The 57,671-nt window shown below is 40.3% G+C and carries 52 protein-coding genes and 2 pseudogenes; 26 read left to right on the plus strand and 28 right to left on the minus strand.

Annotation, left to right across the window (positions count from 1 at the left end; all coding sequences use genetic code 11):
- Positions 1-191: 191 nt before the first annotated feature.
- The gene (locus HHA42_RS02505; RefSeq protein WP_171525559.1) at positions 192-1,349 is read right to left on the minus strand and encodes a hypothetical protein; all 1,158 of its coding nucleotides are present in this window, start codon (positions 1,347-1,349) and stop codon (positions 192-194) included.
- 162 nt (positions 1,350-1,511) lie between these two features.
- Positions 1,512-1,769, minus strand: a complete 258-nt coding sequence (locus HHA42_RS02510; protein ID WP_168525346.1) for a hypothetical protein — start codon at positions 1,767-1,769, stop codon at positions 1,512-1,514.
- A 420-nt stretch (positions 1,770-2,189) separates the two neighbouring features.
- On the opposite strand from HHA42_RS02510, the gene pepN reads away from it, so the two are divergent.
- Entirely contained in the window at positions 2,190-4,799 is a 2,610-nt protein-coding gene (pepN, locus tag HHA42_RS02515) for an aminopeptidase N (protein WP_168525348.1), read from the plus strand.
- A gap of 104 nt (positions 4,800-4,903) precedes the next feature.
- On the opposite strand, the pseudogene HHA42_RS02520 reads toward pepN, so the two are convergent.
- From HHA42_RS02520 to HHA42_RS02530, 3 genes and pseudogenes are all read right to left on the minus strand, one after another.
- Positions 4,904-5,540 (minus strand): annotated as a pseudogene (locus HHA42_RS02520) (transposase domain-containing protein).
- A gap of 136 nt (positions 5,541-5,676) precedes the next feature.
- On the minus strand, positions 5,677-7,644 hold the full coding sequence (gene betT, locus HHA42_RS02525) for a choline BCCT transporter BetT (protein ID WP_168525350.1): 1,968 nt from the start codon (positions 7,642-7,644) through the stop codon (positions 5,677-5,679).
- Positions 7,645-8,044: 400 nt separating this feature from the next.
- Positions 8,045-8,257 (minus strand): hypothetical protein, encoded by a 213-nt coding sequence (locus HHA42_RS02530; RefSeq protein WP_168417438.1) that lies wholly within the window; start codon positions 8,255-8,257, stop codon positions 8,045-8,047.
- A 248-nt stretch (positions 8,258-8,505) separates the two neighbouring features.
- On the opposite strand from HHA42_RS02530, the gene gorA reads away from it, so the two are divergent.
- Positions 8,506-9,858 carry a glutathione-disulfide reductase gene (gorA, locus tag HHA42_RS02535; RefSeq protein ID WP_168417437.1) on the plus strand — a complete coding sequence of 451 codons (1,353 nt, stop codon included), beginning with the start codon at positions 8,506-8,508 and terminating at the stop codon, positions 9,856-9,858.
- A 482-nt stretch (positions 9,859-10,340) separates the two neighbouring features.
- Positions 10,341-10,568, plus strand: coding sequence for a hypothetical protein (locus tag HHA42_RS02540; RefSeq protein ID WP_168417436.1), 228 nt, complete (start codon positions 10,341-10,343; stop codon positions 10,566-10,568).
- A gap of 162 nt (positions 10,569-10,730) precedes the next feature.
- On the opposite strand, the gene HHA42_RS02545 is transcribed toward HHA42_RS02540, so the two are convergent.
- Both HHA42_RS02545 and HHA42_RS02550 read right to left on the minus strand, forming a co-directional pair.
- Positions 10,731-11,177 carry a universal stress protein gene (locus HHA42_RS02545; protein ID WP_168417435.1) on the minus strand — a complete coding sequence of 149 codons (447 nt, stop codon included), beginning with the start codon at positions 11,175-11,177 and terminating at the stop codon, positions 10,731-10,733.
- Between the two features lie 89 nt (positions 11,178-11,266).
- The gene (locus HHA42_RS02550; RefSeq protein WP_168525352.1) at positions 11,267-11,716 is read right to left on the minus strand and encodes a universal stress protein; all 450 of its coding nucleotides are present in this window, start codon (positions 11,714-11,716) and stop codon (positions 11,267-11,269) included.
- 289 nt (positions 11,717-12,005) lie between these two features.
- Here HHA42_RS02550 and HHA42_RS02555 point away from each other — a divergent pair, with 289 nt between their 5' ends.
- Complete coding sequence (locus tag HHA42_RS02555; RefSeq protein WP_168525354.1) at positions 12,006-12,992, plus strand: alpha/beta hydrolase; 987 nt, start codon at positions 12,006-12,008, stop codon at positions 12,990-12,992.
- A gap of 39 nt (positions 12,993-13,031) precedes the next feature.
- On the opposite strand, the pseudogene HHA42_RS02560 reads toward HHA42_RS02555, so the two are convergent.
- The 4 genes and pseudogenes from HHA42_RS02560 to HHA42_RS02575 all read right to left on the minus strand — a co-directional run bounded on the left by HHA42_RS02560 (position 13,032) and on the right by HHA42_RS02575 (position 17,029).
- Positions 13,032-14,208, minus strand: a pseudogene (locus HHA42_RS02560) (benzoate/H(+) symporter BenE family transporter).
- Positions 14,209-14,283: 75 nt separating this feature from the next.
- Positions 14,284-14,964: a leucine efflux protein LeuE gene (gene leuE / locus HHA42_RS02565; RefSeq protein ID WP_168525356.1), complete on the minus strand. Its 681-nt coding sequence runs from the start codon at positions 14,962-14,964 to the stop codon at positions 14,284-14,286.
- A gap of 98 nt (positions 14,965-15,062) precedes the next feature.
- Positions 15,063-16,049, minus strand: coding sequence for a transaldolase (gene tal, locus HHA42_RS02570; RefSeq protein ID WP_168417431.1), 987 nt, complete (start codon positions 16,047-16,049; stop codon positions 15,063-15,065).
- An 89-nt stretch (positions 16,050-16,138) separates the two neighbouring features.
- The gene (locus tag HHA42_RS02575; protein WP_168525358.1) at positions 16,139-17,029 is read right to left on the minus strand and encodes a LysR family transcriptional regulator; all 891 of its coding nucleotides are present in this window, start codon (positions 17,027-17,029) and stop codon (positions 16,139-16,141) included.
- A gap of 107 nt (positions 17,030-17,136) precedes the next feature.
- On the opposite strand from HHA42_RS02575, the gene aceI reads away from it, so the two are divergent.
- Positions 17,137-17,565: a chlorhexidine efflux PACE transporter AceI gene (aceI, locus tag HHA42_RS02580; RefSeq protein ID WP_168525360.1), complete on the plus strand. Its 429-nt coding sequence runs from the start codon at positions 17,137-17,139 to the stop codon at positions 17,563-17,565.
- A 107-nt stretch (positions 17,566-17,672) separates the two neighbouring features.
- Here aceI and HHA42_RS02585 read toward each other — a convergent pair whose 3' ends face one another.
- Positions 17,673-19,187 (minus strand): acetyl-CoA C-acetyltransferase, encoded by a 1,515-nt coding sequence (locus tag HHA42_RS02585; protein ID WP_168525362.1) that lies wholly within the window; start codon positions 19,185-19,187, stop codon positions 17,673-17,675.
- A gap of 239 nt (positions 19,188-19,426) precedes the next feature.
- Here HHA42_RS02585 and HHA42_RS02590 point away from each other — a divergent pair, with 239 nt between their 5' ends.
- The 4 genes from HHA42_RS02590 to dnaX all read left to right on the plus strand — a co-directional run bounded on the left by HHA42_RS02590 (position 19,427) and on the right by dnaX (position 25,502).
- Positions 19,427-20,818 carry a 3-oxoacyl-ACP reductase gene (locus tag HHA42_RS02590; protein ID WP_168417427.1) on the plus strand — a complete coding sequence of 464 codons (1,392 nt, stop codon included), beginning with the start codon at positions 19,427-19,429 and terminating at the stop codon, positions 20,816-20,818.
- A gap of 140 nt (positions 20,819-20,958) precedes the next feature.
- Positions 20,959-21,813, plus strand: coding sequence for a MaoC/PaaZ C-terminal domain-containing protein (locus tag HHA42_RS02595; protein ID WP_168417426.1), 855 nt, complete (start codon positions 20,959-20,961; stop codon positions 21,811-21,813).
- A 93-nt stretch (positions 21,814-21,906) separates the two neighbouring features.
- Complete coding sequence (locus HHA42_RS02600; protein ID WP_168525364.1) at positions 21,907-23,190, plus strand: serine hydrolase domain-containing protein; 1,284 nt, start codon at positions 21,907-21,909, stop codon at positions 23,188-23,190.
- Between the two features lie 65 nt (positions 23,191-23,255).
- Entirely contained in the window at positions 23,256-25,502 is a 2,247-nt protein-coding gene (gene dnaX, locus HHA42_RS02605; protein ID WP_168525366.1) for a DNA polymerase III subunit gamma/tau, read from the plus strand.
- Positions 25,503-25,575: 73 nt separating this feature from the next.
- Here dnaX and HHA42_RS02610 read toward each other — a convergent pair whose 3' ends face one another.
- Entirely contained in the window at positions 25,576-26,019 is a 444-nt protein-coding gene (locus tag HHA42_RS02610; RefSeq protein ID WP_168417423.1) for a thioesterase family protein, read from the minus strand.
- An 82-nt stretch (positions 26,020-26,101) separates the two neighbouring features.
- Positions 26,102-27,262, minus strand: coding sequence for an iron-containing alcohol dehydrogenase (locus HHA42_RS02615; protein WP_168417422.1), 1,161 nt, complete (start codon positions 27,260-27,262; stop codon positions 26,102-26,104).
- 118 nt (positions 27,263-27,380) lie between these two features.
- On the opposite strand from HHA42_RS02615, the gene HHA42_RS02620 reads away from it, so the two are divergent.
- The 6 genes from HHA42_RS02620 to HHA42_RS02645 all read left to right on the plus strand — a co-directional run bounded on the left by HHA42_RS02620 (position 27,381) and on the right by HHA42_RS02645 (position 33,964).
- Positions 27,381-27,896, plus strand: coding sequence for a low molecular weight protein-tyrosine-phosphatase (locus HHA42_RS02620; protein WP_168417421.1), 516 nt, complete (start codon positions 27,381-27,383; stop codon positions 27,894-27,896).
- A 3-nt stretch (positions 27,897-27,899) separates the two neighbouring features.
- A complete protein-coding gene (murB, locus tag HHA42_RS02625) occupies positions 27,900-28,940 on the plus strand; it encodes a UDP-N-acetylmuramate dehydrogenase (protein WP_168417420.1) in 1,041 nt (346 codons plus the stop codon).
- A gap of 5 nt (positions 28,941-28,945) precedes the next feature.
- Positions 28,946-30,073 carry a YdcF family protein gene (locus HHA42_RS02630; protein ID WP_168417419.1) on the plus strand — a complete coding sequence of 376 codons (1,128 nt, stop codon included), beginning with the start codon at positions 28,946-28,948 and terminating at the stop codon, positions 30,071-30,073.
- Positions 30,073-31,116: an alpha/beta hydrolase gene (locus tag HHA42_RS02635; RefSeq protein WP_168525368.1), complete on the plus strand. Its 1,044-nt coding sequence runs from the start codon at positions 30,073-30,075 to the stop codon at positions 31,114-31,116. Before HHA42_RS02630 ends, HHA42_RS02635 begins: the two co-directional genes overlap by 1 nt.
- A gap of 239 nt (positions 31,117-31,355) precedes the next feature.
- Positions 31,356-32,051: a response regulator transcription factor gene (locus HHA42_RS02640; protein ID WP_168417417.1), complete on the plus strand. Its 696-nt coding sequence runs from the start codon at positions 31,356-31,358 to the stop codon at positions 32,049-32,051.
- Positions 32,051-33,964 carry an ATP-binding protein gene (locus HHA42_RS02645; RefSeq protein WP_252726292.1) on the plus strand — a complete coding sequence of 638 codons (1,914 nt, stop codon included), beginning with the start codon at positions 32,051-32,053 and terminating at the stop codon, positions 33,962-33,964. Before HHA42_RS02640 ends, HHA42_RS02645 begins: the two co-directional genes overlap by 1 nt.
- Positions 33,965-33,992: 28 nt before the next feature.
- Here HHA42_RS02645 and HHA42_RS02650 read toward each other — a convergent pair whose 3' ends face one another.
- From HHA42_RS02650 to HHA42_RS02660, 3 genes are all read right to left on the minus strand, one after another.
- Positions 33,993-35,159 carry a cupin domain-containing protein gene (locus HHA42_RS02650; protein WP_168525372.1) on the minus strand — a complete coding sequence of 389 codons (1,167 nt, stop codon included), beginning with the start codon at positions 35,157-35,159 and terminating at the stop codon, positions 33,993-33,995.
- A 108-nt stretch (positions 35,160-35,267) separates the two neighbouring features.
- Entirely contained in the window at positions 35,268-35,861 is a 594-nt protein-coding gene (locus tag HHA42_RS02655; protein ID WP_168525374.1) for a Maf family protein, read from the minus strand.
- Between the two features lie 7 nt (positions 35,862-35,868).
- The gene (locus HHA42_RS02660) at positions 35,869-36,252 is read right to left on the minus strand and encodes a DUF2237 domain-containing protein (protein ID WP_096900874.1); all 384 of its coding nucleotides are present in this window, start codon (positions 36,250-36,252) and stop codon (positions 35,869-35,871) included.
- 139 nt (positions 36,253-36,391) lie between these two features.
- Here HHA42_RS02660 and HHA42_RS02665 point away from each other — a divergent pair, with 139 nt between their 5' ends.
- The 4 genes from HHA42_RS02665 to HHA42_RS02680 all read left to right on the plus strand — a co-directional run bounded on the left by HHA42_RS02665 (position 36,392) and on the right by HHA42_RS02680 (position 40,145).
- Complete coding sequence (locus HHA42_RS02665) at positions 36,392-37,579, plus strand: phosphoglycerate kinase (RefSeq protein ID WP_104852090.1); 1,188 nt, start codon at positions 36,392-36,394, stop codon at positions 37,577-37,579.
- A gap of 140 nt (positions 37,580-37,719) precedes the next feature.
- On the plus strand, positions 37,720-37,992 hold the full coding sequence (locus HHA42_RS02670; protein ID WP_104852089.1) for a hypothetical protein: 273 nt from the start codon (positions 37,720-37,722) through the stop codon (positions 37,990-37,992).
- A gap of 137 nt (positions 37,993-38,129) precedes the next feature.
- A complete protein-coding gene (gene fba / locus HHA42_RS02675) occupies positions 38,130-39,167 on the plus strand; it encodes a class II fructose-bisphosphate aldolase (protein ID WP_004973298.1) in 1,038 nt (345 codons plus the stop codon).
- Between the two features lie 117 nt (positions 39,168-39,284).
- Positions 39,285-40,145, plus strand: a complete 861-nt coding sequence (locus HHA42_RS02680; protein WP_168525376.1) for an EamA family transporter — start codon at positions 39,285-39,287, stop codon at positions 40,143-40,145.
- A 304-nt stretch (positions 40,146-40,449) separates the two neighbouring features.
- Here the strand turns inward: HHA42_RS02680 and nfsB are convergent, their stop codons facing one another.
- Entirely contained in the window at positions 40,450-41,103 is a 654-nt protein-coding gene (nfsB, locus tag HHA42_RS02685) for an oxygen-insensitive NAD(P)H nitroreductase (protein WP_168525378.1), read from the minus strand.
- Positions 41,104-41,345: 242 nt separating this feature from the next.
- On the opposite strand from nfsB, the gene hpaI reads away from it, so the two are divergent.
- Positions 41,346-42,140 (plus strand): 4-hydroxy-2-oxoheptanedioate aldolase, encoded by a 795-nt coding sequence (gene hpaI / locus HHA42_RS02690; RefSeq protein ID WP_168417410.1) that lies wholly within the window; start codon positions 41,346-41,348, stop codon positions 42,138-42,140.
- A gap of 55 nt (positions 42,141-42,195) precedes the next feature.
- On the opposite strand, the gene HHA42_RS02695 is transcribed toward hpaI, so the two are convergent.
- Entirely contained in the window at positions 42,196-42,915 is a 720-nt protein-coding gene (locus HHA42_RS02695) for a UDP-2,3-diacylglucosamine diphosphatase (RefSeq protein ID WP_168460654.1), read from the minus strand.
- Positions 42,916-43,025: 110 nt separating this feature from the next.
- Complete coding sequence (locus HHA42_RS02700; RefSeq protein WP_019837255.1) at positions 43,026-43,535, minus strand: peptidylprolyl isomerase; 510 nt, start codon at positions 43,533-43,535, stop codon at positions 43,026-43,028.
- Positions 43,536-43,741: 206 nt separating this feature from the next.
- Between HHA42_RS02700 and HHA42_RS02705 the strand changes: the two genes are divergently transcribed.
- The gene (locus HHA42_RS02705) at positions 43,742-45,466 is read left to right on the plus strand and encodes a glutamine--tRNA ligase/YqeY domain fusion protein (protein WP_168525380.1); all 1,725 of its coding nucleotides are present in this window, start codon (positions 43,742-43,744) and stop codon (positions 45,464-45,466) included.
- A 137-nt stretch (positions 45,467-45,603) separates the two neighbouring features.
- Here HHA42_RS02705 and HHA42_RS02710 read toward each other — a convergent pair whose 3' ends face one another.
- On the minus strand, positions 45,604-46,137 hold the full coding sequence (locus HHA42_RS02710) for a lecithin retinol acyltransferase family protein (protein WP_168417501.1): 534 nt from the start codon (positions 46,135-46,137) through the stop codon (positions 45,604-45,606).
- Positions 46,138-46,275: 138 nt separating this feature from the next.
- Between HHA42_RS02710 and HHA42_RS02715 the strand changes: the two genes are divergently transcribed.
- Entirely contained in the window at positions 46,276-47,025 is a 750-nt protein-coding gene (locus tag HHA42_RS02715; RefSeq protein WP_168460655.1) for a phosphodiester glycosidase family protein, read from the plus strand.
- A gap of 32 nt (positions 47,026-47,057) precedes the next feature.
- On the opposite strand, the gene HHA42_RS02720 is transcribed toward HHA42_RS02715, so the two are convergent.
- From HHA42_RS02720 to HHA42_RS02735, 4 genes are all read right to left on the minus strand, one after another.
- Complete coding sequence (locus HHA42_RS02720; protein WP_168525382.1) at positions 47,058-47,306, minus strand: hypothetical protein; 249 nt, start codon at positions 47,304-47,306, stop codon at positions 47,058-47,060.
- Between the two features lie 236 nt (positions 47,307-47,542).
- Positions 47,543-47,767: a hypothetical protein gene (locus tag HHA42_RS02725; protein WP_168417406.1), complete on the minus strand. Its 225-nt coding sequence runs from the start codon at positions 47,765-47,767 to the stop codon at positions 47,543-47,545.
- A gap of 241 nt (positions 47,768-48,008) precedes the next feature.
- Complete coding sequence (gene trmA, locus HHA42_RS02730) at positions 48,009-49,091, minus strand: tRNA (uridine(54)-C5)-methyltransferase TrmA (RefSeq protein ID WP_168460658.1); 1,083 nt, start codon at positions 49,089-49,091, stop codon at positions 48,009-48,011.
- 157 nt (positions 49,092-49,248) lie between these two features.
- Entirely contained in the window at positions 49,249-49,950 is a 702-nt protein-coding gene (locus HHA42_RS02735; protein ID WP_168525384.1) for a Sir2 family NAD-dependent protein deacetylase, read from the minus strand.
- Positions 49,951-50,220: 270 nt separating this feature from the next.
- Here HHA42_RS02735 and HHA42_RS02740 point away from each other — a divergent pair, with 270 nt between their 5' ends.
- Entirely contained in the window at positions 50,221-51,462 is a 1,242-nt protein-coding gene (locus HHA42_RS02740; RefSeq protein WP_168525386.1) for an acyl-CoA dehydrogenase, read from the plus strand.
- Positions 51,463-51,524: 62 nt separating this feature from the next.
- Here HHA42_RS02740 and HHA42_RS02745 read toward each other — a convergent pair whose 3' ends face one another.
- Entirely contained in the window at positions 51,525-52,433 is a 909-nt protein-coding gene (locus HHA42_RS02745) for an alpha/beta hydrolase (protein ID WP_168525388.1), read from the minus strand.
- A 128-nt stretch (positions 52,434-52,561) separates the two neighbouring features.
- The gene (locus HHA42_RS02750; RefSeq protein WP_168417401.1) at positions 52,562-53,113 is read right to left on the minus strand and encodes a PadR family transcriptional regulator; all 552 of its coding nucleotides are present in this window, start codon (positions 53,111-53,113) and stop codon (positions 52,562-52,564) included.
- A 133-nt stretch (positions 53,114-53,246) separates the two neighbouring features.
- On the opposite strand from HHA42_RS02750, the gene HHA42_RS02755 reads away from it, so the two are divergent.
- The 3 genes from HHA42_RS02755 to HHA42_RS02765 all read left to right on the plus strand — a co-directional run bounded on the left by HHA42_RS02755 (position 53,247) and on the right by HHA42_RS02765 (position 57,015).
- Positions 53,247-55,271, plus strand: coding sequence for an NADPH-dependent 2,4-dienoyl-CoA reductase (locus tag HHA42_RS02755; RefSeq protein ID WP_168525390.1), 2,025 nt, complete (start codon positions 53,247-53,249; stop codon positions 55,269-55,271).
- A gap of 124 nt (positions 55,272-55,395) precedes the next feature.
- Positions 55,396-55,809 carry a nuclear transport factor 2 family protein gene (locus tag HHA42_RS02760; protein ID WP_168460663.1) on the plus strand — a complete coding sequence of 138 codons (414 nt, stop codon included), beginning with the start codon at positions 55,396-55,398 and terminating at the stop codon, positions 55,807-55,809.
- Between the two features lie 90 nt (positions 55,810-55,899).
- Complete coding sequence (locus HHA42_RS02765; protein ID WP_168525392.1) at positions 55,900-57,015, plus strand: alpha/beta fold hydrolase; 1,116 nt, start codon at positions 55,900-55,902, stop codon at positions 57,013-57,015.
- 138 nt (positions 57,016-57,153) lie between these two features.
- Here HHA42_RS02765 and HHA42_RS02770 read toward each other — a convergent pair whose 3' ends face one another.
- Positions 57,154-57,567 carry an internalin gene (locus tag HHA42_RS02770; RefSeq protein WP_168460665.1) on the minus strand — a complete coding sequence of 138 codons (414 nt, stop codon included), beginning with the start codon at positions 57,565-57,567 and terminating at the stop codon, positions 57,154-57,156.
- Between the last annotated feature and the right edge of the window lie 104 nt (positions 57,568-57,671).

The following is a 57,671-nucleotide window of genomic DNA, read 5'->3' on the forward strand; positions in this document are numbered from 1 at the left end:
ACAAGTCGGAACTGACCGACTCAGGCTCTAGTTACACGCTTGGCAACAAGACATTAACAGAGTGCGAATTAGTCCTTTACTATGTTTGACTACATTTTAAGGAACAGCATCTATAAACAAACACAACATTCAATGCCATGCAGTAATCTGACATCACATGATGACATTTCTTTCTCGTTTATAGCTGCAACTTATTGCGTAAAGTAATGGTCTTGGTGTTTACAGTTACGACAAAATAATGACACGTAATTTTCTGCGTCATAATCGACTGTCAGTTCATCAGAACCACAATGCATGCAGCGTTTGAGTGAATAAAATTTAAGTCGCGCTTCAATTTTTTTCCATGAACGCCAAACGGGTTGGAAGAAAATTCGCTCGTCATATCCTAAAAATCGGAAGAACAAAATTTCGCTCATATAACTGAACGGTAAATTAGGTGGACGTGGCAGTGTCGAGGTTTCCCATTTTTCATTTACTGCACGTTCACGATACTGCTGTAAGGTTTTTTTTAGCAAGTTGGTATTAATAAAGTTTTCGTTGCGCGGTTTAAGTGCTTTTTGTTGGTACAAATATTCCAGTGCAGTTTGGATTAAGTAATAAATTTGTCCAACCGCAAGAACGTCTAGTAAGCGGTAGCAAAAAGTTTGAAAACTATGGTTTCCCGCAATTTGTATGCCCCAAGTCCGACAATAAAACTGCATGAACTGCACAATTTCTTGATACAATAATAAGTACAGCGCATCTTTAACTTCATCTGCCGTTTTAAACGGTGTGCCCATGCTTAGGTTTTCATAAAACCAGTTGCGGAGTTGCTGGGCGATACTGAACAAACTGGGTTCTGAATATCCATCTAATCGGACATTAATGTAATATTGTTGTGCATTTTCGGCAAAATCTTTAGCAATCAGAATTTGTTCTTTCAGCAAGTGTTTGATCATGCCGTGCTGAAAAAAATAGTTAGGTGTAATATTCAAATACTTAATTTTTTCCCAATCTATAAATTCTTCATGCGGTATATGTTCTTGTGCATGCTGATCTAAAATACTGAGTAAAAATAATTTATCAATAAAACGTAATTGGTTTAATTCACGCTCAGGCACATCCTGCTTTTTAAACTTTTGCTGTTCCTGTAAGCGGGTTTCTGCCATGATTTTTTTGCGCTGTTGGGTACAACTCGGGCAATGGCAGTTTTGCTGGCTATTTTGATAAATGCGGTGTTCACAATGGCTACATTCATGGAAATGTAGTTCCTGATCATACTGTTCTGCTTCAATCCAATACATAGATGCCTGACACAAAGGGCATAGTGTGCTTTCATCTAATTGTTTTTGAAGAATTTGTAGCATTATGATGTGTACACTCATTGTATAGAATATACTTCATTATACATCGCTTGCTACACGAAAGTTGCTGCTTGTCTTTGCCTTTCTAATGCATAAAAATTACGGCTTTTTAGCCGTATTTTTTATAGAGGAGAAAGGTGAGTAGGTGATTAGGCAAAGCTAAGAAATTTAAACAGGGCAAGGTAGGCTTTCATCTTGCTCGCCTAAGGCTTTGGCTGCAATCAGCGCTTTGACTTTTTTAGATGGAATTTTACGTGTACCCAAAGCATCGTAGGTATTTGTAATGGCTGTGACTTCATGGGCTCGCATGTCAATACCTTCACTGCACATAAAAAGGGCAATAACTTTAGGATCAATATCTGCCTGTGCAAGTGCGTGAATGGTTTTGATGTTTTCTACACGAATCAATTGTTCTTTCAAATACATGATACACCTCTGCATTGTGGTTTGTTTGATTTACAGGTCATGTTGATCTGTGTTCAAACTTGAACTCAAGCATAAAGTAAGAAATAAGTATGCTGCCAAGTTTGATATTTATCAAAGCAAGAACTGTGCACAAAATGTAGTGATATGCAAAAAATGTATGTTTTTTTCTTTCTATAAGCTCTTAAGCCACTGTAAACAAATATGCCGTTTGTATCATTCTGAGCTATTCAGTTTAAGTGACTGCATGATCCTTTATTGATTGCTCAGCATTAATCCATTCAAGATTGAAAAGTTCAGCGTGTGTGCCCATATAAGCAGATATGATTTAGAGCGATTATGCACAGACAGATGCTGAAAGTTGTCGTATGATCGAACAAACTTCACAAAAACAAGCGCATTGCGACAAAGAATGAGGACAGAATGAATATTGCAGCAAATCCAGTCGTGGAAGCCAACCAGACCATTTATTTAAAAGATTATCAAAAGCCTTCATTCTTGGTCGATTCAGTTGAATTAGATATTCAGGTCTATGATGCACACACTCAAGTGAGTGCTAAATTAGTGATGCAACGCCAAACAGCGGGTGATTTAGTCTTACTTGGTCGTGATCTTGAATTACAATCAATTCGTATAAATGGAAAGTTACTTACTGATAGTGACTATGAGTTAGATAGTGAGCAATTAACCATTAGTCATGCACCGGATCAGCTCACTTTGGAAACAGTGGTTATTATTCACCCTGAAAGTAATACGCAACTTGAAGGTTTGTATCAGGCGAGCTCAGATTTATTTGTGACCCAAAATGAGCCAGAAGGTTTTCGTAAAATTACCTTTTACCCTGACCGTCCAGATGTGTTGTCGGTATTTACTACACGTGTCGAAGCTGACAAAAAATTTCCTGTATTACTGGCCAATGGTAACTTGCTCGAAACAGGTGAAGCGGGCGAGGGACGCCATTATGCGGTATGGCAAGATCCTACCAAAAAACCGAGTTATTTGTTTGCCTGCGTGATTGGTGACTTAGCTGTATTGAAAGACCATTATGTGACCTCAGAAGGCCGTAATGTTGCATTGGAAATTTATGCAGAAGAAAAAGACATTCCAAAATGCAAAATTGCCATGCAAGCGTTAAAACATTCGATGCGTTGGGATGAAGAGCATTATGGCCTACCGTATGATTTAGACAATTATATGATCGTGGCGACCAGTGCTTTTAATATGGGCGCAATGGAAAATAAAGGTCTGAATATTTTCAATACCTCATGTGTGTTGGCAGATGAAGAATACACCACAGATGCCGCAATTATGCGTGTGCAGTCTGTCATTGCACATGAATATTTTCATAACTGGACAGGGAACCGTATTACTTGTCGTGACTGGTTCCAACTATGTTTGAAAGAAGGTTTAACCGTTTTCCGTGATCAATCTTTCTCTGAAGATTTACAGTCTGCGGCAGTACAGCGTATTGATGATGTAGCAGTACTAAAAGCGCATCAATTCCCTGAAGATTCTAGCCCACTTTCACATCCACCACGTCCAGACCATTTTGTGGAAATTAATAACTTCTATACGGCAACCGTGTATGAAAAAGGCGCGGAAATTAATCGCATGATGTCTACTTTGTTAGGCAAAGAAAAATTCCGTAAAGGTAGTGATGAATATTTCCGTCGTCACGATGGACAGGCGGTCACGGTTGAAGATTGGGTAAATGCTCTAAGTGCAGGTTCAGGTGTGGATTTATCCAATTTCTTGACTTGGTACAATCAGCCGGGCACACCAAAGTTAGAAGTTCAAGGCGAATATGATGCAACCAAACAAGTCTATCGTTTAAACCTGAAACAAAGTCTTAAAAGCAATGCTAAATATCCAAACTTAAAAGCATTGCCTATTCCTGTAGCGTTAGCCTTATTTAATGCTGAAACTGGTGAGCGATATACTTTGCACTCAGATGCTTTGGTTGAAAATGATGTACAAGATGGCGTGTATTTATTTGATCAGATGCAAGCAAATATTGAGTTTAGCGGCGTAACAGCAAAACCGATTGTCTCTTTGCTACGAAACTTCTCAGCACCTGTGAATTTGGAATTTAATTATTCCAATGAAGAATTGGCATTCCTGATGCAATATGAAACCAATGGTTTTAACCAGTGGCAAGCGGCACAGACACTGTTGGAACGTATTTTGTTAAATGGCTATGCGGCAGATACTTATTTGCAAGCTATGAAAAATACGATGCCTGCATTGATTGAAAAAGATCCGTTGTTAGCTTCACGGCTTTTTGATGTACCATCAGAAGGTTACTTAGGCAGCCGTATTGATCAGGACTATCAGCCTGAAAAAATTCAGGAACAACGTAATGCACTGTTAGATACCTTAGCGCGTGAATTGGGAACATTCTGCAAAGAAAGCTATTTGGCGTTAGACCCTGATATGCAGCCAGAGTTCTCTCAGGCGATGGGTGTACGTGCGTTAAAAAATATCATGTTGGCATTAATTGCGCGTCAGGGCGATGCCGAAGCATTTGAGCTGGCACAGCAGCAATATCAAACAACTCGAAATATGTCTGAGCGTTTAGGGGCATTGCGTGTCTTGGTATGGAATGATGCACCGCAAGCCAAAGCAGCTTTGGAAGATTTTTATACACGTTTTAAAGATGAAGCTTTAGCACTTGATCAATGGTTTATGGTGCAAGCTTCACATCCAAAAGCGACAGCTGAAAGCATTCAAGTTTTAACTGCGCATCCTGATTATGATTTGGGTACACCTAACCGTATTCGTTCAGTCAGTGGTGGTTTAAATAGCAACCCTGTGAATACATGGAGTTTCGGTGTTCAGCATTTTATTGACTTAGCCAAGTATTTAGACGAGAAAAACCCAATTGTCGGTGCACGTTTATTACAAGTGTTGTCGCGTTGGTACACCTTGGCAGAGCCACAGCGTAGTCAAGTACGAGCTGCATTGGTTGGGTTGCAGTCAGTGGTAAAATCCAAGAATGTGGTTGAGACCTTAAATTCGATGTTGGATGTTTAATTGATATTATATTTGAGTAGCTTGGATTGATGTACAAGCATCAGTCTATAAAAGCACAATTCATTTAAGTTGTATAAGAAAAGCCTGCAAGAGCGCAATGCTGTTCACTTAAGAGGGGCAGCATTTCGATCTACTGGATAATGGGTTTTTGACATCTTAACCGTTCGGGGTGTTGTTGGCCTCGAACGCCTTTCCAGAAACAGGCTACCTATCCCTGATCTCAGCTCCGATAGCCGCATAATGGGTTGGCATTCGCCATCACAATCAGCTGAACGGCTATGTACTGGCATACAGGCTTGAAACGGATATCCGAAGGTGAACGTCCAAAGGCCACCGCTGCACATGCCGCTTCTCGCCGGATAATATTGTAGGTCAGCAACAGACCCCACAACTCTTGATAAACCAGCTGTACTGTCTTGCTGCGAAGCGTGATGGCATTATGCTGCATCGAGCTTTTGATATCTCGAAAACCTAATTCGATTTCCCAGCGTTCTTGATAGAGTCTAGCCAAATATTTAGTCTTCTTGCCACTTCATAGACAGGCTCATCACGAAAAATCGCCATTCCGAGAACCAGCCAGAGCACCTGATCTGCGGGCAAGCGTCGCCTGAGGATAGTAGCCGAACTGCTTAATTTAACTGCAGACTCAACCCACTCAAGGGGGATGTTGTGAGTAAATGTATTCAGATCCGAGAAGTTAAACAGACCGTTGAGGTCGAGAAGATCCTGCTGAAACACCATAAAAAATCCGATGCCAAACCTGACATCGGATTCTCTAACAAACTCCGCCACGCTTCAAATGCTTAAGTAAACAGCGTTGCTGCAAGAGCGGGCTTTTCTTATTTTGAATGATCAAACAATGAAAAAGAATCACTGTTTAGTTGCGCACTACGTTTAAGAAATATAAATGTCGTTCATATTGTTCCAGAATATCTTGAAGTAAGTCTTCTTGCGTCCACTCCATCACATTGTAGTTTTTACCACCTTCACGTAAGAACACTTCAGCAATATAGAATTGTTGATTTTCTTCATGTTGATCCTGCAGCATGAAACTTGGTGCACGAGTGGTATTGGCAACCACCTGATAAATAAAATTAATTTCATCGTGATGATTGACCTTGAGTAATAAGCCATGATCGACCTCTACAATAGATACATCTAGCTGACGGCGCTGAAATTCCCGTTGTAAATTTTGAAATGCTTGGCGCACATTGTGTTCAATATATGCTTTAACCTCAGATTCGCTATGCGGATAATGCATAATTAAACTTAAACGCTGTTGCCAGCTTCTTGGATTATGTATGGCGCGAGGCGTAATTCGAGCACTTTGTAATGCTTGAACTTTGGTCACATCTAAACGTAAAGCTTTAATAAGCCCAAAGCATAACAACAGCATAATAAACGTGAATGGTAGGGCACTCATAATCACCGCAGATTGTAATGCTTCCAAACCGCCAGCGATCAATAAAATAATAGAAAGTACAGCAATGGTTGCAGTCCAAAATAGCCGTTGCCATGCAGGGGAATGTTCAGTTTTTGCTGTTAAATAATCAGTGATTAAAGACCCAGAATCAGCAGAAGTCACAAAGAATAGAAAAACTAAAATTGTTGCGAGTAAGCTTGAAATACCTGAGAGTGGTAAGTGCTTTAAAAACTCAAATAAAGCCACAGAGGAGTCTTTTTCTACCGCAGCCACCAAACTACCTTGGTTTTCAAATAGAATACTGAATAGCGCAGCATTTCCCATAAAGCCCATCCAAACCAATGTGAACCCAGTTGGAATAAGTAATACCCCAACAATAAATTCACGGATGGTACGTCCACGAGAAACACGGGCAATAAACATTCCTACAAAAGGCGACCAAGAAATCCACCACGCCCAATACATGATAGTCCAACCGCCAATCCAACCTGTTGGTTGATAGGCATAAAGATTAAAGGTCATTGCAAATAAATTAGAAACGTATTGGCCAATATTTTGGATGGTGGTTTGCAAAACATAGATGCTAGAACTAGCGAAAAATACAAATGTAAGTAGGATTACCGCCAAAATAATATTCAGTTCTGATAGTCGTTTAATGCCTTTATCCAGTCCAAGAAAAACTGAAAATGATGCAAGTGCACTAACTAAAACAATTAAAATAATTTGGGTTTGAATGCTATTTTCTAGCCCAAATAAATAGTTGAGTCCTGAGCTAATTTGAGTAACACCAAAGCCTAAAGTGGTTGCAATACCAAAGATTGTTCCTATGGTTGCAAAAGTATCAATCCCATCGCCAATTGGGCCATAAATTCGCTTACCAATAATTGGATATAAACCTGAGCGTACTTTTAAAGGTAAGTGATGTCTAAAAGAAAAATAAGCAAGACTTAAACCAACTAAAGCGTAAATAGCCCATGCATGTAAACCCCAGTGGAAAAAGGTGATGCGCATAGATTGCTGTGCAGATTGAATCGTTTCAGGGGTACCAGTGGGTGGACTAACATAGTGCATGACAGGCTCAGCTACACCAAAAAACATTAATCCAATCCCCATACCTGCGGTAAACAACATAGCAAACCATGAGCTATTTTTGTATTCGGGTTCACTATGGTCTGGGCCTAATTTAATATGGCCCATTTTAGATAGGGCAATACAGGTGAGTGCAATTAGAAAAATGGCAACAGCAAGCACATAGAACCAGCTAAAAGAAGCGGTAATCCACTGGTTTAATTGTTTGGTAAGTAAGTTGAACGCATCTGGAATAAATAAAACTAGAGCTAAAAAAACAGCAATAATAATCACGGTACTAAAAAATACATTTGGATTGACGTTATCAAACCAAGATGTTTTTTTGGAAGGCATAATTCCCCCGTATTTTGTAGTTGTTGAAATAAAAAGAAAAAATGAAACATTTCATGCAGAGTGAAAAAAGGTCGGAAATTCATCCGAAGCTGATTGTTCTTGATGCTGATTTATCGGAAGAACAACTATTTTAGAATTGTATCATTGAATTTACCATTGAGTAAAATCTATGATTCGTGGGTCAAGCTCTGGTCTAATTTGCATGATTCAGTCAAAGAATTGTGAAATTGGTAACATTGTTCAACAGATACTATTTGATGCTTTAAAATAAGTCTTACTCACATCGAATTTGATATTCATTTTTGTATTCGGTGTAAATTTCATTTAATTCTGAGAGTAATTTTTTCTCATTATTTTGTCGATATTCTTGTATCGAGTTTTTAAGCACCATTGGCACATATTAATTTTTATAAAGTAGCGTATATTCCTTATAAATAATCTTTTCATGCTCCTCGGCAGAGTAATTATCCAAATCACGAAATAAGAGGTCATTCATTTTGCTGTTGATGGCATCAAGCTCATCAAACATGCTTAATTCTTGTTGTGTTGGTTGAGATTGGGAGCAACCAGAAATCATAAAAGTACAAATTAAAACAAAAAACAGCGGTTTCACACTTATCCCAATCATACAAAAAGCAAAGCTATATTATAGCCTTAAATGCATGCAATTTAAGTGAATAATCAGTTTTGTAAGAGAAGGAATTTACATGAAAAGCGGAATTATGAGTGTTGTACATTTACTCAACTCATCTGACTTGGGAAATACAAACTTGTATGTTAGTTTGAATGAAAACGACTGTTTTTCTGCAATGAATTAATACAGATCAGTATTCAAATTAATGACACAATATGAGGCATAAAATGGCTAAACATTATGACTATCTGGTAATTGGGGCAGGTAGTGGCGGTATTGCTTCAGTGAATCGTGCGGCACAATATGGAAAAAAATGCGCTTTAATTGAAGCAGCAGACTTAGGTGGCACCTGTGTAAACGTAGGCTGTGTACCTAAAAAAGTCATGTGGTATTCGGCCCAAATTGCCGATGCCATTCAAAAATATGGCCCAGATTACGGCTTTAATGCTGAATTAAAATCCCACAATTGGGATACGCTCATTCAGAATCGACAAGCCTACATTCAGCGAATTCACGCTTCTTATCAATCGGGTTTAGCTAAAAATAATGTCGATGTGATTCAGGGGTTTGCCAAATTTGTTGACGAAAAAACTGTAGAAGTGAATCAACAACACTACACAGCAGATCATATTCTGATTGCGACAGGAACTGAACCCACACGTCCAGAGATTGAAGGTGCAGAATTAGGAATAGATTCTAACGGTTTCTTTGCTTTAGAAAAATTACCTAAACGTACCGCGATTATTGGTTCTGGTTATATTGCCGTAGAGCTGGCAGGTGTTTTAAATGCACTCGGCTCGGAAGTTGGCTTATTCATTCGTAAGCAATTACCACTGCGCAGTTTGGATGCTTTTTTAAGTGAAACATTACTTGAATGTATGCGTAATGAGCATATTCAGGTACATACTCAGGCCATTCCGAAAAAAATCACCCAACAGCCCGATCAGTCCTTATTGCTACATTTGGAAGATGGCTCACAACATGAGGTAGATTGTCTGATTTGGGCGATTGGACGTAAACCGAATACACAGGCAATTAACCTTGAAGCAGCAAATGTAGCAATAGATGAAAAAGGGTATGTTTGCGTAGATCAGTATCAAAATACCAATCAGGTAGGCATTTATGCTGTAGGCGATATTATTGGTAAAATTGAACTAACCCCTGTTGCAGTTGCTGCAGGACGTAAACTGTCAGAACGCTTATTTAATCAAAAACCAAATGAATATTTGGATTATAACAACGTTGCAACGGTGGTATTTAGCCATCCACCTATTGGGACGGTAGGTCTTAGCGAAGCCCAAGCCATTGCAGAATATGGTCAAGATCAGGTTAAAGTTTATCAGTCTTCTTTTACCTCAATGTACACGGCTGTAACTCAGCACCGTCAAGCATCTAAAATGAAATTGGTCTGTGTTGGAGCAGAGCAAAAAGTGGTTGGTGTACATGGTATTGGCTATGGGATGGATGAAATTTTGCAAGGTTTTGCCGTAGCTGTGAAAATGGGTGCAACCAAACAAGACTTTGATAATACTGTTGCTATTCACCCGACTGCTGCAGAAGAATTTGTCACTATGCGCTAATCAGTGAGCTTGTGACAAGTCAAAGAGGGCATTGATTTAAAATCAGTGCTCTTTTTATTTGGGGGTACATTTGGATTTTATCAAACGCTATATTTTAGTAGGTGTAAAGATGTGTATTGAGTGGTGTAAGTATCTATTATTTATAGTTAATTATAAGAAAACCCACCGAAGTGGGCTTGTGCGATCAAACACCATCCATTGTGTTTGTTATATAGTATCACAACCCTAAAATTTAGGTTTAATTAATAAATGTGGTATTTGTTTAGCTGAACTTTATAGATAATGTGAAAAGTATTTAAATCTATGTTATAATGTAACTATACAATAAAAACATATTTATTCTCTCGTGGGAATCTCTCAATGTTTTGCATTTTATAACCCTAATATGCAAGCGATTAATATGCGCTGAGATTTGTTGTATCTAAAAATTATACTCACATTTTTAATGTGAGCTTTTATCTGTAAATGAATTGGTGTAAATATTGAAAAAAATGGAAAAAGTGCTTGCGAAAGCAGTGAATGGTCGTGAAATTGTGGTGTCTTTGGTCGCTTCTAAAAAAATGCAAAATACCCGTGAAGGCTTTAAATGGGTGGAAGTGGGTAAGCACGTATTATTGGAATGTGGGCAGGAAATTGAACTGAATGTAGATGGACGTAGTTTTTATACTGATATCCACGAAATGTTCCGCTTACCACATCGTGTGAATTAAGATTTAGACTGAATTCAATCTAAAAATCTGCTAAATTTGCCCACGCAAACCCCGTGGTTTAGAAAAGATATTAAAAGTTTGTATCCAGAAAAATCCCGCTCATTGATTGAGCGGGATTTTTTTATTTGATTTTGGCTTTTAGAAATAAAAGCAAGCAATCTATTAAACTTTAACAATTAATACAGGCACTGGCGATTGAGTGAGGACATTCTGTGCAACGCTGCCTAACATCATTTTTTTAACGCCAGTACGGCCATGCGAACCCATAATAATCAGGTCTGCACCAATTTCGTTGGCAATTTGAACAATACCTTCAGAAGCTGCAACACCACGAATAATTTTAGTGTCTACCTGAATACCTTCACGACTAAACGATTGCTCAATTTCAGCAAGACGATTTTGTGCATTCTGTTCTGCCTGAATGAAATAGTCCGTGATAGCAGGAGCTACTTTATAGAAATCAACCCCTACAAATGGATCTACAGCGATTACACTCATAATGGTGACAGGGCAATTTAATTCTTTAGCCAGTGATCTTGCCTGTTCAGCTGCAGCATAAGACATTGGTGATTCATCTACAGGTACAAGTATGTGTTTATAGGTTGTCATGGCAAATCCTTGGTTAAATCTATAATTAAAAATTATGAAAATCTGTAAGTTATCTTTTTCTGATGTGTTTTGATCAGAAATTATAAGGTTTAAGCTTTAATCACAAGCACAGGTAATTCTGTGTGGCGTAATACATCTGTTGCGAAGCTGCCCAATAATAATTTTTGGAAGCCTTTACGACCGTGTGAGCCCATCACAATTAAATCTGCCTGTGTAGCCTGAGCGGTTTTAATCACACCTTCTGCAGAAACCAAACCTTCAACTACATGTGTTTCAGCAGTGACCCCCATTTCTTGTGCAATTGCATCTGCGTCATGTAGTGCTTTTTGTGCATTGGCAGTCGCTTGTACAAAATATTCTTTCATGATTGCAGAGGAATAGTTGTAATAAAAATCTGAATCATTAAATGGGTCTTCGGCAACCAAGCTAATTAGCGTGAGTTTACTGTCAAATGCTTTTGCAATTTCAGCAGCATGTTTTACGGCAGAAAAAGAAATTTGTGAACCATCTACAGGAACTAAAATATTTTGAAAAGACATGCGGGTAACTCCAGAAATTATGATTATTCGCCGTTAACTTATAGATAGCATATAGTCGTTACAGGTTCAATTTAAAATCTGAAAAATTATTGATAATTCATTTAATTACCTTGTAAATAAAAGTTAAATAAATACTGATTTTAGCGAGGAAAAATGGCGCAGATTAATAAAAGGTTTATTAATTTATAGCTTGGATGCATTGCAAATTCTATACTTTTAATTTGAGCTGAATTGGCTTAAATTGCCTGAGTTTACTAAACCTTGTTTTGATAAATACTTGGGGTGTGCTTTGAGATTTTTGTGGGTGTGTTTGTGTGCTTTGCTTTTAACTGCTTGTCAGACGACTCAGCAAAATAGTCGCATTATTGCCAGCGCATTTAATCTTAGCACTGGTTTGCAACAAAAAATTATGGATCGTTATGCGCCCAAAGACATATTGGTTCAGCGTGATTTGGTCTATGCAGCCCAAAGTCATTTAACTTTTGATTTATATCAGTCCAGTCAATTTTCAGATTTAGTCAAGCGTCCAACCATTGTTTGGATACATGGTGGTGGATGGATTGCAGGTTCAAAAGCACATGCACGTGGTTATTTTAAATTATTGGCAGAACAGGGTTTTAATGTCGTTGCCGTGCAATATCAGTTTGCACCTGATGCAACATATCCGACTCAGTTGCAACAAATTGATCAGGCTTTACAGCACTTAACTCAATATGCTCAGCAATACCACATTAACCCTCAGCAACTATATTTAGCGGGTGATTCGGCTGGTGCAAATTTGGCAAGTCATTATGCAGCATTGCTGAGTAATCCACAGTTTGCACAACAGTCAGACTTTAAACCTTCTATAGAGCTAAAACAGGTCAAAGGGTTGATTTTGCATTGTGGTATTTACGATTTAAAAGCTTTTGTTGAAACAGCACCCGATGAAATGAATATTGTGGAGTGGGGTGTATATAATTTAGTGCAAGCCTATACGGGAGAGCGTAAGCAGGACAGCGAGTTTTTAGCGCAAATTTCACCAATACAGCATTTAACTGCAGATTATCCTGCAGTTTTCATTAGTGGCGGTAATAAAGATTTTTTAACGGAAACCCAATCTATGCCAATGCTACGTGCGTTGCAACAGTTCAAGATTCCTGTCACCACAGCGTTTTATCCTGAGAGCAAATCATGGCTTATCCATGAATATCAATTTTTTATGCACCAAAAAGAAAGTCAGCAGACCTTTGCGAAAACGGTGGAATTTATCCTAAGTACTACAGATCAGGATTGATAGGTGTATTTGGTATGAATCAATAATCAAAGCAGTCATTTAGTTTTTGGCATGTTTAAATTTGAATATGCTTAAAACCACAAAGCCAAAAATCAGCCCCCAAAAATGCTGAACCAATACCAAAAAACTGAACCCCAGAGGCGCTAAATAAAAAGGTCAGTAATGCCGCTTCTCGTTCCGTGGTATTTTGAAAGGCAAGGGCGATGTTGTGTCCAATCGTACCCAACAAGGCAATACCAGCCAAAGCAGTAATATAAACAGCGGGGAATGACATTAGCAAACTGGTTAATGTGGCAGCAAAAATCCCCATCAGGATATAACACAAGCCACAGCTGATTCCTGCAATATAGCGCTTTCTTGAATCGGGATGTGATTGATCATCCAAACTAATTGCGGCACTAATTGCAGCAATATTGACGCTAAAACAGCCAAAAGGTGCAAACAGCGCTTGTGCCGTACCTGTCCAGCCAATTAAATGACGTACATGCGGGGTATAGCCATAACTTTTAATCATGGCTAGCCCTGGCAAATATTATGATGCCATGTTTATTACAAATAAGGGCAACGCTAAGCCAAAAATCGCTGAAAAGCTGAATTCAGGTTGCATCCAAACAGGTTGGGCAAGTCCCCATTGCACATTAGGGATTTGGAACTGTAAAAAAACAAGACATAAAGCTACCCCAATTAGCACCGTTAAAACAATGCTATAACGTGGGCTAAAGCGTTTAGCCAATACATAGCCTACCAATAAACACAGAATAAAGGCCCATGCCTCTTGTAAACTGGTGAATAACGCCACACCAAACTTGAGTAATACACCTGCCAGCATGGCGCTAGTTAAACTTTGTGGAATGGTATTGAGTACTTTTTCAAAAATACCTAAGAAGCCTAAAACTGCAGTCAGTACCCCGCACAGTAAAAATGCACCAATGGCTTCATGTAGACTATATCCGCTGCCTGTGGCAATAATGAGTGCTAATCCTGCAGTAGACCATGATGTCGCGACAGGATATTTAAATTTCCACGATAAAATCAGCCCACTTAAACCAATACCTAAACCGAGTGCCCAAAACCAAGAACTGATTTGTGCTGAGTTTGCACCTAGAATTTGGGCGGCTTGAATCACCAATACAGCAGATACACTGATTCCTACCAAGAAGGTAATAAAGCCAGCAAATACTGCAGGCACAGAAAAGTCACTTAAAAGTTTTTGCATGAGTTCTTAGAGTTATTTTCAATTACAGCGTGATGATACACATTTGAACAAGTAGTCAAAAGTGTTTTTGAAATTTTATAGGGTCGATGTCGCCAGTCTAAAGCCAAATCCGCAGAACAGTAGCCCAATCACAGCCACGCAAAATGCAGCAATTTTGTAGCGTTGATTAAAATAACTGGCCAATTTTACCCCAGAGAAAATTATTAGTGATAAATAGCCCATACTGATGATGTGCAAGACGATAGCCAAGATAGCAAAACTGAGCATTGGGTAAGCATAATGAGGATGAACAAATTGCACAAAAAACGATAAATAAAACAAAATGGCCTTAGGATTAATCACGCTAATCATCAAAGCTGTACGATAAGGATGTATCTGTGCTGTTTGTTCAGGGCTGCTCGTAGTCGTTGTAGGAGATGCTGCTGTAGATGATGTAAGTTTCATTTGAGAAATTGGAAACCATGTTTTATAGGCTGCAATCAGTAGTTTGATGCCTAAATAGCCTAAGTAGAGCGCACCAACAACTTTTAATAAGGTGAATAGCCATGGAAAAGCATGTAATAAAGATGCTGCCCCAAGAATCGTGCATAAAATTAAAATCAGATCGCCAGTGAACACACCTAGTGCAGCGGCATAACCTGTGCGGATGCCAAAACGTGAGGCCACAGACATCACATACAAAGAGTTTGGGCCAGGTAAAAGCACAATTAATGTCGTGCCAATGATGAATGTGCTGAGGTCTGTAATACCAAACACTGCCAACTCATCCCAATAAAAAACCGATGTTGGATTATAGCAACATCGGTTAAGCGGCTTACTAAATATTATGGATGATACGTGGTTTAGCTTAAAGATTAAGCTTTAATGTCTACATCTAAACCAAACGACTGGCGTAATAGGGTGGCAAGTTGCTCACGCGCTTTAATAAAGCCATCAATCCCACCTTGCAATAATTGAAAGGCCATTAAGTCAGCTTCAAGCTGTGCTTTAAATTGCTCTTTTTCAATGGCAGCAAGTGGTTCTGCCTGAACTTGAATGTCATCTGCAGATAATGCAGCGAGTACTTCACGCTCATCAGCTTCAAGTTCTGCCAATAAATTTGGTGCAACAGTGAGTAAGTCACAGCCTGCTAAAGCCAACACTTGATCAATACTACGGAAACTTGCCCCCATAATTTCAGTCTGTACTTGATGCTGTTTGTAGAATTGATAAATTTTCTTCACTGAAAGTACGCCCGGATCTTTTTCAATTGGGTAATACATGACATTTTCAGCTTTTTTATACCAATCTAGAATACGACCTACAAATGGTGAAATCAGGGTGACTTTGGCATCTGCACAGGCATGTGCTTGATGCAAACCAAACAATAAGGTTAGATTGGTATGAATTCCTTCAGCTTCCAATACTTTTGCGGCTTGGATTCCTTCCCACGTTGAAGCAATTTTAATCAGAATACGGTCTGAAGAAATACCATAAGCATCATATAACGCCAATAATGCTTTGGCTTTGGCGATGGTCGCTTCTGTGTCATAAGACAAAGATGCATCTACTTCCGTTGAAACACGCCCCTCAATGAGCTTTAAAATTTCAACACCAAATTTGACCGTTAAAATATCAATGCTGCGTTCAACCAGTGCATCGCCTGTATAGTTTTCTGATTTAGCTTGTTCAAATGCTGCTTCAATTAAGGCTTTATTTTCAGGTTGATTGGCTGCAGCAGTAATTAAAGATGGGTTGGTGGTCGCATCCAAAGGACGAAACTTTTCAATCGCAGCTAAGTCGCTACTGTCTGCAACAATTGTGGTTAAGTTTTTTAATTGGTGTAAGGCTGTCTGGGTCATGCGAGATCTAGTTCTTAGGTTAATGCTTATACATTCAGTTATATCACAAACAGCTTTTAACCCAAGTCAAAAGCGGCCGAGTTTATAGATTATTTGCCAGTTTTTCTCAGATTTCGGACGTGATTAATCAAAAAATGAGCAGCAGCACCCAGTTGGCTTTCCCGACTCCAGACTAAATCGATAAAATATTCAAATTTCGGTGTGAAGTCGAGCAATTGCAAAATCTTCAATTCGGTTTGCAATTCGGGATATTCATTTAGCATTTCTAAGGGCAGGACACCCCAGCCTAAACCCTGTTTAATCATGCTGCAGGCAGAGTGATGATTGTCGGTACGCCAATACTGTTTAGAGAACAATAATTCAGGTTTAATCTGTTGATCACGGCTGGCCACCACAATTTGCCGACTCTGTGCAATTTGCTCAAAACTCACCTGAGATAAAGCAGCCAATGCGGTGTGTTTGGCCGCAACAGGTACTAAAACTTCGCGCTTTAACTCAACAAATTGTTCACTGCTTTGTAATTGTTCACGTTCAAACATAAATGCTAAATCGGCTGCTTGGGTCATGAGCAGCTGTAGTGCATCTTCTTGCGGGGCAGAGAAAATATTGATCTGTAATTCTGGAAATTGCTGTTCTAACAGCACAATATAATCTGTCCAGCGTGTGTGTAGTAATTCAGACACCACCACAATATTTAAATGTGATTCGAGTCCTGAGCTGAGGGCAAAAGCATGCTGCTTCCATTGTTTCATTTCGATAAGCAGTTGTTTGCTTTTTTCATACAAGATCTGGGCTTGTGGAGTGGGAATAGGTTCACGCCCAACTCGCTCAAACAGATTTAAGTCTAAATCAATTTCTAAATTGGCTATCGACATACTGACTGCAGACGGTACTTTATTTAATTTACGTGCAGCTGCGGAAAAAGAGCCCATTTCCATGACAGTTATAAAAATAATCAGCTGATCTTGGTTGATATTCATTATTGGTACTTGATTCATCTTTCAATATTATTGATAGATTCTAACTCGAACGTTCAAAACTATGAACATAAAATACTCCTCAGTATTTAACGTCATTGAGTGGGATCATGTTAATTTCCAAAAGAAGATTGCTACATGCGCTGAGCTATGAAGTAGTTTTATTAATTATTATTGCTTTGGCACTTAGTTTTGTATTTGAAATGCCCATGCAAGTTACGGGTGGTTTAGGTATTGCAATGGCAGTGACTTCGGTGCTTTGGAATATGCTGTTTAATCATTATTTTGAAAAGTTTGAGGCTAAACACAAACTCAGTAGAACCTTGAAAATACGGGTATTACATGCCATAGGTTTTGAAGGCGGACTGATGCTCGCGACCATTCCAATGGTGGCCTATGCCTTACAAATGTCAATCGGGCAGGCGATTTTAGTTGACTTGGTGATGACGCTCAGCATTTTAGTCTATACCTTTATTTTCCAATATTGCTATGACCATATTGAGGCTAAATTAGGTTATGCACCTCAATATCGCACATAAACTAGAAGTGACTACTCGTGTCGCTGCAGTAGGTACCATACAATAGAAAAAGCCACTTGAATTCCTCAAGTGGCTTTTATTTGAATCTAAATCAGGTTAACACAGAATTATTTTTCAATAATTGCTGTTACACCTTGACCGCCTGCGGCACAAATTGAAACCAATACGCGACCAGAACCTTTTTGATTCAGAAGTTTGGCTGCAGTTGCAATAATACGACCACCTGTTGCTGCAAATGGGTGACCTGCCGCTAAAGATGAACCTTTAACATTCAGTTTGCTGCGATCAATTGAACCTAAAGGTGCATCTAAACCTAAACGTTCTTTACAGAAGTTTGGATCTTCCCATGCTTTTAAGGTAGACAATACTTGAGATGCAAACGCTTCGTGAATTTCGTAATAATCGAAGTCTTGTAAAGTTAAGCCAGCACGCTCAAGCATACGTGGTACGGCATAAGCAGGCGCCATCAACAAGCCTTCTTTTTTACCTACAAAATCAACTGCTGCGGTTTCTTGGAATGTCAAGTAAGCTAAGACTTCATGACCGTTGGCTTTTGCCCATTCTTCAGATGCAAGTAATACACATGATGCACCATCGGTAAGTGGAGTAGAGTTACCCGCAGTCATGGTACGCGCATCGCCTTTACCAAAAGCAGGTTTTAACTTCGCTAGTTTTTCTACAGTTGAATCTGCACGTAAGTTATTGTCACGCTCTAAACCTAAGAATGGTGTGATGAGATCATCAAAGAAACCTTCATCATAAGCAGCCGCCATTTTTTGATGTGAAGATGCTGCGAGTTCATCTTGCGCTTCACGAGAGATGCCCCATTCAAGCGTAGTAATTGCTTGGTGGTCACCCATAGATAAACCAGTACGCGGTTCGCCATTACGTGGCGCATCCATCAGGTCTTTAACGTTGATTTTAGTTAATGCTTTTAAGCGGTCTTTACCTGTTTTTGCAATGTTGAGTTCAAGCAAAGCTTTACGTAAACCATCACCAAAGGCAATTGGGGCATCAGAGGTAGTATCTACACCACCTGCAATACCAACATCAATTTGACCTAAAGCAATTTTATTGGCGACTAAAAATGCAGCTTGCAAACCAGTACCGCACGCCTGTTGTAAATCGTAAGCAGGTGTTTCAGGTGCAAGGGCAGTATTCAGTACGCACTCACGGGTCATATTGAAGTCGCGGCTGTGTTTGAGTACTGCACCAGCAACCACTTCACCTAAACGTTGACCTTGTAAATTGAAGCGTTCAACCAAACCATTTAATGCTGCTGTAAACATATCTGTATTAGATGCACTAAAGTAAGCACCATTTGAACGTGCGAAAGGAATACGGTTACCACCGATAATAGCAACGCGGCGAACAGTGTTTTGGCTCATAATTTTATCCTGTTGAACAGAGGTCTTAGTATTAGTAGGTGCTTTTGTTTGCGTTGAAGCAGTTGTTTTAGCACGGCTGGTCGTGCGGGTACGTGTAGTTTTTGTCGTACTCGTGTTGGAACGGCTTGCAGTGTTAGTACTTTTGCTTGTACGTTTAGTACCAGTTGATGTATTTGACACATTTTCCGTTGCAGAATTTTCCACTGCTGGATTTTCTTGAGTTGTCTTGCTCATAAGGCTTTTCCAAGCATGTTAAAGGTCTACTTGATGCGTACATTAGCATAATAGTATGACAGCTGAATTGACTACAATGACATTGCAGAATGCATTCAGGTCAAGACATCTGATTATTAACTCAAGTATGATTTAGCAGAAACGGGTGGCGCTATTGAAATGCGGGCATTTGGCATCATATTGATGTTTAAAGATAACGTGTATTCCATCAAAAAATGAATTTATGAGAGATAATAACCATGACTGATCAATACCAAACATTTGCTAAATCTCCTATTGGTAAATTTGTCATTAAAAATTTGGGTCTTCCATCCCCAACTTTTTTAGAGCGTTTTGAGTCTGCAACACCTGTGGTAAAAGGTGCGGTACTTTTAGGCGCAGCACCTGCAAGCGACTTGTCTGCAGCAATTGCACAAGTATTGGCAAATGTACATGCCAACAGTTACGCGGGCAATAACGCAGAATTGCAACAGGCTGCAGCAAAAGTAGGCTTAAATTTAGGTGCGTTTAACTCAGGCGATAAAGAGTCTAAATTTAAAGTTGTGGTATTTGATGCTTCAGGTATTGAAAATTCAGAACAATTAAAAGCACTGTATGATTTCTTTAACCCAATTGCACGCCAAATTCAGGCTTCTGGCCGAGTGGTGGTGGTGGGAACAACACCAGAAACTGCGGGCAGCGTCAAAAAAGCCATTGCTCAGCGTGCATTGGAAGGATTTGTGAAGTCAGTTGGCAAAGAGTTCAAAAAAGGCATTGCCGCTAACTTAATTTATGTCGATCAAGGCGCAGGTGAAAACCTAGAATCAACTTTACGTTTTGCTATTTCTCCACGTTCTGCTTATGTTTCAGGTCAGGTTATTCGTGTGTCGAATGCTGCAACAGTTGATGTAGACTGGGCAAAACCATTGGCAGGTAAAACTGCTGTGGTAACGGGTGCAAGTCGTGGTATTGGTGAAGCGATTGCCCATGTATTGGCTCGTGATGGTGCACATGTGATTTGCCTGGACGTTCCACAACAGCAAGCTGACCTAGACCGTGTTGCTGCTGAAATTGGTGGTTCAACTTTAGCAATTGACATTACTGCTGCAGATGCAGGTGAGCAAATTAAATCAGCTGCTGCTGCGCAGGGTGGTTTGGATATTATTGTGCATAATGCCGGCATTACCCGTGACAAAACTTTGGCGAATATGAAACCAGAGCTTTGGGATTTGGTAATTAACATTAACTTGTCTGCAATTGAGCGTGTTAATGATTACTTGTTAGAAAATGAAGGTTTGAATGCCAATGGTCGAATTGTTTGCGTATCTTCAATTTCAGGTATTGCGGGTAACTTAGGTCAGACTAACTATGCAGCGTCAAAAGCAGGTGTGGTAGGTGTCGTGAAGTTTACAGCACCAGTTCTAAACAACGGTATTACCATCAACGCAGTTGCTCCTGGCTTTATTGAAACGCAAATGACTGCTGCAATTCCATTTGCTATTCGTGAAGCAGGCCGCCGTATGAACTCAATGAGTCAAGGTGGTTTACCTGTAGATGTTGCAGAAACCATTGCTTACTTTGCTTCAACTGCATCGACAGGTATCAACGGCAACGTGGTTCGTGTCTGTGGTCAAAGTTTGTTAGGGGCTTAACACATTAAAGTCCTCTCCTTTGCGGAGAGGATTTAGGAGAGGGAGATAAGGGGATATATTATTCACCCTCTCTCTAGCTCTCTCCCAGAGGGAGAGAGAACTCCATTAAAGAAATTAGAAAAACTTCTCAAAGGTTCAGTATGAATACTCGCCATTTTAGTCAACTTCCAAAACCGTATTTAGCCTATCCTAAAGTGATTCAGGGCTTAATTTTTAAAAAGCCCAAAGGCGAAAAAGTGCTGCCGCAAGTTGAATATGTGGTGGATTCATTTAAGGTCGATCAAAAGCATTTAAAAGCCTATAACGCAGTAACAGGTTTTAAAAACAACGGCTATATTCCAGCAATTTACTTGGCTGTTTTGTCGCAAAGTCTGCAAATGCACATGATGACGCAAGAAGCTTTTCCTTTTGCAATTTTGGGTTTGGTGCACATTCGCAATCAAGTCAAGCAAAGTCGTAAAGTTGGGGTGAATGAAGAGCTGACTTTGTCATGTAAATTTGGTGAGCTTCAACCGCACGACAAAGGTGTGCAGTTTGATTTTATCACTACTGTAAAAGTAGGAAATGACGTGGTTATTGAAGGCATTACCACGTATTTAGCTCGTCAAAAAACCACCACTAAAGCAGCAAGCAAAGCAGCAGAAAGTAAAGCTCCTAATTATGCTGTTCAGGCTGAATGGGAAGTTTCTGAAAATACGGGACGCCGTTATGCCTTAACCTCTGGTGATTTTAACCTGATTCATATTCATGCCATTACCGCAAAAGCATTTGGATTTAAACAAGCCATTGCTCACGGTATGTGGAGTAAAGCTAAAGCTTTATCAAGCTTAACTTTGCCAGATGCCTATGAAGCCGATGTTTGGTTCAAACTCCCAATGTATTTGCCTTCAAAAGTTGAGTTTTTAACTGCAAAGGAAGCTAAAAATACCGACTTTTTGATTCGTAACAGTAAAAATCAAAAACCGCATGTAACAGGAACAGTTACCGCGCTATAAATAGATAAAAGCCTAAATGTTGTAAATTTAGGCTTTCTCTTTTTGCGGCGTTAAATTTAGGTCGCAGTGTCTAACAATTCCATGGATGGGAACATGCAACACATTAAAGATTACCTATTTGCACAAACTAGAAATTATGCGGGATGGGTTACACCTGAATTTGAAGATTTAGCCAAGCAATTTAGCCGCCTGCAAGATGCACGTACTCAACAAGGCGGTGCGGCACTTGCAGTATATTTTCAGGGTCAAAAAGTTGTCGATATATGGACGGGTAAGAAGTCCGCGACTGAAGACTGGCAGTCAGATACGTTATCGGTCTGTTATTCCACAGGGAAAGGGGTGTTGGCAACACTGGCGCATATTTTAGTCAGTCAGGGTTTACTCGATTACGATACGCCCATTTGTCTGTATTGGCCTGAATTTGCTCAAAATGGCAAAGCCAGTATGACGCTAAGGCATGTGCTGAGTCATCAAAGTGGTTTGTACGACATTCGCAATATCATTGCCGATGCAACTGAAATGGCAGATTGGTCACACATGCTGAATGTTTTGGCTCAAGCTAAACCACGTTTTGAAGTGGCAACTGAAGCGGCATATCAACCTCTAACTTTTGGTTGGCTTGTTGGTGGTGTTTTAGAAAAAGCCACAGGGCAATCTTTGGCTGCATTGATGCAGCAATATTTGGTTGAACCTTTAGCTTTGGATGGTGCTTATTTTGGTGTGCCTACATCTGGGCTTTCTCGTGTTGCACGGCCATTTAAAACGTCTGTCACTCCACCAAAGTCCGTAATACCTCCAGCCAATAAGGCATCATCGCCATCCCTAAAATCTAAGTCAGTAAAACGTCCTGTGTCTATTTTAGATAAAGCCATTGTTTGGAGTGGGCAAGATCCGCAAGACTTTCAGGATGGTATGATTCCCAAGGGCATGAAAAATTTTAGCTTTTTTAGCGATGCGGGTTTACAGGCTGTGATTCCTGCAGCCAATGGCGTTTTTAGCGCACAAAGTTTGGCGCGTATTTATGCCATGTTGGCGCAGAGTGGCTCTTTAGATGGGCAGCAATTCATTCAGTCTGCGATCTTTCAACAATTAAGCCAAGTACAATACCGACAGCGTGATCGGGTTATGCCTATCCCGATGCTCTGGCGCTTGGGTTATCACCGTATTTTAAGTTTGGGTAAGGCATCAAATGGTTTTGGACACATGGGCTTCAATGGTTCAGGGGCGTGGTGTGATCCTGAACGTCAGCTCAGCTTTGCTTATACCCATAATTTTGCTGCAGGTTCTTTAATTGGTGATTATCGACTTTGGGGGTTGAGTCAGGAAGCGATTCGCTGTGCAGATCGGCAGTTGCAAGGGCGTAAAGGCTGGTTTTAAGCGTGATTGTACGTTCACTCTTGTGCAAAAAAACAGTATGCTTAGACCTGTAAAAAGGAGCATTCATGTATCAGGTACTTGCGCGTAAATATCGTCCTCGTAATTTTAATGAGTTGGTGGGGCAAAACCATGTATCACGGGCATTGACCAGTGCTTTAGAACGTGGTCGTTTACACCATGCTTATCTTTTTACAGGTACGCGCGGCGTAGGTAAAACCACGATTGCGCGTATTTTGGCCAAATGCCTGAACTGTGAAACAGGCGTGACATCAACCCCGTGTGAAGTGTGTCCAACCTGTACAGCAGTCAACGAAGGTCGTTTCATTGACTTGATCGAAATTGATGCGGCATCTCGCACCAAAGTTGAAGATACACGTGAGTTATTAGATAACGTACCGTATGCTCCGACGCAAGGTCGTTTCAAAGTTTACCTGATTGACGAAGTGCACATGCTGTCTACGCATTCATTTAATGCTTTGCTCAAAACTCTGGAAGAACCACCAGAGCATGTAAAGTTTCTGTTTGCGACCACAGACCCTCAAAAACTCCCAATCACGGTGATTTCACGTTGTCTGCAATTTACTTTGCGTCCTTTGCAAATTGACGAAATCACGCAACATTTAACAGATATTTTAGCCAAAGAACAGATTGTGGCCGAGCAAGATGCGATTTGGCAGATTGCTGAATCCGCTCAAGGTTCATTGCGTGATGCGATGTCTTTGACTGATCAAGCAATTGCCTATGGTCAGGGTGAAATTCATCATCAAGATGTTAAAGACATGTTGGGGCTGATTGACCGTACCATTATTTATGATTTGATTTTAGCGATTCATCAAAACCAGCAGCAGCGTGTGAGTCAGTTGTTATTGCAATTCAGACAGCAAGCTTTAGATGTGTCTTTGGTGCTGGATCAATTGATTTCGACACTGCACGAACTGGCAATCATGCAATATCTGCCAGATTTGAACCTGAAATACAGTGCTGAGATCAATCAAAAAATACAACAGCTTGCAGGACTGATTTCTGCACAGGATATTCAGCTCTATTATCAGATTGCCTGTAAAGGACGTGCCGATTTACAAATCGCAGTAACCCAAGAGCAAGGTTTTGAAATGTGTGTGCTGCGTTTGCTGGCATTTCGTCCTTTGCAAGTTAATGAAGTGTTGGTTTCTGCTGTACCTAATACGGCACAAACAGCACCTGAATCTACTCAGTTTGTTACTCAAAGTGAGCAAGCCCCTCAGCCTGTAATGCAAAATTCAGCCGTTGAGATGCATCAAGCGACTGAATTGGACGCAGTTACAGCATCTGATATTCAAACTCATCATGCTGTTGGGCAGGATATTGATGGATTTGAATATGGTGATGATGAATACCTTGAGCAAAACACAGCGCAGACTGCCATAGCAGAACCATCTTCTGATGACTTCTTGGATGATGAACCTGAGGGCGATGAACAGAGTGGTGTGGTTCAGAATCATGAGCATGCGCTGCCTGAAAGTACTGTGGAACAGTCAGCACCTGAAGTATTAAGCGATAAAAACACAGCTCAAACCGAACAGATTGTATTTGACCCAAATGCAGCAGAACCGTTATTTGGTTTAGAAAGCGAAGCAGAAAAGAATACGGTAGCGGCAACCAATACATCAAATCAGGATGACTTTTTACTGGAAAGTTTTGATGCGGTTGCGCCATTAGCTAGCGTTGAAACATTAGCAGACCCTGAGCCTTTAGAATTAACGCCGTCTGATCAAGATTCTACAAATGACGCTTCAAGCACCAATGAGGGAGAAGCCTCTTTATTTGATTCTGTGCAAGATATTTCTGTAGATGTTGCTATCACCGCAGCACAGCCACAAAATACAACCTCTACACAGAACGGTGATGCGCAGTTAATGCCACAGGATATTCTGCGCTTACAGCCGCAGGTGTTAGAGGGTGAGTGGACTTTAGACAAGTGGGAATATTGGTTTAGACACAGTGATCTTTCTCCAGCTGTACAAGAGCTAGCGCAGCATGGGGTGATGACTGGGCAGATTGATGGTGAATCAATTTTTCATATTCCAGAGCAATACCAACAGCTTTTAGCGCAATTGCAACATACCTTGGAAGGCGCTTTAAAAAGCCAATGGAGTAAAACGCTGTTTAAAGTGCAATATGAAAATGTAGATGACACCACGCCGTATGTTTTGCAGCAACAACGTAAACAACGAGCGTATCAACGAGCAGAAAACTTGTTACATCAAGAGCCTGCTGTGCAAGAGCTTTTGCAAAACTTTGAAGGCGAATTGCACAATATTCAGCTCAAATAAACAGACTCAAACTGCAGAATTTAACGTTTAAATCAAATGGCTGGGTCAAACCAGCCTTATTTTTAGCTCTAGATCAGACTGAGTCTACACTCATATAGGCTTGTAAAGCTTCACGCATATTTTGTGGAATCGGGAAACTTTGACGTGTATTTCGTTCTACAAACACATGCACCACTTGCCCTTGTGCAGAGGCTTGTTGTTGTCCATGCTTAAAAATTGCCAAATCATAAATCAACGATGAATTCCCAATTTTTTGAATGGCGACTCCGACCTCAATGACTTCGGGATAAGACAATTCTTGTAAAAAATGGCAGGTGGAGCTAACCACTAAACCAATGCAAGGTGATCGTTTGGGTTCAAAACCAGCTTTCTGAATCAATAGGGCATTGGCCGTACTGTCAAAATAGCTGTAATAGGTGACATTGTTGACATGCCCATACATGTCATTGTCTGCCCAGCGGGTTTGAATGGGAACGAAAAAAGTGTATTGATTACGGGTTTTAATTTCAGGTTTCACAAAGTTAACTCTATATTTTTTAATGGTGGCGGTGGCTGAACACGATTCGTTGAGTTGTTGATAGGTTGTAATTTTTCATCCATTAAGCATAAATGGCTTGGTAAATGTTTAAGGCATCCTGTACCTGTAATTCTCTAGGATTATTTTGTAGCAAGCGAGTTTGTAACAGGGCATCTTCTGCAAGTTGTATTAACATATTTTCTGGTACGCCTAGTGTATTGAGTTTTAATGTTAAGCCACTCTGCTCAAGGTGGTTTTGAAAATGATCGATAAACAAATCACACAGTCCATCGGTGCAGCCTTTACTACGTGGGTCTAACCAGCACATGAGTTCTGCATAATCTTGTTTGGCTGCAGGTGCATTAAATTTTAAAACCTCAGTCAGTACCAAGGCATTGCTATGCCCATGCGAGATATGAAAATGTCCACCTAAGGGATAGGCGAGTGCGTGGACTGCGGCAACAGGAGCATTGGCAAAGGCTTGTCCTGCCAACATTGAGCCAAATAGCATGTTTTGACGTGCTTGCATATTGTTGCCATCTTCAAGCACCAATTTCAAGTTTTGATCCAATAAACGCAGTGCCTGTTTTGCCAGTAAGTCTGAATAAGCATTTTTTTTGATTTTGGAGGTATAGGCTTCAATGGCATGTACCATCGCATCAATCCCAGTGGCTGCGGTAATCTGTGCAGGCAGGTTGCGGGTAAAATTGGCATCTAAAATAGCAACATCGGCATATAAAATAGGCGAGATAATGCCAGTTTTACTAGTCGTACCTGTGGTGACAATCGAAATAGGTGTCACTTCAGAACCTGTGCCCGCAGTAGTGGGTACTAAAATTAAGGGTAGACGTGGTGCTTGAGCATTGCCCACACCATATAAGTCTGACAGTTGTTGGTGTTGTTCAGGATGACTCAATACAGCAATGATTTTGGCAACATCCATAGCGCTGCCACCGCCAAACCCAAAAACCACGTCAATTTTTTGCTGTTTGGCAAAGGCAACCGCATCTAAAACAATCTGTTCTGCGGGGTCTGCTTGCACATTTGCGTAAATTGCATAATCTAGTTGAAGCTGTTCCAAAATTTCTAAAATAGGCAGATGCAATTGTTGCTGTAATATCCCAGCATCGGTGACCAATAATAGGCGTTGGTAAGGCTTTGCTTTTAAAATATTGTATAGCTCAGAAATTGAGCCAAGTCCTGAAATAATGTTGCCAACGGTTTGAAATTGAAAATTTTGCATACGCTTATCCTTATTATTTATACCTAATTCAACATTATTGTGCAGTCACGATATAGGATTCATATCATAAATAACTTAACATAAGGCTCTTAAAAATAAAGTAGCTCTGAGGTTGTTTATGTCATCCCAAACGCCATACAAGGTGTTATGTGTTTGCTTAGGAAATATTTGCCGTTCACCTACGGCAGAAATTGTACTGCGACATTTTTGTGATGAACAGCAACTGAATGTTTGGGTAGATTCTGCAGGAACCAGTAATTATCACCCAGGCAAAGCACCCGACTTACGCAGCCAGCAGCATGCGTTGAAACGTGGCTATGACCTATCTGCTTTACGTGCACGCCAATTACAGATTCAAGACTTTATCGAGTTTGATTTAATTTTGGCGATGGATTTGGAAAACTTAAGCAATATTCAGGCCTTGATGCAGCGTGCCAAAGCTGAATTTGGTACTTTACGTGCCGAAGTTGCCTTAATGAGTGAGCATGATCCTCTCTATACTCAGCAAGAATTACCCGACCCGTACTATGGTAAAGCCGATGGTTTTGAACGTGTGCTCGATCAATGTGAGTCAAGCAGTCGTGCATGGGCACAGGTGCTGCAACAACAATTTGAATTAAAGGTTAAGGTTTAAGTTATGCACATTCAACATTCTATGCAAATCAAACCATTCAATACCTTAAATTTGGATGCTACAGCCTCGCATTATGTGAAAATTCATCATACGCAGGATATTTTAGATGCCTTGGCATTTGCCAAATCTGAACAGTTAAATGTGCTAATTTTGTCAGGTGGCAGCAATATGTTATTGCCTGAACATATTCATGCATTGGTGATGCACATGGATATTCAGGGCATCGAACAACTGAGCGAAGATGCAACAAGCGTCACATTGAAAGTAGGAGCAGGGCAAGTCTGGCATGATTTTGTGTTGTGGACAACTACACAAAAACTCTACGGTCTGCAAAATTTAGCGTTAATTCCTGGTTTGGTCGGTGCTTCACCAGTACAAAATATTGGGGCCTATGGGGTCGAAGTCGGTGAGTTTATAGAGTCTGTGCATGTTTATGACCGTGATCAGCAACAATTCTGTTCTATCTCTGCGCAAGACTGTCAGTTTGCTTATCGGCACAGTATTTTTAAAGATCAGCCTAATCGTTACATTATTACGCATGTGACCTTTAAATTACTGAAACACGCAGCGCTAAAATTAAATTATGGTGACTTAAAAGCTGCGGTCGGTGATGATCAAACTGCTGAAAACTTGCAGCAACAAGTCATTCAGATACGTCAAAGCAAATTGCCGAATCCTGCTGAGTATCCTAATGTTGGCAGTTTCTTTAAAAATCCAGTCATTTCTGCACAACAATTTGACCAAATTGCACAACAATATCCGAATTTACCCCATTACCCGCAGCCGAATGAGCAGGTTAAAATTGCCGCTGGTTGGCTGATCGATCAGGCCGGCTGGAAAGGGAAACAATTAGGTGCAGTCGGTATGTTCCATAAACAAGCTTTGGTCTTGGTCAATTATGCAGAGGCTACCTTGGCAGATGTGCAGCAGACTTATCGTGCCGTGCAACATGATGTATTGAGCCGTTTTGGTATTTTGTTAGAACCTGAACCTGTCTTATTTGATGACACAGGTTTGATTCGTGCACATCAGCCCGTAGGTTAAAATAGATGAAACATACCCATTGGATGGTCAGACTAGTACAAATAGCGACGGTGTTATTTGTATTATTTGCTTGTCTAATGATTTTTATCTATTCACCTTTTTATTCAAAAATGGTGGTAAAAGCTTTAAATACCTTCGTGCCAGTCGAAGTGAATGAAGTAGCGGCGAAAAGTCAGCAAATGGCTGCTTTTAGTGATCAAGACAGCTTAGAACCTGGTTCAGATTTATGGATTGCCCGACAAGCTTATTTAAAGTTAATGGAACAAGAAATTAAATCTGAAAATTCACAAAATTTAACTCTGATTCAGGCACGTTATCAAGCTTTACAGGCCTTGATTGTAGAAGAGCAAAATCAAAGAAAATTAGAATTAGAGCAAGATCAGCCACAGGTACCATTGCTTGCGCCTACAGCAGCATCAGAAATTTCACCTGAAGACCCTTCAGAAAATGTCAAAGCTCTACTGAATTTAGACAGCCATGAAAATCAGGCATTAATGGAACAATATTTTGAGTTTTTAAATACACATAAAATTGCCGAAGCCGAAAATAACACTGTAGATGAAGAGATTTTTAAAGATATTGCTTTGATTCATCAACAAAACATCCCCAAAATACCAGAAAACTCGAAACCTTATGCAATTGTAGTGTTAGGTGGTGGATTAACCTTAGATGACAATGGTAAAGATATTGTAGTAAATCACTATACACGTCTGCGTTTAGAAACGACTTTGGCGGTGGTAAAACAATATCAATTGCCAATTGTACTCAGCGGTGTAGAAGCACCTTATATGCAGCGCTGGTTACAACAATACGAAGTCGATGCAAAATTATTAGAAGATCGCAGCATGAATACTTGTGAAAATTCACGTTTTAGTTCGTTATTATTACAAAAAAAGGGTGGTGCACCTACGGTGATTTTGATTACAGACCGTTATCACATGCCGCGTACACGACGGTTATTTGCCTTGAACGGTATAGAAACCATTCCTGTAGAAGCTCCAATGCCTACCCAGCTTACCGCATGGCGTCCTAGTGAACAAAATTATGATCACAGCCGTCGTGCTAATTACGAAATGCTTGCCACCATTCGGGATGCCTTGTTTGGTTCTAGCGCATGTCGCGAGGTGCCTTAATGTCTGATTTGCCTTTTTTGAATCCAAGCATTTTAAAACAGCTCGATTTACCTGTACCGAGTCGAGACACCACGCCACAAATTTTACAGCCTTTAAACCTAAATCGAGCCTTTGAGCCAAGTGTAGAGTTACAGGCATATAGACAGCTTTATGGTTTTCATTTGCTAGATTGTGAGCATTGGCAAGGTTATGTACAAATGCCGTTGTTCAAGCTGCACGTGCAAATTTTTCAGCCTGATTTAACTAAAACCAAGTTCGATAAAATTCAGGGCACTGTATTTTTACTGCATGGATATTTAGAACATAGCGGGATTTATCAGCCCATTATCAAAGAATTACTTGAGCAAGGCTTTAGTGTATTAACTTATGATTTACCTGGGCATGGTCTTAGTAATGGTTCACCTGCCAATATTCAAAACTTTGATCATTATCAACAAGTGTTACATGCGGTTTATCAATATGTTAAAAATGCTGATCAATTGCCAAAACCATGGTTAGGTATTGGCCAAAGTACAGGTGGTGCAATTTGGATGCATCATCTACTGGAGTTTGCCCAACGTCGTGAAAATCCATTTGTAGAGCGGGTTTTATTACTTTCACCGCTGATTCGTCCTGCGAAATCTGCATGGTGGCATAACTCTGTTGGTTTAGGCATTATCCGTCGTATTAAGCGTGAAGTACCACGACATTTCCGACGTAATAACCATAACCCTGAGTTTTTAAGATTTGTACGTTTAAAAGACCCGTTACAGCCTAGAATGATGGGTATGGACTGGATTCTGGCGATGTCTAAATGGATGTTTGAAATGGAAGAGCGTCCAGCATGTCGTATTCCTGTTTGGTTGGCACAAGGCGCGCAAGACCAAACAGTAGACTGGCGTTACAACATCGAATTTATCCGTCGTAAATTCCGCTTACAAACCTTATTAATGCTTGAAGAAGGTTCTCATCAATTAATCAATGAGCGTGCAGATATTCGTGCAGCTTTAACGGGTTTAATTCCTGCATTTTTACATGCACATAGTTCAAAAACATATTACTAAACGATTGTGTAATTGCTCAAGCTAATGCTGAATTGCCCATAAAAGTGTGGGCAATCAGTATGACACTTGGGCTATTTTCAATATTTATTGGAATAAATACCGATTTAGCATTTTCAATGCTATGCTCATCGCAATAGAACAACAGGCATTGCCATAAAAACTCCTTAATTCTAGGGATGGATTTAGTAGAAAAACTATTGTTATATTTGAATTTATATTTTTTGGGGGTGAAGGCAGCAATGGAAACGATATTACCAGCGCCGGTTTTAATTGTTGAAGATGAGCCTATTATTCAGTCGCGTCTCAGAAAAATTTTGCATGATATTGGCTATCAGGATGACATGCTGTTTTTTGTCAGCAATCTTAAAGCTGCTATGAAGTGTATAGAAGAGCAGCCGATTGTTTTGGCGTTGGTGGATTTAGGCTTGCCAGATGGCAATGGCAAAGAACTAATAGAACAATTACATTTTAGAGACCCAAGTGCATTAATTTTGGTGATATCGGCATGGAGCACGCAAGATAGCTTGTTTTCCGCAATTCAGGCAGGTGCGACAGGTTATGTCTTAAAAGAACGTGATGATGCAGAAATCGTGATTGCCATTCGCAGTATTTTAAGAGGCGGAGCACCCATCGACCCATTTATTGCACGGGAAATTTTATCGAAAATTTCTCATAAGAAAGTTGCTGTTGCTTCAGATGATTCTGCAAACAGCAATAATTCGGAAACATTTAATAGCAATTATGAACAATTAACGGGACGTGAACTTGAAATTTTAAATCTTGTGGCACAAGGTTTAAGTAATCGAGAAATTGCAGAACAATTATTTGTTTCACGTTATACCGTTGAAAGTCATATCAAACATATTTACCGTAAATTATCGGTGACCAAGCGCACCAAAGCGGTCAGTACTGCGAGAACACTAGGCATTTTATGATGCGCAGCTGGCTAAAATATGCCTTCGGAATATGCCTGTTGATCTGTGCGTGGCAAAGCTATGCGCAGCAAATTGTCTATCCAATTAATCAGCACTGTAATGTGCGTGTGCTTTCTATTAGCTCAGCTAAAACAGCATCACAAAATAAAAGCCCTGAAACTGGTTGGGAAAATGTCAAATTACCCGATGTTTGGGATATACGCTGGAAAAATTATAACGGTGGTGTCTGGTATAAAATTGATTGGGAGTGGTTTTGTGAGCGTGAGCATAGTTTAAATCAATCCATTGTGTTTGCTTTGGATTATTTAAATAGTGCTGGGGCAGTTTACTTAAATAAAGATTTGCTTTGGGCGAATCAGCATTTACAAGAACCATTGTCTAAAAGCTGGAATATGCCACGTTATTGGATTTTACCTGCCTCTGGCTTAAAGCCGGGTAAAAATCAAATTTTAGTTTATGTAAATGGTTATGCATTTCAAAATGCAGGTTTGGGCAAAATCACATTCAATAACGTGCATGAAAATATAAAGCATCACCAAAAAAGTCTATGGAAGAAGCGCACTTTATTTGAAATAAACGCCATTTTATCTACCACCTTAGGTATTTTATGTTTGGTAATTTGGCTATTTATCCGCCGTGATAATAGTTTTGGCTGGTTTGCACTCAGTTGTTTGCTATGGCTACTTTTCATTTCACAATTTTTGACAACTGAAACTTATCCTTACCCCACAACTTTGGCGGCTGCTCAAGCAAATCTAAGTTTCTTTATTCTGTATATACTCTGTTTTAGTGTGTATTTGCTCAGGTTTGCAGATCGGCGTTTTCCTGTGCTTGAAGAGAGTTTATTTGTATTTAGTATTGCGGTGATTGTCGGTATATTTTTCACACCACTGGATTATGCAAAAATTGTCTTAGGGACTGTTTTCTTAAGCTATGCATCATTATTGGTTGTGGTTTATTTTTACTTGGCTTATCTCAGTTATAAAACTCAAAAAACAGAATTATATTTATTGATTTTTTGTTTAACCTTAATTGGTTTATTTGCCTGTGTCGATGTTGTCCATTTAGGAGATGCTGAAACTGCGAGTTTATATCAGCCATTATCGCCTTATACCTCACCAGTAATCACTTTATTCATTGCGCTGATTCTTGGTATGCGTTTAAAAAGAAATATTCAAAAAATTGAAAAATTTAATCAAGATTTGGAGTTTCGGGTTTTTGAAGTCAGTGAAGACTTAAAACGCAGTATGTCGGAAAAGCACTATTTAGAATTGGAGAACGTACGTTTACAGGAGCGTATTCATTTATCACATGATTTACACGATGGACTCGGGGCATCTTTGGTTCGATCAATGATTTTGATAGATCAAAATGAAGATGAAATGAGTAATCAGCAATTTTTATCGATGTTGAAATTATTGCGTGATGATTTACGTCAAATTATTGATAGTGGCTCTTCAATTGGTTCAAAAGTGCCTGAAAATCCGAAAGTCTGGGTTGCACCTGTACGGCACCGTTTTAGTCAGTTAATGGATGAAATGGATATTCACTCTAGATGGGATTTTCCGAATGAATGGCTCATTGAACCGAATGCTTTACAGTGTCTGACTTTAATGCGAGTGCTTGAAGAAAGCTTAACCAATGTGATTAAACATAGTCAGGCAAAAAACGTAGCTGTTTCGATGCAATTTATGCAACCGAATCAGTTGTTGCTCAAAATTCAGGATGATGGGGTTGGTTTTGAAGCCAATAGTGTGTTGGAGCAAGGCATGAGTATCGGTATGCGCAGCATGAAAATGCGTTTAGAACAGGTTGGTGGGCAGTTAAAACTGAGTTCAACCCCAGGCTATACATTAATTCAAGCCATCTTATACTTTGATGAAGCCAACTCTAAGATGAATGAATCATCTTAGAGTCTATGCTATGTATGGATAGAGCCGTTTAAGCTTCTTCTGCTGGAAGCAGCATTAACACGGAATCGTTCAAGAGTTGTACTAAATCTTCCAAAATATCTGGGTCGTACAGGTTTTCATCAAGCAAGACACGCTCACCATTCGCTATTTTTTGTAGCGTGTTGATCGATGTATCTGCGACACAAATTGCCTCGCCATTGGCCCAAAACAGAATTTGACCGTCTTGTGCTGTATAAAGCAGACGAGAGGCGGGCTCAAGCATAATCTGATAACCCTGATCAAGCGCTTCTTCTAAGTCTCCTACACCCATTTCATCAACTTCAGGTATATTTTCTGGGTATTTAGGTTCAGACATTAAACTTAAAATTGCATCATCCAAAACTGATGAATTTTGCAAGCGTGCCCATAATTCTGCTTTCAAATAATCCAGTTCTGCTGCGGTCATTTCACCAATCTGGGTGCTTTGTTCTCGAACGATGTCATGTAGCGGAGTACGTAACATTTCATCGGCAGAGAATTTATCACTCACACGATCCATCATTTCACTGATATTTGGCATGCGGAAGCCAAATGAGAAAGTCAGGCAATCATCTTCAGCTACACCATAATGCGCCAAACCAGGTGGAACATAAAGTAAATCACCCGGTGCAAGTACTTCATCAAAATTAACCTGCATTTCAGGCAATAATTTGAGCGGTTGTCCTGCTACAAACTCAGTTTCTGCATCACACATTTGCCCAAGCTGCCAGCGACGGTGACCATAACCTTGCAGTAAAAATACGTCATAAAAATCGAAATGCTGACCTACAGAACCACCTTTAGGGGCATAAGACACCATGATGTCATCACGTCGCCATTGCGGTATAAAAGGGAATTTTTTCCAAAGTTCTGCCAAGTCAAAAGAATAATGATCGACTGCCTGCACCAACAGTGTCCAAAGTTTTGGCATTTTTTGAAAATCGCCTTTAATCAGCGGTGATGATTTTACACTCCACTGATTTGGGTCTTTGTCTTTTTGTTTAATTAAACGGGCAGTGACATCTTCTTCCAGTGCCAGTTCCATCACATCACTAGGTTCAAGCAGGTTTGCAATTTCTGGGAGTGCGTTGCGTACCAATAATGGTTTTTTTTGCCAATATTCACTTAGGAATTGTTCTGCGGTAATTCCGCCTAAAACATCTAAAGGTTGCGACATAAAATAGCCTAAGCAAGTCTGAGTATAGAGAATCTTGATATTGTCTATTTTGTCGCTTGAAAGGGCAAGATGATTTCTAGCTGATATGCAGATTCAAATGAGTCAACATTAGGGGACTTGAATATTCAACACTCTTAAAATACGACACAGTTGAATCATGGGTAGTCCCATCAACGTGGTTTGATCATTGCCTTGCATAGCTTCAAACAAGCTAATGCCCAAACCTTCACATTTAAAACTGCCTGCGCACTGCAGTGGCTGCTCTAGAGCAACATATCGTGCAATTTCAGCATTAGTTAAGTTGCGAAATTTGACGGTGTAATGCTCTACAATTATCTGTACAAAGCCTGTAGATAACTGCTGCACACTGAGCGCCGTGCTGAAATATACGGTTTGACCTGAATTGGCGTGTAATTGCTGAATAGCATTTTCTGTAGTAAGTGGTTTACCGATAAAAATATGTGGTGCATGCTCACGCCATGCGACTTGGTCTGAACCTATTACTATTGCATCAGGATGTTGCAGCGCAATACAGCGCGCTTTTTCAAAAGCCAAACGTCGTGCTAAATCATCGGCATGAGTTTCACCGCATGCTGATTCATCAATATCTGGGGAGATAGATGTATAAGCTAAATGCAAGCGATCCAGCAATTGTTGCCGAGTTTGACTGCCAGAAGCTAAAATAATTTGAGGATGTTGCATTAGATCATTACACCGCATAGTCCATCAAGATATCTAAAGGCACATAAGACAATACTGATTGATGACAGGCTTGAATTTTAATTGGTGGCGCTTGACCTGCCTGATAGGCTTCTACCCAACGGGTGACACAAATGCACCAGAAATCACCTGGTTGTAAGCCATTAAAGCCAACTTCAGGTACTGGCGTGATTAAATCATTGCCAATTTTTTGCGAGAAATTTAAAAATTCCGAAGTCATTTGTGCACAAACGGTGTGCTGACCTAAATCGGTTGGGGCGGTATGGCAAAAACCGTTACGGAAATACCCGGTAATAGGGTCAAAACAACAACTGGCGAGAGGTTCGCCCAAAACGTTTAAACGATTGATATTCGGATCAGGATGGATAGACATAAGTGCGAGAAAGATGGTGGCTTTTCTCTATCATAATCAAAACTTTTGCTTTAAACAGCAATTCTACAAAAGTTGCTAACCTTTTTCTGCATAATCATTTAAAATCGTGGCGTTTTGATATCAATAAAGTGAGCTATACATGAACTTTCAGCGTATGACTGACCTCGATTTAGCAGGTAAGCGTGTCCTTATTCGTGAAGATTTAAACGTCCCTGTTAAAAATGGTGTGATCACCAGCGATGCACGTTTACGTGCGGCATTGCCAACGATTCAAGCTGCTGTTGCCAAAGGTGCGGCAGTGATGGTGTATTCTCACTTAGGTCGTCCCGTTGAAGGTGAGCCAAAAGCTGAACAATCTTTAGCGCCTGTGGCTGCGTATTTAACCCAAGCTTTGGGTCAAGATGTCCAACTCATCACTGACTATTTAGAGGGTGTGGAAGTTGCACCGGGTCAAGTGGTTTTATTAGAAAACTGCCGTTTTAACCACGGTGAAAAGAAAAACAACCCTGAGCTTGCAGCAAAATATGCAGCATTGTGTGACGTATTTGTGATGGATGCTTTTGGTACGGCACACCGTGCAGAAGCATCAACCGAAGGCGTAGCACGTTTAGCACCAGTTGCAGCAGCAGGCCCATTGCTTGCCGCTGAATTGGATGCACTAGGTCGTGCTTTAAAAACACCTGAAAAACCAATGGTGGCAATTGTTGCAGGTTCTAAAGTATCGACTAAGTTAGATGTATTGACATCATTGTCTGATATTTGTGATCAACTTATTGTAGGTGGCGGTATTGCCAATACCTTCTTAGCTGCAGCAGGCTATAACGTGGGCAAATCATTATGCGAAAATGATTTGATTGACACTGCAAAAGCAATTGCTGCAAAAGTTTCAGTACCATTACCAACCGATGTTGTGGTTGCTGATGCGTCTGAAATCAACTTTGAAGATTTCTTAGGCTCATTGGCTCAAGCGAAAGCCACTGTAAAAAAAGTTGAAGATGTTGCTGACAACGACATGATTTTGGATGTTGGTCCTGAAACAGCGAAAGCATTTGCAGAAATTTTAAAAACTTCAAAAACAATTCTTTGGAATGGTCCAGTGGGCGTATTTGAAGTAGATCAATTTGGTGAAGGAACCAAAGCACTTTCATTGGCAATTGCTGAATCTGCAGGTTTCTCGATTGCAGGTGGTGGTGACACGCTCGCTGCGATTGACAAGTACGAAGTTGCAGACAAAATTGGTTATATCTCTACAGGTGGTGGTGCTTTCCTTGAATTTGTAGAAGGTAAAACCTTACCTGCAGTTGCGGTTTTATTAGAACGTGCTTAATTGTTGATTATTCAACAAAACTGCACAAAAGGTTGACTTCGGTCAACCTTTTTTATTGTGGGTCATAGCACAGTCATAAAAATGTCATAAATATGCAATAAAATTAGTCTTAATGAATGACCTAACTGTAGGAAATGATGATGATTCAAAAACTAACACTTGCTGCTTTAATCGCTGCATCTTTAGCCTTGACTGCTTGTGCAAAAAAAGAAAGTGCACCTGCGACTGAAACTGATGCATCTTCTGCAGTTGTAGATAACGCACAAGTAACCCCAGAACAACAAGCAGCAATTGATGCGATTGACCAACCTGTTATGGATGAAGGCAACACTGATATTCCTGAAGACGTTGCAAATGCACCTGCTGATGCTGCGACTGCAGACACAGAAGTTGCTGCTTCTGAAGCGCAATAAGTGCTGAAAAATAAAGAATTGTTGTAATTTGTTTAAAAGTCCCTGCTATGCAGGGATTTTTTTTTGAAAAAGATGATTTGTTGCTGAATTGAAACAAATCACAGGGTAGAATAACCAGCATTATTTGGGAGGATATTATGGCTCTTATTTCATTGCGCCAGCTCTTGGATCATGCCGGCGAACATGCATACGGCGTTCCAGCGTTTAACGTCAACAACTTAGAACAAATGCGCGCAATTATGTTAGCCGCAGATGCAACCAACTCACCTGTCATTGTTCAAGCTTCTGCAGGTGCGCGTAAATATGCGGGTGCACCTTTCTTGCGTCACCTGATTTTGGCTGCAATTGAAGAATGGCCACATATTCCAGTGGTTATGCACCAAGACCATGGTACTAGCCCTGACGTATGTCAACGTTCAATTCAACTTGGTTTTTCATCAGTCATGATGGACGGTTCGCTTGGTGAAGATGGTAAAACACCAACATCGTATGAATACAACGTAGAAGTGACTCGTCGTACGGTTCAAATGGCGCATGCATGTGGTGTGTCAGTTGAAGGTGAAATTGGTTGCTTGGGTAGCCTAGAAACAGGTATGGCAGGTGAAGAAGATGGTGTAGGTGCAGAAGGTGTACTTGACCATTCTCAATTGTTAACCTCTGTTGAAGAAGCGCGTAGCTTTGTGGCAGATACCAATGTAGATGCTTTGGCAATTGCAGTGGGTACTTCTCACGGTGCGTACAAGTTTACTCGTCCACCTACAGGCGATATTCTTGCAATTGACCGCATTAAAGAAATTCATGCAGCATTGCCAAATACACACCTTGTAATGCATGGTTCTAGTTCTGTGCCACAAGAATGGTTGGCTGTAATTAACCAGTATGGCGGCGACATCAAAGAAACTTATGGTGTACCTGTTGAGCAATTGGTTGAAGCCATCAAACATGGTGTGCGTAAAATCAACATCGACACAGATTTGCGTTTAGCGTCTACAGGTGCAATGCGCCGTATGATGGCAGAACAGCCAAGCGAATTTGACCCACGTAAATTCTTCGCCAAAACTGTAGATGCAATGAAACAAATTTGTATCGACCGTTATGAAGCATTTGGTACTGCAGGCAATGCAGACAAAATTCGCCCAATTTCTTTAGAGAAAATGGTTGAACGCTACAAATAATGCTTAATTTTCATTAAGAATATAAAAGCCCACAACAATTGTGGGCTTTTTACTGATGCAATAGCAAACTGAATAAAGAACAAAAACAATGATTGAAAACCAATATTCGAGCGTGTCATGGAACTGATTATTGCCGCTGCTTTTTGTAGTGTACTGGTGTCTATTTTACTGAAAGTTTGCAAAACACAGGGCTTTAGACCCATGCAAATGATTACTTGGAATTATGTCAGTGCCAGTATTTTGTGTTTCTATTGGTTTAAACCCAATTTAGTTCATATTTCAATACAGCAAACACCATGGCTGCTCATTCTTAGTTTAGGTGTGCTACTGCCTAGCGTGTTTTTAGCCCTAGCCAAGTCTTTAGACAGTGCTGGAATTTTAAAAACAGAAATTGCACAGCGTTTGTCTGTGGTGCTGTCTTTGGCTGCGGCATATTTTGTTTTTCAGGAAAAATTTACTCAATTAAAACTTGCTGGCATAGTATTAGGCATTGTTGCCGTCTTATGTATTTTATATTCACATCGTGCTGCAGGGCAGTCCTCTAAAGCATTACAGGGTGTTTTATACTTGGCTTGTGTCTGGGTAGGCTATGCTTTAATAGATGTGTTGCTTAAATACACCACAGGCTTGGGGCTTCAGTTTGCAGTAACCCTGAATCTGATGTTTATCTGCGCATTTGTTTTATCTGTTGGTTATATTTTGCTGCACGAGAAAACTATTGGCAATGTGCGTAATATCAGTGCAGGTCTAATTTTAGGTGCACTGAATTTTGCCAATATCGCTTTGTATGTCAAAGCCCACATGCTGCTCAAAGACAGTCCTGCACTTGTCTTTGCCAGCATGAATATTTTAGTCGTGGTATTTGGAGTCATCAGTGGTTTGTTGTTCTTCAAAGAAAAACTAAAAACATCGACCACACTCGGGTTAATTTTTGCCGTGCTTAGTGTACTTTGCCTCGCTTATGCCATGACGGTTTAAAATAACTGAATATAAAACTGAAAGGGTGTCGCACTAAATCTGCAGTTTCTGCAAGACCGTGCAACATTGTCGTTTTATGGCAAATTGGGCAGCATACAGTTTGATGATTGGCTATCGCTTGATGTAAATACAGTTTTTTGCAGCGTTTACATTCCAGTTTTAGTGGCATTGCAGGTAAATTAAGCATCATACACCTCGTTTTTATTTTGATAGAGATTGAGCACTTACTGTCTATATAGATATTGCAAAATTCAGACCAAAAAATAGGGACAAATTTTGTCCCTAGCGTTATCGCATTTTTATTTTACAGTTGCGTGAAAATCTCTGTTTTATCTAGGCGTGATTTAGGTAGCTTGGCATTAAAATCTTGTTCACTACGATAGCCCAAGCATAGTAAAACTGAAGGAATCAGTCCTTGTTCAGCCAGTTGCAGTTCTTGCGTTAAAATTGCTTCATCAAAACCACCAATTGGTGTGGCATCAATACCTTCAACGCCTGCAGCCAAAAGCATTTGCCCAAGTGCAATAAACGTTTGGTTTTCAGCCCAACGCTGAATATCACCTTTTTCATTGCGGTAGTAATCGACATAACCTGTGCGGCTGTCTTTTTGACCTTGCTTGGCTGTTTCATCTTTAAAACGTCCACTAGCAGCATCCTGATTCAATAAATTTTCAAGATGCAGGTCGCTAATGTCGGCTTTAGTACAAAACAAAATGGTGTGGGATGAATCCAGTACTTTTGGTGCGTTATAGGCATATTTACCGACTAAGGCTTTGGCAATGCGTTGTTTGGCATCGGTATGATCTGCAATAAAAAAATGCCATGGCTGAATGTTAATTGAAGATGGTGCTAAACGCAGAATTTCTAATAAACGCTCAAATTGTGCTGCAGGAATGCTGCGACTCGCATCATACGCTTTGGTTGTGTAGCGAGTTTGAGCAATATTTAATAAATCCATGAATCATCTCCATTCAAAGGTAATTTGTTCTGGCAGGTTTAGTTGAAAATCTTAACATGCCAGAGCAGGTGAGCGGAACGAACCCATGCCGTATTTATGTGCTATAAAGCGGAGAGGTGTGCAATCAAGCGATTTAAACTTAGTGTTAAATTTAATCATGCTAGACGTTTTTGCTATTGGTTGTTTATTGCAAATAGGCGTTAAATATAAAGTTGCAAATGGTGCATCCCGAAGGTGTATGGATGGAATATATCAATTATTTTAAGCGTAAACTGAAAACCCAGCAGCAAATTGGTTTATGGGTGGGGTTGGCAGATGCTTACGGCACTGAAATTGCCGCCAATGCAGGCTATGACTGGCTATTAATTGATGGTGAACATGCACCAAGTGATTTAAGAACCACCTTGTCACAATTGCAAAGTATCGCTGCTTATCCATCACAAGCGGTGGTACGCCCGCCTATAGGCAGTGTGCAACTGATTAAACAATTGTTAGATATTGGCGCACAAACTTTATTAATTCCAATGGTCGAAACCGTTGAACAAGCCGAATTGATGGTAAAAGCAGTACGCTATCCACCAGAAGGAGTACGAGGCGTAGGTGCAGCTTTAGCACGCGCAACGCGCTGGAACAGTATTCCAAATTATTATGCAACAGCACATGAAAATATTTGTTTATTGATTCAGATTGAATCAGTGACTGGTTTAGAAAATCTGGATGATATTTTAAACATAGAGGGCATCGACGGTGTATTTATTGGTGCGGTCGATTTATCAGCCACTATGGGCTATGAAGGTAATCCGAACCACCCAGAAGTACAAGCTGCTGTGGTAGATGCAATTCAGCGGATTCGCGCAGCAGGTAAAGCGGCAGGTATTTTATCGACCCAGCATGAAGTGACTCAAAAATATTTGGATTTAGGCACAGAATTCGTGGCAGTTGGGGTAGATACCAGCGTATTGATGAATTCATTGCGTGAATTACTGGCTAAATATAAAGCGGATGCGGAAGTCATTCAGTCTGAAGGCGGCTATTAATTCGAAGCAAATTTCCCTTTGTATAAATGACTTGTATGTAATGGGGATATTGAAATTAATATTTCCACGTGCTGAGTTGCCAATCTTGTAATTCTTGAGAGGGTTCAATTTCTAAAATCTGTGCCGCATCTTTGCGCCAGTCACCCAACACAATTCTGGGTTTACCATGTTCGTTATGAATGTTTGGGCGATGTGTATGCCCATGAATTAACACATCGGCATCTTGTAAGGCTTGTGCAACGGCATCAGCATTTACATCCATAACGTCATAACTTTTGACTTGATTGGCCTGTTGGCTTTTTTTACGGAAACCTTGTGCAAGCTTTTGCCGAAAAGCGAGCGGAGTTTTCTTTAAGATGCCTAAAATGATGGGATTACGAATAATTTTACGGAATTTTTGATAGGACACATCATCGGTACACAGTGCATCGCCATGTTCTATACGTATATAGTGTGAGCCAATTTGAAGGGTGTGTACATCGGGCAGGAGTTGCCCAGAAAACTGATCTAGAAATTTTTGTCCTAAGGCAAAATCACGATTGCCCACAATAAAATAAATTTGATTACCTGCATGGGTGAATTGTTTTAACTGCACAATGATTTCATCTAACCATGTCGCGGTGTAATCATCGCCAATCCATGCATTAAACCAGTCACCCAATATGTAAAGCTGGGTGTTTTTATGCTCATAAGCATGCAGCAAATCTAAAAACCCCCGAACTAGTCGAGGGTGATCAGGTGACAAGTGTAAATCTGCGATAAACAAATAAGTCACTATCTTTTCCTTTTCGTACTCTTATCAGCCCCATCTAACAGGAGGGGCTGTGCCGATGCTGCTATTTTAAAGTGATGCTTTAAAACAGATGCACAAAGCAGAGAAGACGTTTATTCAGAAATGATTTTTGCAGATTCAATCACAACATTTTCTAGTGGAACATCTGCATGGTAGCCACGGTTACCTGTACGCACGCCTTTGATCGCATCTACAACGTCCATGCCTTCAACCACTTTGCCAAATACGGCATAGCCCCAACCTTGTGCAGTTTTGCCGGTGTGGTTTAAGAACGAGTTGTTTTTAACGTTAATAAAGAATTGCGCAGAAGCAGAGTGAGGTGCTTGAGTACGTGCCATTGCAATTGTACCAACATCATTGCTTAAGCCGTTGTCTGCTTCGTTTTCAATTGCATCACGTGTTGCTTTTTCTTTGAAGTTCTCATCCATGCCACCGCCTTGGATCATGAAACCATCAATAACACGGTGGAAAATTACACCGTCATAAAAACCATCACGAACGTATTCTAAGAAGTTAGCAACTGTAATTGGTGCTTTTTCAGCGTTCAATTCTAAAACAATACGACCTTTATTGGTGTTTAATTCGACTTGAGGAAAACTCATTGTGTAATCTCCTAAACATGGACACGAATGCCATGGGTTTTTTGGTTGAGAGAAGCATAAGCAAACTGTAAACTACAAGGCAAGTAAAAACGTTATTTTCTTTGTTAAAAACAAGGAAAAGCGTTCCAATGGGTGATGAATGCTTCACTGATGAAGTTTTTGCAACCCAGTTAATTCAATTTTATTTTAGAAGTGATTTTATTGCTATGAAGCCAAATGATGTTGTTGCATCTCTGCCAAACACCCCGACACCAAGTTCAAATGCCTCTGTCGATGCTGTGCAGCAAGAACAACAGCCGGGCTTGGACTTTATACGTCAAGTCATTACCGATGATATTGCGGCTGGTCGCACTCAACAGGTTGTGACACGTTTTCCGCCTGAGCCGAATGGTTATTTGCATATTGGTCACGTGAAAGCTATTTGCTTGAACTTTGGTATCGCAGAAGAATATCAAGGGGTGTGTAACTTACGTTTTGACGACACCAACCCAGATGCAGAAGAACAAGAATATGTAGATGGTATTGCCAATGATGTGAAGTGGCTTGGTTTTGAATGGAATGGCGAGCCACGCTACGCCTCAAGCTATTTTGATCAATTATATGCTTGGGCTGTTCAGTTGATTGAACAAGGCGATGCCTATGTCGATTTGCAAACTCCAGATGAAATTAAGCTAAACCGTGGTTCTTTTGTAGAGTCAGGCAAGAACTCGCCATACCGTGATACCTCTGTGGCAGAGAACTTGGCTTTATTTGAAAAAATGCGCAATGGCGAATTGGGTGAAGGTCAGGCAGTACTCCGTGCCAAAATTGATATGGCCTCTCCAAACGTACACATGCGTGACCCGATTTTGTATCGTGTTTTACATTCATCGCATCACCAAACGGGCGATAAATGGAAAATGTACCCAATGTATGACTATGCGCATCCATTATCCGATGCTATTGAAGGCATTACCCATTCATTGTGTACTTTAGAGTTCCAAGACCATCGTCCATTCTATGATTGGGTGGTGGAAAAAGTGAAATCTGAGGCTGTACCGCATCAGTATGAATCTAGCCGTTTGAACATCGATTACACCATCACCTCAAAGCGTAAATTGCGTAAATTGGTTGAAGGTGGTTTTGTAAATGGTTGGGATGACCCACGTATGCCAACTGTGGTGGGTATGCGTCGTCGTGGTTTTACTCCAGAAGGTTTGCGTGATTTCTGTAAGCGTGTGGGTGTATCTAAGTCGGATGGTATTGTGGATGTAGCAATGCTTGAATACTGTATCCGTCAGTCTTTGGAAAATACCGCAGCACGTGGCATGGTGGTGCTAAATCCGCTTAAAGTGACTTTGACCAACTTGCCTGAAGCACTCGATTTAGTCCATGCTCGTCATCCAAATGTAGATATGGGCGAGCGTACGATTCCTTTAACATCAGAAATTTACATTGATCGTAAAGACTTTGAAGAAGTGCCACCTAAAGGTTTTAAGCGTTTAGTGCCAGAAGGTGAAGTACGTTTACGTCACGCCTATGTGATTAAATGTGATGAAGTGATTAAAGATGCCAGCGGTGAAGTGATTGAACTGAAATGTTCAATTGACCCAGAAACTTTGGGTAAAAACCCAGAGGGGCGTAAAGTGAAAGGCGTGATTCACTGGGTATCTGCAACGAAAGGTGTAGCAGCAGAAGTCCGTTTATATGATCGCTTATTTACCGAATCTGACCCAGAAGTGGGCGATGATTTCTTGGCGAATTTAAACCCTGAATCATTAACCGTGGTTCAAGCCATTGTTGAACCTGCTTTGGCAACAGCACAACCTGAAGATCGTTTCCAGTTTGAACGCGAAGGTTACTTCGTTGCAGATCAGTATGATCACAGTGCTGAAAAACCAGTGTTTAACCGTATTTTAGACTTAAAAGACAGCTTTAAACCTGGAAAATAAGCTACATTTCTAATTTTAGTAAATGTTGTAAAAGCCCAACTTTGTTAATCCAAGTTGGGCTTTTTTATAGCAGGAAATCGAATAGATTTGGGACTTGTGTTAAGCATCATAAAATAGCGATTTGGAAAGATAAGCACTTAGCGGTTTTTATGCTGTTCCTGCTTCATCAGTATTTGTGGTAACTGCATTTTAGCTTTATCACGCAGTTTTTTCTTAATATACAGAACCAGTGCAAAGCAAGTGGTAGTGAGCGTGAGCAGCATACTGTTCATGTAGCTCATCAGTGAACTGACATAACCAATCGTGGTTAAACGATCCATCATCTTAAACACTTGAGGGCTGCTTTCTACACCTGTAATGGCCCAGGTACATAAGTGTTCGCAGTTATTGATAATTAGATGATAGTTATTTTCATGCATTCTGGAACGCATACGACGTACCACTTTACGCCCTTTATATTTGGCTGCATGGTAGCTTTGTACTTTAATTTCTTTGCCGTGACTAAACTTTTCAATACTGGTCATTTCAATCGGGTGCTTTTTGAAAAGATGTGCAAAACCCGAATAGTGAATCACGCGCCCACGTCCAGCATAGATACCATGATGGCTATAGCCGAAGTGTTTCACAATTAAATGTGCCCCTAAAGGAAATCGTGTTTTCTGCTTGAGCATTGTACGTTTGACCAATAAAGTAACATGAGTAAAGAAATAAGAAGAGGGTTTATAGTGTACTGTGTCTGAGGTAAATATGCGATAACCCATTCAGATATATGCACAATTTGTAACATAGCGATGGCAGGAGCTAGTAGAATGAAAAATATATTTTACTGCATGATACTGAGTAGTCTGCTGCTTAGTACTGTGGTGCAAGCAGGGATACGTGCATGGACTGTAAAAGATGCGCATATTGATGTAGATGTCGTTGAGATTAGTCGTTTGCAGCATTTGCGCTTATATCTGAATGATCTAAATGTAAAACCGTTTAAGCAAATCTCACAGCTGCAACAGGCTTTAGCATCTTGTGAGAAATTACAATTTGCGATGAATGCAGGTATGTTTCATCATAATTATCGCCCTGTGGGGCTGTATATTGAGCAAGGGCAACAAATTCAGAAATTAAACAGGCAGCAGCAAGGTTGGGGGAATTTTTTGATTCAGCCAAATGGTGTATTGGCTTGGAATCGGCAGCAAATTTTCTTGGGTACGACCCAGCAATATGCAGATCAAAACTTTGCAGCAAGTTATGCTACCCAATCGGGGCCTATGTTGGTTATCAACAATCAGTTAAATTCACGTTTTCTTGCAGATAGTCAGTCTTACAAAATTAGAAATGGTGTAGGTATGAAAAACCAGCGTTTGTATTTTGTTATAAGCAATACACCTGTGACTTTTTATCAATTTGCTAGGTTTTTTAAAGACCAGCTGAAAACCCCAAACGCTTTGTATTTAGATGGCTCTATTTCTACAGCGTACATTCCACAATTACAGCGTCAGGTTGCTATACACCGTGACTTGGGGCCTATATTTGCCTATATCGACTCAACTACTTGTGGGGCGTGATTGTTTTGAACAAGCGCTTTAAAGCTCTCATGCTATTGAGGAATGAAGCCTAAAGCAGTGTTCTGCATGCTACAAATTTTGGCAGCCTCATCAGCCTTCATATTTTTGACTTCATCTTCAAATTGCTTTTTCTGCTGTTTGAGTTGTTCATCTGAAATCCCCATTTTTTTAGCAAAATTTTCCATTTTCTCCCAAGTCTCAGCACATTCTTTAGGCATTGGGCTGCATGCGCTAAAACTGAGAGATATGAGTACAAAACAGGCAAGTTTGGTTTTTTTCATGGTGTGATGCTCTGAATTTGAATTATTGGGGGTATGGCAGTGCGTTGTTTGTTTTTAGAAATACTACCGTAGGATTGTGAAAATAAGATTGGCTAGAATTAAGCTGAATGGAATTTTTATGCAAGCTAGCGCATTGCGTGCGTTACAAAATTATTTGGCAGATTGATTTTTAGTATTGAAGTTTTGGTATTAAAAAAGGCACTTAGTTAAACTAAATGCCTTTTTGTCATATTCCATTACTGGAATGGTAGATGCTGGAGTTCATTCAACTCTTTGCGGCTAAAACCTCGCGATGCGAGAACCTTCTTAATTCCGATAATCACATCTTCATCGGTCGCTTTGGTTAAAGCGTCGAGAAGTTGTTCATTCGTCTTGCAAGAGCAATCATTTTCAACACAAGCAATTTGATTTTTATGCTCGTTTTGCTGTTCTGCAGAGAACAACTTTTGCCAAAAACTCATAGAGCCTTCATTCACAACCTAACATAGATCGAAATATAGCCAATATAAAAAATAAATCAAGTCGACCTAAGTGATAAAAGCAGCAAACGACTTGCAGAATTTTCGATGATATTGCATTTTCTTAACGAAATTATGACAGTTAAAGTGCTTGTAATTCTTTAACTGATTCATTTACATCGTTATATTTACAAAGCTAAGAAAACTCATCTTGTAAATATGGGTGAATATTGCAACAAATTGTTTAAATCTTTTCCAGTAAAACCCCAGATTCAACATGGTGGGTGTATGGGAACTGATCAAACAGTGCAAATTGGGTCACTTTATGGCTTTGACACAAGGTTTTTAAATTGTCATGCAAAGTGTCAGGATTACATGAAATATAAATAATACGCTTAAATCGTTGTAATAATTTTAAAGTCGCATCATCTATACCTGCACGTGGTGGATCGACAAAGACTGTATCAAAATCATAACTTGAGATTTCAATTTCAGCTTCTTGCAAACGGCGGAATTCACGTTCGCCATTATAGGCTTGGGTAAATTCCTCTGCAGATAAACGTGCCACCTGAATATTCTCAATCTGGTTTTGCTCAATATTCCATTGTGCTGCATATACAGATGATTTTGCCAGTTCAGTTGCTAATACACGACGAAAACGAGTCGATAATGGCAGGGTAAAGTTGCCGTTACCACAGTATAGTTCCAGTAAATCTTGTTCTGAATGCTTGGCTACCGTGCATGCCCATTCCAGCATTTTTTGGCAGACCTGAGCATTGGGTTGGGTAAAACTACTTTCAATTTGTTTATAAGTATAAGCCCGATCAAAAACCTGTAACTGTTCAACCACATATTCATCCGACAATACAAATTTTTGCCCACGACTACGGCCAATCAATTTAATTTTTAATTCAGCTGCAAGGTCTTTTGCGGCAAGTTCCCAATCTTGTTCGAGTTTACGGTGGTAAAGCAATGACACCAACATTTCACCACTTAAGGTTGCTAAAAAATGCACCTCAAATAAACGGGTAGATAATGCTGGATTGGCTTTAATTGCAGTCAAAAGTTTGGGCATCAAGACGTTAATGCTGTGATCTGCAATTGGAAACTCATCAATGCGAATCACATTTTTTTGTTTATCTTCACTGCGTTCAAACATGGCATAAAACAGGTCATCTTCTGTGTGCCAAATTCGGAATTCTGCACGCATACGGTAATGCTGTTCAGGTGATGCAAATACTTGTAAAGCAGGCGGTTCAAATTCGGAAAATTGGGCAGAAATACGGGCAACTTTTGCATCAAGCTGTTGCTGATAAGATGAGGTCATATGCAGTAAACATCACAAACACAGAGAAAAAGTGATGGTAACAAAGTTTTAATGAGATACCTAAAACTATTGTAAAAATGATGCATCAGATGTCAGGAATAGCCTAAGCAAATTTTTGACATCTAGCACAGATTAAATTTCAAATGGTGTAATTACTTTAGTTTTGCTGTAATTGTTTAAATAACTGCTGCATAGCTTCTGTTGCTGTGAGTGCGATACGCTGAAATTGTACAGGAAGCTTGGCTTGCATAGCTTTAGGGTCAATATAATAAGCCTGACAATTCTTTGGAATTTCATGCACCAAACCTGCAACAGGGTAAACCACTAGACTGGTGCCAATCACAATAAAAATATCAGCATCTTGAACTAGATCAATCGCGTCTCCATACGCAGGAACAGCTTCACCAAACCAAACTACGTGTGGACGTAAAGGGTAGCCTTGCGGGCAAATATCACGTTCTAAATCTAGCGAGTCACCTTGTATCGGGAAAAATTCGGTGGTGTATTGTGCGCTTGGTCCAGAACTTTTAGCCAAGCGGATATTGCCATGCAAATGTAAAACTTCCGAACTGCCTGCACGTTCATGCAAATCATCAATATTTTGTGTGATCACTTGCACATCAAAATCATCTTCAAGTTCAGCAATTAACTGATGTGCTAAATTGGGCTGCGCATCAAGAATGTTCTTGCGTCTTTCGTTGTAAAAGCGCTGCACCAATGCAGGATTTTTAGCCCACGCCTCTGGACTAGCTACATCTTCAACACGGTGTTTTTCCCATAAGCCATCACTATCTCTAAAAGTATTGATCCCGCTTTCAGCACTCATACCTGCACCCGAAAAGACCACTAATTTACGCATGTTTTATTCTCATGATGGACTATTTGAATTGAGTATAAGTTCTCAAAATAGAAACACAAATCCAGCACTTATTTTTACGAGTTTTAAGTATCTAAATATTTAAAGCAGGATTAACTTGAATTTTTCTTAATAAGTGAATACTGGTTCACTTTTCTTCTCATTACTGCATTTTAATGTTAGAACATAACGTATTGCTCAGACCATTTTACGCAATACAAGATTAAAATAGGGATGAGCCATGTTTGAACAAAATAATGCGCAGAGGATGCCATGTCACAACAGAATTCACCGTCTAATCACACGCCAACAAGCCATAACAAGAAAGTAAATTTTGACTGGAAAGATCCATTTTTATTGGAGCAACAACTGACAGAAACAGAGCGTATGATTCGTGACAGTGCCTATGCGTATTGTCAGGAGAAATTACTACCACGTGTGCGTGATCAGTTCAGACATGAAACAGTAGATCGCACAATATTTCGTGAAATGGGAGAGCTTGGCTTGTTAGGCCCCACCATTCCTGAACAATATGGTGGAGCAGGTTTAAGTTATGTCAGTTACGGCCTAATTTCACGAGAAATAGAGCGGGTCGATTCAGGCTATCGCTCTATGGCAAGTGTGCAAAGTTCTTTGGTGATGGTGCCGATATATGAATTTGGTAGTGAAGCACAAAAGCAAAAATATTTACCTAAATTGGCATCGGGGGAATGGGTCGGTTGTTTTGGTCTGACTGAACCCGATTTTGGCTCTGACCCTGGCAGCATGAATAGCCGTGCACATAAAGTTGCAGGGGGTTACCGTTTGCAGGGTGCAAAAATGTGGATTACCAACAGCCCAATTGCCAATGTATTTGTGGTGTGGGCAAAAGAAGTGTCTGCAGATGGGCAGGTGGGCGATATTCGTGGCTTTATTTTGGAAAAAGGTTGGCAGAGGCTTTCAACTCCGACCATTCATGGCAAAGTCGGTTTGCGTGCCTCAATTACTGGTGAAATTGTCATGGATGATGTATTTGTACCTGAAGAGAATCTTTTACCACACGTACGTGGTTTAAAAGGGCCATTCACCTGTTTGAACAGTGCACGTTATGGTATTGCATGGGGTGCTATGGGGGCGGCTGAATTCTGTTGGCATACTGCACATCAATACACAATGGATCGGATCCAGTTTGGGCGTCCTTTGGCAGCAAATCAACTAATTCAAAAGAAACTTGCCGATATGCAAACTGAAATTGCGCTGGGTTTACAGATTGCATTGCGTTTTGGTCGTATGAAAGATGAAGGCATTGCTTCACTTGAAGGAACATCACTGATTAAGCGTAACAACTGCGGTAAAGCATTGGAGATTGCACGGATGGCGCGCGATATGTTAGGTGGTAATGGTATTAGCGATGAATATGGCGTAGCGAGGCATTTGGTCAATTTGGAAGTTGTAAATACCTATGAAGGCACGCATGATGTGCATGCCTTGATTTTAGGGCGTGCGCAAACAGGTATTGCCGCTTTTGCAAATTAAGGTGTACTGTGGAGCGAAACTACGGTGTAAAATGTCGCAATACATTTTCCACGGTTTTTATTTTAGGGATTTAGCTTTAAAAACTGGGCAATTTCCTGACTGAATTTCAGTGGCTCAGTTAATAAAGGCGTATGCCCCGATTGGTGAAATAGTACCTGTTTAGCATTTGGCATACGCTCCATCACTTGGCGTTGCCCCTCAGCCGCATAGAGGGTTGATTGTGCCCCTGTAAAAAACAGGGTTGGGCAACTGAGCCGACTCAATGCGTCGCGGTAATCTTCTTGATGGTGTAAATAATTGTCGATATACCAACGTAAATAATCTAGGCGTTGCGTAGGTAAAATATAACGTTGCAAAACAGGGCGCTTAACCGCCAGTTTAAATAAAAAAGGACTAATTTTATTGCTGGCTTGTAGCTCAATAAATTGTAGCCAGAGTTCCACCAAGTTTTTACGTTGCAATACATCCATTTGCTGAATATGGGTATATTCGGCATGCTGATGTAAAAACTCGGACAGATGAATTAATAATGCTTTAAATTGCTGATGCTTATCGCCAAATAAACCATAGGGCCAGTTTTCATCTACCCCAATTTTAGGTGCTTGGTCAATTTGCAAATAGCTGTTTAAATGCGAACCCAGTTGCCCATATTGCATGCCATGCATGGCTGTGGTTGCGCCCATCGAGTAACCAATCAGTTTAAACTGTTGTAGGTTTTGCTGTTGAATCAAGCTGTTTAAATCTTGCCAATGACTAGAAATGGCATCTAACGCTGGAACAGCACATTGATCTGAACCGCCAAAACCACGCCAGTCTGGAATAATGAAGCGATACTGCTTTTTATGTTGATATAGAAACGGCAACCATTGCCAACTGTGCATGCCCAAACCTGAAAGTACAACCACAGGCTCACCTTGACCAAATTCACGTACAAATAGGGCTTCGCCATCGGGCATGCGGTAAAAAGGCATCAGCATTTCCTTGTATGGTTGTGGTTAAAGATGCGTTATTCTTTATAGCATAGCCTGATCATTTCTGTATGGTGATTGGCTTTAATTTAATAATTCAAAGGATTACTCATCATTCCAAAAATCTGCATTTAATGTGAGTTATCAGCATCAAATTTTTTAAGTTCAGGAATGACCTTTTCCAACCATTCAATCCAGCCAATTTCTTGATCTATTCCGAGCTGTAAAATCATTTTATGAATATATAGGGTGCGGTTGTTAGCTGGTGCTTGGCGAAAATCTTTGGAAAAAATTTGTTGATAAGTATGTAACTTGGCTTTGTGTAATACCAAATGGCGCTCTAGTTCAGGCAATACACTGTTGCCACCAAGTTGAGCTTCGGCACGTAAACGCACCATCAGTTCTTCACGTAATTGTGCAGGCGGACTTTGTTCGACCATCCAGTTTGCCAATTCCTGTCGCCCTAAAGCTTCTACTTGATAGGTTTTACTGCGACTACTGGAATCTTCATCTTCAAGGGTGGAAATCCAGCCTTTTTTTAGCATGCTATTTAGTTCGCGGTAAATTTGTTGATGAGTCGCATTCCAGAAAAAGCCCATAGAGCGGTCAAAACGGCGTGCCAATTCAATGCCATTACTGGGTTTTTCAATCAGACTGGTCAATAAAACGTGAGCGAGCGACATAAACAGAACAACTTTATTTTTTCAGCTTTAATTATGCAACATGTTGCATAAAAATCAAATCTAGAATATAAAAGTATGCAACAAGTTGCATTAAGCATAAAACAGCCAGCATTTTTGCCAGCAGGGAGATTCTATGTCTAGCTATCCATACTTACTTGCGCCTTTAGATTTAGGCTTTACCACTTTAAAAAATCGAGTCTTAATGGGGTCTATGCACGTGGGGCTTGAAGAAGCACCGGGTGGATACGAACGCATGGCAGCTTTTTATGCAGAGCGTGCCAAAGGTGGAGTGGGGCTGATTGTTACAGGCGGTATTTCACCCAATGATGCTGGATTAACCTTTGCAGGCGGCAATAAACTCGACACCCGTCAAGAAGCAGAAAAACACAAAGTAGTGACACAGGCTGTGCATGATGCAGGCGGCAAAATTGCCTTACAGATTTTACATACAGGGCGTTATTCTTATCAGCCTGATATTGTTGCACCTTCTGCAATTCAGGCGCCGATTAACCCAAGTAAACCACATGCTTTAACTTCGGCAGAAGTACAGCAAACCATTGCAGACTTTGTGAACTGTGCCAAATTGGCACAATACGCAGGTTATGATGGTGTCGAAATCATGGGCTCGGAAGGGTATTTAATTAACGAATTTATTGCTGCACGTACTAACCACCGTGATGATGAATGGGGCGGTAGTTATGAAAACCGCATCCGTTTTCCAATTGAAATCGTAAAACGTACCCGTGCTGAAGTTGGTGAAAATTTCATTATTATTTACCGCTTGTCAATGCTGGACTTGGTCGAAGGCGGTTCAAGCTTTGAAGAAGTGGTGCAATTGGCACAAGCGATTGAAAAGGCTGGTGCGACTATTATCAATACAGGAATCGGCTGGCATGAAGCACGTATTCCAACCATTGCCACAAAAGTACCGCGTGCAGCCTTTACATGGGTCACAGAAAAATTAAAAGGCTTGGTTAAAGTACCTTTAATTACCTCAAACCGTATTAATACCCCAGAAATGGCAGAATACGTATTGGCAGCAGGACATGCCGATATGGTGTCTATGGCACGTCCAATGCTAGCCGATGCGTTCTTTGTACAAAAAGCAGAGCAAGGACGTAGTGATGAAATTAATACTTGTATTGGATGTAACCAAGCCTGTTTAGACCATATTTTCTCTATGAAAATTGCTTCATGTTTGGTTAATCCACGTGCTTGCCATGAAACAGAACTGATTTTTAAAGAAGCGACTCAAACTAAAAATATTGCGGTGATTGGCGCTGGGCCTGCGGGTTTAAGCTTTGCGACCTATGCTGCAGAACGAGGTCATCAGGTCACCATTTTTGAAGCATCTAACCAAATTGGTGGACAATTCAATATTGCCAAAACCATTCCGGGCAAAGAAGAGTTTTATGAAACTTTGCGCTATTTCAAGCGTCAAATCGAGTTGCAACCGAATATTAAATTGCAACTGAATCATCCTGCGACTTTTGAGCAACTAGAAAATTCTTCATTTGATGAAATTGTAGTAGCAACTGGGGTAACACCACGCCAGCTTGATATTCCAGGCATCAATCATCCTAAAGTATTGTCATATATTGAGGTGCTGAAAGAGCGTAAACCTGTAGGGCAACGAGTCGCAATTATTGGTGCAGGTGGTATTGGTTTTGATACTGCGGAATATTTAAGCCATGAAGGTGAAAGTGGCAGTTTAAACCCTGAAAAATTCTATGATGAATGGGGGATTGATACCAATTATGCGCAGGTTGGTGGACTTAAAAAAGCTAATGTAGAAGCTTCACCGCGTCAAATTTATTTGCTGCAACGTAAAGCATCGTCAGTGGGTGCAGGCTTGGGCAAAACCACAGGCTGGATTCATCGTACAGGTTTAAAAAACCGTAACGTAAATATGATTGCAGGTGCAAGCTATGACCTAATTGATGATCAGGGCTTACACGTTACCGTGAATGGTCAAAGTACTGTGCTAGAAGTAGATCATGTGGTGATTTGTGCAGGGCAGGAGTCTTACACTGCGATGTACGAGCAATTACAAGCAGCAGGTAAAAACGTGCATTTAATTGGTGGCGCCAAAGAAGCAGGCGAGTTGGATGCTAAACGTGCGATTCGTCAGGGTGCTGAATTGGCCGCAACAATCTAGACAATTTTAGCGCTTTATATTTGCTTGGTTCTTTTTAGGAGTGGGGCAGTATAAAGCGTCTGCTCCTTCGGAACAAAATTTTTATTTTATAGATTGAAATATTCAAATTTATAAGGAAATCATAATGAGTCTGGAAACAACACAACAAGCCGTGCAGCGTTGGCATGAAATGCTGCAAAACCGTGATATGTCTATTTTAAGTGAGCTACTGGCAGATGAAGTGGTATTTCGTTCTCCTGTTGCCTATCAACCTTATGCGGGCAAACAAGTTGTATTTTTTATTTTGACCAATGTAATACAGGTCTTTGAAAACTTTACTTATCACCGTGAATTTTATTCACAAGATGGTTGCAATGTTGTACTTGAATTTTCTGCCAATGTGGGAGATAAGAAGTTAAAAGGGATTGATATGATCCAGTTTAATACACAAGGACAAATTGTGGATTTTGAAGTAATGATTCGCCCGAAAAGTGGTTTAGAGGCTTTAGCTGTACAAATGGGACAGCGTATGGCGGCCTTTATGCCAGCCGAAAAGTAAAATAATGCGTGTGTATGGCAGTGTGGTTTGTTTTAGAAATCGGTTTTCGGGTGGACATGCTTAAAAATACATGTATTGCTTGGGAGTAAAATGATGTCTACATTACAAAAAATAGCGCAAATTACACAAGCTGTATTAGATCAAGTTACAGGCGCAGACTTACCTACCTTGTATTATCACCCGCATGGAGAAATCCGTCGGGTGCTAGATAAATTGCCACAACTGAAAGAAAAATACCGTCCGACGCCGTGGTTATCTAACACACATGCGCATCTTTTATATTTTGATTTAATTAAAAAGAAAACCATTCGCCAGCAGTATGATCGGGTCGATCAACTAACTATGCAGGATGGTGGTGTCACCGCAGTGGCTTGGGTCGGTTATGACCTGCCTGTAGATACACCTACAATTGTGTTGATGCATACTATTACTGGGTCTTTAGAAAGTATGCGTGAATTGGTGCGAGATTTACACCAACAAACCCAATGGCGGATTGCTTTATGTCTACGCCGTGGGCATGGCAATTTACCGATGCCTGTACCGCAAATTAATCTATTTGGTTCAACCCATGATTTGCGTGAACAAATCGAATTTATTCAGCAGCAATTTCCACAATCAGAATTATATGCTGTTGGTTCATCGGCAGGCACCGGTTTGCTGGTACGTTACTTGGGTGAAGAAGGGGAGCAAGCCCCGTTTAAGGCGGCATTTGCACTCTGCCCAGGATATAACACGGAGTCAGGCTTTCAGCATGTGCATCCTTTTTACAGTAAGGTGATGACCAAAAAGCTGCTCAAATTTTTTATTCAGCCGCATCAGCACATTTGGCAAAATGTGAAATCTTTGTCGCAAGTTTTAAGTGCAACCACTTTGGCGGAGTTTGAAAAAGCCTATTTTGAATTGGCAGGATTTGAAGATTACGACAGCTATACGCAGGCAATTAATCCAATTTATGTGTTTGAGAATGTCAAAATTCCACTCATGGTTTTAAATGCGGAAGATGATCCTGTATGTCATATTAAGAACTTTGATCCTTATAAAGAAACCATTCAAAACATGCCAAATATTATGGTGGTGACTACCCGTAAAGGTAGCCATTGTGGTTTTTATGAAGGTGTTGGGTTTACCAAATCATGGGCGTCACGTCTGATTGCTAATTATTTTAAAGTACAGTCAGAATTGCCACGACCTAACCCAATTCATTGATCATCTGATATAGCGCAGTAATTCAACCCATTAAAAAACCCAGCCATCAACAAGATGTACTGGGTTTTTAACATTGGACTTAGTTCAAAATTTAAATGGACTTGATTTGTAGTCTACACTTTCAAACTTGAATATGTCTTAGTTCTCAAGTGCTGGGGTTGCAGCAGCAATGGCAGCGGCAACTGCATCATCTTCAGATTGTGTGCCAGATGTATTGCTTGGACGTGCCTGAGTTGGCTTGTCTTCTGCAACAGGTGCTTCAGCTCTTGGAGCAGGTGCGGCAGCAGGTTGTGCAGGTGTTTCACGGCGAATTTCAGTCGTAGTATTCGCTGTTTCAGTACGTTCTACTTCTACATGTGCAGGCATTTCTGGTTCAGCATCTTCAATGCTTTCTACAGGTTCTAGTGGTTCAAATTGAGCAGTTTCAGTGGTTTGTTCAGTTTGAACTTCAACTTGCTCTTGCTCATCTTGCTTTGGCTGTTCTTTTTTAACACATGCAGTTACCAACAACGCCGTTGCAATTGCACCACAGATTAAAAGTTTCTTATTCATAATCGCACAAAATAAAAGATCGGATAGACGAGCGTATTATAGCAATAAAATGACAGATGAAAATCCTCTCAAGAAGTTCTAATTTTTTATTGGAAATGCTGATA

The sequence above is a fragment of the Acinetobacter sp. A3 genome (assembly GCF_012371415.1).
Classification (GTDB): domain Bacteria; phylum Pseudomonadota; class Gammaproteobacteria; order Pseudomonadales; family Moraxellaceae; genus Acinetobacter.

Excerpts from the sequence above, each read along its gene's own strand:
- HHA42_RS02510 (WP_168525346.1), bottom strand. The coding sequence starts at position 1,769 with ATGTATTTGAAAGAACAATTGATTCGTGTAGAAAACATCAAAACCATT.
- pepN (WP_168525348.1), top strand. The coding sequence starts at position 2,190 with ATGAATATTGCAGCAAATCCAGTCGTGGAAGCCAACCAGACCATTTAT.
- betT (WP_168525350.1), bottom strand. The coding sequence starts at position 7,644 with ATGCCTTCCAAAAAAACATCTTGGTTTGATAACGTCAATCCAAATGTA.
- gorA (WP_168417437.1), top strand. The coding sequence starts at position 8,506 with ATGGCTAAACATTATGACTATCTGGTAATTGGGGCAGGTAGTGGCGGT.
- HHA42_RS02545 (WP_168417435.1), bottom strand. The coding sequence starts at position 11,177 with ATGACAACCTATAAACACATACTTGTACCTGTAGATGAATCACCAATG.
- HHA42_RS02550 (WP_168525352.1), bottom strand. The coding sequence starts at position 11,716 with ATGTCTTTTCAAAATATTTTAGTTCCTGTAGATGGTTCACAAATTTCT.
- tal (WP_168417431.1), bottom strand. The coding sequence starts at position 16,049 with ATGACCCAGACAGCCTTACACCAATTAAAAAACTTAACCACAATTGTT.
- HHA42_RS02575 (WP_168525358.1), bottom strand. The coding sequence starts at position 17,029 with ATGAATATCAACCAAGATCAGCTGATTATTTTTATAACTGTCATGGAA.
- aceI (WP_168525360.1), top strand. The coding sequence starts at position 17,137 with ATGTTAATTTCCAAAAGAAGATTGCTACATGCGCTGAGCTATGAAGTA.
- HHA42_RS02585 (WP_168525362.1), bottom strand. The coding sequence starts at position 19,187 with ATGAGCAAGACAACTCAAGAAAATCCAGCAGTGGAAAATTCTGCAACG.
- HHA42_RS02590 (WP_168417427.1), top strand. The coding sequence starts at position 19,427 with ATGACTGATCAATACCAAACATTTGCTAAATCTCCTATTGGTAAATTT.
- HHA42_RS02595 (WP_168417426.1), top strand. The coding sequence starts at position 20,959 with ATGAATACTCGCCATTTTAGTCAACTTCCAAAACCGTATTTAGCCTAT.
- HHA42_RS02600 (WP_168525364.1), top strand. The coding sequence starts at position 21,907 with ATGCAACACATTAAAGATTACCTATTTGCACAAACTAGAAATTATGCG.
- dnaX (WP_168525366.1), top strand. The coding sequence starts at position 23,256 with ATGTATCAGGTACTTGCGCGTAAATATCGTCCTCGTAATTTTAATGAG.
- HHA42_RS02615 (WP_168417422.1), bottom strand. The coding sequence starts at position 27,262 with ATGCAAAATTTTCAATTTCAAACCGTTGGCAACATTATTTCAGGACTT.
- HHA42_RS02620 (WP_168417421.1), top strand. The coding sequence starts at position 27,381 with ATGTCATCCCAAACGCCATACAAGGTGTTATGTGTTTGCTTAGGAAAT.
- murB (WP_168417420.1), top strand. The coding sequence starts at position 27,900 with ATGCACATTCAACATTCTATGCAAATCAAACCATTCAATACCTTAAAT.
- HHA42_RS02630 (WP_168417419.1), top strand. The coding sequence starts at position 28,946 with ATGAAACATACCCATTGGATGGTCAGACTAGTACAAATAGCGACGGTG.
- HHA42_RS02635 (WP_168525368.1), top strand. The coding sequence starts at position 30,073 with ATGTCTGATTTGCCTTTTTTGAATCCAAGCATTTTAAAACAGCTCGAT.
- HHA42_RS02640 (WP_168417417.1), top strand. The coding sequence starts at position 31,356 with ATGGAAACGATATTACCAGCGCCGGTTTTAATTGTTGAAGATGAGCCT.
- HHA42_RS02645 (WP_252726292.1), top strand. The coding sequence starts at position 32,051 with ATGCGCAGCTGGCTAAAATATGCCTTCGGAATATGCCTGTTGATCTGT.
- HHA42_RS02650 (WP_168525372.1), bottom strand. The coding sequence starts at position 35,159 with ATGTCGCAACCTTTAGATGTTTTAGGCGGAATTACCGCAGAACAATTC.
- HHA42_RS02655 (WP_168525374.1), bottom strand. The coding sequence starts at position 35,861 with ATGCAACATCCTCAAATTATTTTAGCTTCTGGCAGTCAAACTCGGCAA.
- HHA42_RS02660 (WP_096900874.1), bottom strand. The coding sequence starts at position 36,252 with ATGTCTATCCATCCTGATCCGAATATCAATCGTTTAAACGTTTTGGGC.
- HHA42_RS02665 (WP_104852090.1), top strand. The coding sequence starts at position 36,392 with ATGAACTTTCAGCGTATGACTGACCTCGATTTAGCAGGTAAGCGTGTC.
- HHA42_RS02670 (WP_104852089.1), top strand. The coding sequence starts at position 37,720 with ATGATTCAAAAACTAACACTTGCTGCTTTAATCGCTGCATCTTTAGCC.
- fba (WP_004973298.1), top strand. The coding sequence starts at position 38,130 with ATGGCTCTTATTTCATTGCGCCAGCTCTTGGATCATGCCGGCGAACAT.
- HHA42_RS02680 (WP_168525376.1), top strand. The coding sequence starts at position 39,285 with ATGGAACTGATTATTGCCGCTGCTTTTTGTAGTGTACTGGTGTCTATT.
- nfsB (WP_168525378.1), bottom strand. The coding sequence starts at position 41,103 with ATGGATTTATTAAATATTGCTCAAACTCGCTACACAACCAAAGCGTAT.
- hpaI (WP_168417410.1), top strand. The coding sequence starts at position 41,346 with ATGGAATATATCAATTATTTTAAGCGTAAACTGAAAACCCAGCAGCAA.
- HHA42_RS02700 (WP_019837255.1), bottom strand. The coding sequence starts at position 43,535 with ATGAGTTTTCCTCAAGTCGAATTAAACACCAATAAAGGTCGTATTGTT.
- HHA42_RS02705 (WP_168525380.1), top strand. The coding sequence starts at position 43,742 with ATGAAGCCAAATGATGTTGTTGCATCTCTGCCAAACACCCCGACACCA.
- HHA42_RS02710 (WP_168417501.1), bottom strand. The coding sequence starts at position 46,137 with ATGCTCAAGCAGAAAACACGATTTCCTTTAGGGGCACATTTAATTGTG.
- HHA42_RS02715 (WP_168460655.1), top strand. The coding sequence starts at position 46,276 with ATGAAAAATATATTTTACTGCATGATACTGAGTAGTCTGCTGCTTAGT.
- HHA42_RS02720 (WP_168525382.1), bottom strand. The coding sequence starts at position 47,306 with ATGAAAAAAACCAAACTTGCCTGTTTTGTACTCATATCTCTCAGTTTT.
- HHA42_RS02725 (WP_168417406.1), bottom strand. The coding sequence starts at position 47,767 with ATGAGTTTTTGGCAAAAGTTGTTCTCTGCAGAACAGCAAAACGAGCAT.
- trmA (WP_168460658.1), bottom strand. The coding sequence starts at position 49,091 with ATGACCTCATCTTATCAGCAACAGCTTGATGCAAAAGTTGCCCGTATT.
- HHA42_RS02735 (WP_168525384.1), bottom strand. The coding sequence starts at position 49,950 with ATGCGTAAATTAGTGGTCTTTTCGGGTGCAGGTATGAGTGCTGAAAGC.
- HHA42_RS02740 (WP_168525386.1), top strand. The coding sequence starts at position 50,221 with ATGTCACAACAGAATTCACCGTCTAATCACACGCCAACAAGCCATAAC.
- HHA42_RS02745 (WP_168525388.1), bottom strand. The coding sequence starts at position 52,433 with ATGCCTTTTTACCGCATGCCCGATGGCGAAGCCCTATTTGTACGTGAA.
- HHA42_RS02750 (WP_168417401.1), bottom strand. The coding sequence starts at position 53,113 with ATGTCGCTCGCTCACGTTTTATTGACCAGTCTGATTGAAAAACCCAGT.
- HHA42_RS02755 (WP_168525390.1), top strand. The coding sequence starts at position 53,247 with ATGTCTAGCTATCCATACTTACTTGCGCCTTTAGATTTAGGCTTTACC.
- HHA42_RS02760 (WP_168460663.1), top strand. The coding sequence starts at position 55,396 with ATGAGTCTGGAAACAACACAACAAGCCGTGCAGCGTTGGCATGAAATG.
- HHA42_RS02765 (WP_168525392.1), top strand. The coding sequence starts at position 55,900 with ATGATGTCTACATTACAAAAAATAGCGCAAATTACACAAGCTGTATTA.
- HHA42_RS02770 (WP_168460665.1), bottom strand. The coding sequence starts at position 57,567 with ATGAATAAGAAACTTTTAATCTGTGGTGCAATTGCAACGGCGTTGTTG.